This window comes from uncultured Turicimonas sp. (genome assembly GCF_902477955.1).
GTDB lineage: Bacteria > Pseudomonadota > Gammaproteobacteria > Burkholderiales > Burkholderiaceae_F > Turicimonas.
On the sequence record NZ_CABSJB010000008.1, the window covers coordinates 1 to 56,589 of the forward strand.

At 45.1% G+C, this 56,589-nt stretch carries 57 protein-coding genes and 1 pseudogene (1 of these 58 only partly in view); 29 read left to right on the forward strand and 29 right to left on the reverse strand.

Annotation, left to right across the window (positions count from 1 at the left end; translation table 11 throughout):
• Together gmk and RDK53_RS03560 are read right to left on the reverse strand one after the other, a co-directional pair.
• A partial coding sequence (gene gmk, locus RDK53_RS03555; protein ID WP_308513327.1) for a guanylate kinase occupies positions 1–540 on the reverse strand: 540 nt, incomplete at its 3' end.
• A 21-nt stretch (positions 541–561) separates the two neighbouring features.
• Positions 562–1,506 carry a transaldolase gene (locus RDK53_RS03560; protein ID WP_374041559.1) on the reverse strand — a complete coding sequence of 315 codons (945 nt, stop codon included), beginning with the start codon at positions 1,504–1,506 and terminating at the stop codon, positions 562–564.
• A gap of 297 nt (positions 1,507–1,803) precedes the next feature.
• On the opposite strand from RDK53_RS03560, the gene carA reads away from it, so the two are divergent.
• From carA to greA, 5 genes are all read left to right on the forward strand, one after another.
• A complete protein-coding gene (gene carA / locus RDK53_RS03565) occupies positions 1,804–2,988 on the forward strand; it encodes a glutamine-hydrolyzing carbamoyl-phosphate synthase small subunit (RefSeq protein ID WP_308513329.1) in 1,185 nt (394 codons plus the stop codon).
• 1 nt (position 2,989) lies between these two features.
• Positions 2,990–3,583 (forward strand): SIS domain-containing protein, encoded by a 594-nt coding sequence (locus tag RDK53_RS03570; protein WP_308513330.1) that lies wholly within the window; start codon positions 2,990–2,992, stop codon positions 3,581–3,583.
• A 13-nt stretch (positions 3,584–3,596) separates the two neighbouring features.
• Complete coding sequence (carB, locus tag RDK53_RS03575) at positions 3,597–6,818, forward strand: carbamoyl-phosphate synthase large subunit (RefSeq protein WP_308513331.1); 3,222 nt, start codon at positions 3,597–3,599, stop codon at positions 6,816–6,818.
• Between the two features lie 48 nt (positions 6,819–6,866).
• Positions 6,867–7,871 (forward strand): ornithine carbamoyltransferase, encoded by a 1,005-nt coding sequence (locus RDK53_RS03580; RefSeq protein ID WP_066593437.1) that lies wholly within the window; start codon positions 6,867–6,869, stop codon positions 7,869–7,871.
• A gap of 142 nt (positions 7,872–8,013) precedes the next feature.
• Positions 8,014–8,487: a transcription elongation factor GreA gene (greA, locus tag RDK53_RS03585; RefSeq protein ID WP_066593434.1), complete on the forward strand. Its 474-nt coding sequence runs from the start codon at positions 8,014–8,016 to the stop codon at positions 8,485–8,487.
• Between the two features lie 66 nt (positions 8,488–8,553).
• Here greA and yhbY read toward each other — a convergent pair whose 3' ends face one another.
• A complete protein-coding gene (gene yhbY / locus RDK53_RS03590) occupies positions 8,554–9,084 on the reverse strand; it encodes a ribosome assembly RNA-binding protein YhbY (protein WP_308513332.1) in 531 nt (176 codons plus the stop codon).
• Between the two features lie 41 nt (positions 9,085–9,125).
• Here yhbY and RDK53_RS03595 point away from each other — a divergent pair, with 41 nt between their 5' ends.
• From RDK53_RS03595 to RDK53_RS03645, 11 genes are all read left to right on the forward strand, one after another.
• The gene (locus RDK53_RS03595) at positions 9,126–9,770 is read left to right on the forward strand and encodes an RlmE family RNA methyltransferase (protein ID WP_308513333.1); all 645 of its coding nucleotides are present in this window, start codon (positions 9,126–9,128) and stop codon (positions 9,768–9,770) included.
• 151 nt (positions 9,771–9,921) lie between these two features.
• Positions 9,922–13,383 (forward strand): DNA polymerase III subunit alpha, encoded by a 3,462-nt coding sequence (dnaE, locus tag RDK53_RS03600; protein WP_308513334.1) that lies wholly within the window; start codon positions 9,922–9,924, stop codon positions 13,381–13,383.
• 212 nt (positions 13,384–13,595) lie between these two features.
• Positions 13,596–15,635 (forward strand): ATP-dependent zinc metalloprotease FtsH, encoded by a 2,040-nt coding sequence (gene ftsH, locus RDK53_RS03605; RefSeq protein ID WP_308513335.1) that lies wholly within the window; start codon positions 13,596–13,598, stop codon positions 15,633–15,635.
• A gap of 63 nt (positions 15,636–15,698) precedes the next feature.
• On the forward strand, positions 15,699–16,268 hold the full coding sequence (greB, locus tag RDK53_RS03610; RefSeq protein WP_308513336.1) for a transcription elongation factor GreB: 570 nt from the start codon (positions 15,699–15,701) through the stop codon (positions 16,266–16,268).
• A gap of 168 nt (positions 16,269–16,436) precedes the next feature.
• Positions 16,437–17,498, forward strand: coding sequence for a tRNA preQ1(34) S-adenosylmethionine ribosyltransferase-isomerase QueA (queA, locus tag RDK53_RS03615; RefSeq protein WP_282195731.1), 1,062 nt, complete (start codon positions 16,437–16,439; stop codon positions 17,496–17,498).
• A complete protein-coding gene (gene tgt, locus RDK53_RS03620; protein ID WP_066593418.1) occupies positions 17,495–18,628 on the forward strand; it encodes a tRNA guanosine(34) transglycosylase Tgt in 1,134 nt (377 codons plus the stop codon). The genes queA and tgt overlap by 4 nt, the downstream gene beginning before the upstream one ends.
• Before the next feature lie 73 nt (positions 18,629–18,701).
• A complete protein-coding gene (gene yajC / locus RDK53_RS03625; RefSeq protein ID WP_066593416.1) occupies positions 18,702–19,046 on the forward strand; it encodes a preprotein translocase subunit YajC in 345 nt (114 codons plus the stop codon).
• 71 nt (positions 19,047–19,117) lie between these two features.
• Positions 19,118–21,016 carry a protein translocase subunit SecD gene (gene secD / locus RDK53_RS03630; protein ID WP_308513337.1) on the forward strand — a complete coding sequence of 633 codons (1,899 nt, stop codon included), beginning with the start codon at positions 19,118–19,120 and terminating at the stop codon, positions 21,014–21,016.
• 2 nt (positions 21,017–21,018) lie between these two features.
• Entirely contained in the window at positions 21,019–21,954 is a 936-nt protein-coding gene (gene secF, locus RDK53_RS03635; RefSeq protein ID WP_308513338.1) for a protein translocase subunit SecF, read from the forward strand.
• Between the two features lie 75 nt (positions 21,955–22,029).
• Positions 22,030–22,482, forward strand: a complete 453-nt coding sequence (locus RDK53_RS03640; protein WP_308513339.1) for a DUF805 domain-containing protein — start codon at positions 22,030–22,032, stop codon at positions 22,480–22,482.
• Positions 22,483–22,623: 141 nt separating this feature from the next.
• The gene (locus RDK53_RS03645) at positions 22,624–23,019 is read left to right on the forward strand and encodes a hypothetical protein (protein WP_308513340.1); all 396 of its coding nucleotides are present in this window, start codon (positions 22,624–22,626) and stop codon (positions 23,017–23,019) included.
• 39 nt (positions 23,020–23,058) lie between these two features.
• Here the strand turns inward: RDK53_RS03645 and RDK53_RS03650 are convergent, their stop codons facing one another.
• From RDK53_RS03650 to RDK53_RS03740, 19 genes and pseudogenes are all read right to left on the reverse strand, one after another.
• Entirely contained in the window at positions 23,059–23,721 is a 663-nt protein-coding gene (locus RDK53_RS03650) for a response regulator transcription factor (protein ID WP_217983895.1), read from the reverse strand.
• A 50-nt stretch (positions 23,722–23,771) separates the two neighbouring features.
• On the reverse strand, positions 23,772–24,821 hold the full coding sequence (hypE, locus tag RDK53_RS03655; protein WP_308513341.1) for a hydrogenase expression/formation protein HypE: 1,050 nt from the start codon (positions 24,819–24,821) through the stop codon (positions 23,772–23,774).
• Between the two features lie 20 nt (positions 24,822–24,841).
• Positions 24,842–25,951 (reverse strand): hydrogenase formation protein HypD, encoded by a 1,110-nt coding sequence (gene hypD / locus RDK53_RS03660; RefSeq protein ID WP_308513343.1) that lies wholly within the window; start codon positions 25,949–25,951, stop codon positions 24,842–24,844.
• A gap of 9 nt (positions 25,952–25,960) precedes the next feature.
• A complete protein-coding gene (locus RDK53_RS03665) occupies positions 25,961–26,179 on the reverse strand; it encodes a HypC/HybG/HupF family hydrogenase formation chaperone (protein WP_308513344.1) in 219 nt (72 codons plus the stop codon).
• A 2-nt stretch (positions 26,180–26,181) separates the two neighbouring features.
• Entirely contained in the window at positions 26,182–28,491 is a 2,310-nt protein-coding gene (gene hypF / locus RDK53_RS03670) for a carbamoyltransferase HypF (RefSeq protein WP_308513345.1), read from the reverse strand.
• Positions 28,492–28,495: 4 nt separating this feature from the next.
• A complete protein-coding gene (gene hypB, locus RDK53_RS03675) occupies positions 28,496–29,158 on the reverse strand; it encodes a hydrogenase nickel incorporation protein HypB (protein ID WP_308513346.1) in 663 nt (220 codons plus the stop codon).
• Between the two features lie 61 nt (positions 29,159–29,219).
• Positions 29,220–29,426, reverse strand: a complete 207-nt coding sequence (locus RDK53_RS03680) for a hypothetical protein (RefSeq protein WP_308513347.1) — start codon at positions 29,424–29,426, stop codon at positions 29,220–29,222.
• Between the two features lie 18 nt (positions 29,427–29,444).
• Entirely contained in the window at positions 29,445–29,795 is a 351-nt protein-coding gene (gene hypA, locus RDK53_RS03685) for a hydrogenase maturation nickel metallochaperone HypA (RefSeq protein WP_308513348.1), read from the reverse strand.
• A complete protein-coding gene (locus RDK53_RS03690) occupies positions 29,788–30,894 on the reverse strand; it encodes a hypothetical protein (protein WP_308513349.1) in 1,107 nt (368 codons plus the stop codon). Before RDK53_RS03690 ends, hypA begins: the two co-directional genes overlap by 8 nt.
• Positions 30,891–31,454, reverse strand: a complete 564-nt coding sequence (gene hybE / locus RDK53_RS03695) for a [NiFe]-hydrogenase assembly chaperone HybE (protein ID WP_308513350.1) — start codon at positions 31,452–31,454, stop codon at positions 30,891–30,893. Before hybE ends, RDK53_RS03690 begins: the two co-directional genes overlap by 4 nt.
• Complete coding sequence (locus RDK53_RS03700) at positions 31,441–31,671, reverse strand: rubredoxin (protein WP_066593379.1); 231 nt, start codon at positions 31,669–31,671, stop codon at positions 31,441–31,443. The genes hybE and RDK53_RS03700 overlap by 14 nt, the downstream gene beginning before the upstream one ends.
• Positions 31,671–32,588, reverse strand: coding sequence for a hydrogenase expression/formation C-terminal domain-containing protein (locus RDK53_RS03705; protein WP_308513351.1), 918 nt, complete (start codon positions 32,586–32,588; stop codon positions 31,671–31,673). Before RDK53_RS03705 ends, RDK53_RS03700 begins: the two co-directional genes overlap by 1 nt.
• Positions 32,582–33,025 carry a hydrogenase gene (locus tag RDK53_RS03710; RefSeq protein ID WP_308513352.1) on the reverse strand — a complete coding sequence of 148 codons (444 nt, stop codon included), beginning with the start codon at positions 33,023–33,025 and terminating at the stop codon, positions 32,582–32,584. The genes RDK53_RS03705 and RDK53_RS03710 overlap by 7 nt, the downstream gene beginning before the upstream one ends.
• A 2-nt stretch (positions 33,026–33,027) precedes the next feature.
• Positions 33,028–33,348 carry a HypC/HybG/HupF family hydrogenase formation chaperone gene (locus tag RDK53_RS03715; protein ID WP_308513353.1) on the reverse strand — a complete coding sequence of 107 codons (321 nt, stop codon included), beginning with the start codon at positions 33,346–33,348 and terminating at the stop codon, positions 33,028–33,030.
• A gap of 3 nt (positions 33,349–33,351) precedes the next feature.
• A complete protein-coding gene (locus tag RDK53_RS03720) occupies positions 33,352–33,984 on the reverse strand; it encodes a HyaD/HybD family hydrogenase maturation endopeptidase (RefSeq protein ID WP_308513354.1) in 633 nt (210 codons plus the stop codon).
• Positions 33,985–34,283: 299 nt separating this feature from the next.
• Positions 34,284–34,541: pseudogene (locus tag RDK53_RS03725) on the reverse strand (HigA family addiction module antitoxin); the annotation flags it as partial.
• 19 nt (positions 34,542–34,560) lie between these two features.
• Positions 34,561–35,304, reverse strand: coding sequence for a Ni/Fe-hydrogenase, b-type cytochrome subunit (cybH, locus tag RDK53_RS03730; RefSeq protein ID WP_308513355.1), 744 nt, complete (start codon positions 35,302–35,304; stop codon positions 34,561–34,563).
• A gap of 12 nt (positions 35,305–35,316) precedes the next feature.
• The gene (locus RDK53_RS03735) at positions 35,317–37,077 is read right to left on the reverse strand and encodes a nickel-dependent hydrogenase large subunit (RefSeq protein WP_308513356.1); all 1,761 of its coding nucleotides are present in this window, start codon (positions 37,075–37,077) and stop codon (positions 35,317–35,319) included.
• The gene (locus tag RDK53_RS03740) at positions 37,077–38,177 is read right to left on the reverse strand and encodes a hydrogenase small subunit (RefSeq protein ID WP_308513357.1); all 1,101 of its coding nucleotides are present in this window, start codon (positions 38,175–38,177) and stop codon (positions 37,077–37,079) included. The genes RDK53_RS03735 and RDK53_RS03740 overlap by 1 nt, the downstream gene beginning before the upstream one ends.
• Positions 38,178–38,516: 339 nt before the next feature.
• Between RDK53_RS03740 and ccmA the strand changes: the two genes are divergently transcribed.
• The 12 genes from ccmA to ccmI (RDK53_RS03800) all read left to right on the forward strand — a co-directional run bounded on the left by ccmA (position 38,517) and on the right by ccmI (RDK53_RS03800) (position 49,773).
• Positions 38,517–39,200: a cytochrome c biogenesis heme-transporting ATPase CcmA gene (ccmA, locus tag RDK53_RS03745; RefSeq protein WP_308513358.1), complete on the forward strand. Its 684-nt coding sequence runs from the start codon at positions 38,517–38,519 to the stop codon at positions 39,198–39,200.
• Positions 39,193–39,861 (forward strand): heme exporter protein CcmB, encoded by a 669-nt coding sequence (ccmB, locus tag RDK53_RS03750; protein WP_308513359.1) that lies wholly within the window; start codon positions 39,193–39,195, stop codon positions 39,859–39,861. Before ccmA ends, ccmB begins: the two co-directional genes overlap by 8 nt.
• 11 nt (positions 39,862–39,872) lie before the next feature.
• Positions 39,873–40,607 carry a heme ABC transporter permease CcmC gene (ccmC, locus tag RDK53_RS03755; protein ID WP_308513360.1) on the forward strand — a complete coding sequence of 245 codons (735 nt, stop codon included), beginning with the start codon at positions 39,873–39,875 and terminating at the stop codon, positions 40,605–40,607.
• The gene (ccmD, locus tag RDK53_RS03760) at positions 40,607–40,795 is read left to right on the forward strand and encodes a heme exporter protein CcmD (protein WP_066593348.1); all 189 of its coding nucleotides are present in this window, start codon (positions 40,607–40,609) and stop codon (positions 40,793–40,795) included. Before ccmC ends, ccmD begins: the two co-directional genes overlap by 1 nt.
• Positions 40,792–41,235, forward strand: coding sequence for a cytochrome c maturation protein CcmE (gene ccmE, locus RDK53_RS03765; protein WP_066593346.1), 444 nt, complete (start codon positions 40,792–40,794; stop codon positions 41,233–41,235). The genes ccmD and ccmE overlap by 4 nt, the downstream gene beginning before the upstream one ends.
• 15 nt (positions 41,236–41,250) lie before the next feature.
• Positions 41,251–43,212: a heme lyase CcmF/NrfE family subunit gene (locus RDK53_RS03770; RefSeq protein ID WP_308513361.1), complete on the forward strand. Its 1,962-nt coding sequence runs from the start codon at positions 41,251–41,253 to the stop codon at positions 43,210–43,212.
• A gap of 12 nt (positions 43,213–43,224) precedes the next feature.
• Positions 43,225–43,761, forward strand: coding sequence for a DsbE family thiol:disulfide interchange protein (locus RDK53_RS03775; protein ID WP_308513362.1), 537 nt, complete (start codon positions 43,225–43,227; stop codon positions 43,759–43,761).
• Positions 43,758–44,264, forward strand: a complete 507-nt coding sequence (locus RDK53_RS03780; protein ID WP_066593341.1) for a cytochrome c-type biogenesis protein — start codon at positions 43,758–43,760, stop codon at positions 44,262–44,264. Before RDK53_RS03775 ends, RDK53_RS03780 begins: the two co-directional genes overlap by 4 nt.
• Positions 44,264–45,661 (forward strand): c-type cytochrome biogenesis protein CcmI, encoded by a 1,398-nt coding sequence (gene ccmI / locus RDK53_RS03785; RefSeq protein WP_308513363.1) that lies wholly within the window; start codon positions 44,264–44,266, stop codon positions 45,659–45,661. The genes RDK53_RS03780 and ccmI (RDK53_RS03785) overlap by 1 nt, the downstream gene beginning before the upstream one ends.
• A gap of 228 nt (positions 45,662–45,889) precedes the next feature.
• Positions 45,890–47,539 (forward strand): ammonia-forming cytochrome c nitrite reductase subunit c552, encoded by a 1,650-nt coding sequence (locus RDK53_RS03790; RefSeq protein ID WP_308513364.1) that lies wholly within the window; start codon positions 45,890–45,892, stop codon positions 47,537–47,539.
• A gap of 89 nt (positions 47,540–47,628) precedes the next feature.
• A complete protein-coding gene (locus RDK53_RS03795; protein WP_308513365.1) occupies positions 47,629–48,864 on the forward strand; it encodes an MFS transporter in 1,236 nt (411 codons plus the stop codon).
• 12 nt (positions 48,865–48,876) lie between these two features.
• The gene (gene ccmI, locus RDK53_RS03800; RefSeq protein ID WP_308513366.1) at positions 48,877–49,773 is read left to right on the forward strand and encodes a c-type cytochrome biogenesis protein CcmI; all 897 of its coding nucleotides are present in this window, start codon (positions 48,877–48,879) and stop codon (positions 49,771–49,773) included.
• On the opposite strand, the gene RDK53_RS03805 is transcribed toward ccmI (RDK53_RS03800), so the two are convergent.
• From RDK53_RS03805 to RDK53_RS03835, 7 genes are all read right to left on the reverse strand, one after another.
• Positions 49,762–51,642, reverse strand: coding sequence for a U32 family peptidase (locus RDK53_RS03805; protein ID WP_308513367.1), 1,881 nt, complete (start codon positions 51,640–51,642; stop codon positions 49,762–49,764). The genes ccmI (RDK53_RS03800) and RDK53_RS03805 overlap by 12 nt on opposite strands.
• 47 nt (positions 51,643–51,689) lie before the next feature.
• Entirely contained in the window at positions 51,690–52,340 is a 651-nt protein-coding gene (locus RDK53_RS03810) for an ankyrin repeat domain-containing protein (RefSeq protein WP_308513368.1), read from the reverse strand.
• A complete protein-coding gene (locus tag RDK53_RS03815; protein ID WP_308513369.1) occupies positions 52,330–53,109 on the reverse strand; it encodes a TatD family hydrolase in 780 nt (259 codons plus the stop codon). Before RDK53_RS03815 ends, RDK53_RS03810 begins: the two co-directional genes overlap by 11 nt.
• A gap of 12 nt (positions 53,110–53,121) precedes the next feature.
• A complete protein-coding gene (locus RDK53_RS03820; protein WP_066593317.1) occupies positions 53,122–53,910 on the reverse strand; it encodes a UDP-2,3-diacylglucosamine diphosphatase in 789 nt (262 codons plus the stop codon).
• On the reverse strand, positions 53,911–54,402 hold the full coding sequence (locus tag RDK53_RS03825) for a peptidylprolyl isomerase (RefSeq protein WP_308513370.1): 492 nt from the start codon (positions 54,400–54,402) through the stop codon (positions 53,911–53,913).
• Between the two features lie 14 nt (positions 54,403–54,416).
• On the reverse strand, positions 54,417–54,977 hold the full coding sequence (locus RDK53_RS03830) for a peptidylprolyl isomerase (protein WP_308513371.1): 561 nt from the start codon (positions 54,975–54,977) through the stop codon (positions 54,417–54,419).
• A gap of 79 nt (positions 54,978–55,056) precedes the next feature.
• Positions 55,057–55,605: a tetratricopeptide repeat protein gene (locus RDK53_RS03835; protein WP_308513372.1), complete on the reverse strand. Its 549-nt coding sequence runs from the start codon at positions 55,603–55,605 to the stop codon at positions 55,057–55,059.
• A gap of 110 nt (positions 55,606–55,715) precedes the next feature.
• Between RDK53_RS03835 and cysS the strand changes: the two genes are divergently transcribed.
• On the forward strand, positions 55,716–56,589 hold the 5' portion of the coding sequence (gene cysS, locus RDK53_RS03840; protein WP_308513373.1) for a cysteine--tRNA ligase. The gene runs 521 nt beyond the window's last position; only the first 874 of its 1,395 coding nucleotides appear in the window; its start codon is at positions 55,716–55,718; its stop codon lies off the right edge, out of view.

Here is a 56,589-nt window from a genome sequence, read left to right on the forward strand (position 1 = left end):
CTCATCAAGAGCCGTTTCAAAAACTTCATTAATTATAACGAACTGGAAGTCCTTAGCATGCACCATTTCAGCACCTGCACCCAACAGTCTGCGGGTAATAGTGTCTTCGGAGTCCTGTCCGCGCTTATGGAGCCTTTCCTCCAACGACTTGATGGAAGGAGGAAGGATAAAAATTGTTACCGCTTCAGGGAAGATATCTCTAACCTGAAAGGCGCCTTGCCAGTCGATTTCAAGAAGAACGTCGGTTCCTTCCTTCATTTTCTCTTCAATCCACTTTTTGCTGGTGCCGTAGTAGTTTCCGTGAACCAATGCGGATTCAAGGAATTCTCCTTTTTCTTTAGCTTCTAGAAATTTTTCAACGGTCGTGAAGTTGTATTCGCGGCCGTCGACTTCACCCGGACGCGGAGCGCGGGTCGTTGTAGAAATGGAAAGCTCAATGCCTTTAACTTTTTCTAACAGTGCATTGACCAAAGAGGACTTTCCGGCTCCGCTCGGTGCGGATACCAGAAAAAGGGAGCCCTTCATATCAGCTGGAAACATATCTTTCCTCAAATAAATAAATTAATCCTGCAGCGTTAAGAGCAATTCTTTCAGCTTTAAGGTATCGGCTACGAAAGCACAAATTCCTTCGTTAAGCTTTTCAGTTGCCATTTTGTCTGCGCACATTGTAAAGAGGAAATTAGCATGGCTGATTTCTTCGCATTTCAATGAAGGGACTGCTTCTTTGAAGATTCTCTGTTCGACCGGAGCAGAACAATTTTCCAACTCTGAAATTAAAGCAGGAGAAATGGTCAGTAAATCGCAGCCGGCAAGAGCAAGAATCTGTTCCTTATTTCTAAAGCTTGCTCCCATAATTTCTGTCTTAGACCCAACACCCTTGAGTCTTTCAAAAATTAATTTGACGCTCTTAACTCCGGGATCTTGTTCACCTTTGTTGGCTTCTTCATCCCAGTCAGCTCCGGCATTCTTTTTATGCCAGTCATATATGCGGCCGACAAAAGGTGAAATTAGAGTGGCTCCTGCTTGGGAAGCTATTTCTGCTTGCACGACGGAAAAAATTAACGTCAAGTTGCAGTGGATGTCTTCAGCCTGCAAAATCTTTGCTGCCTGCACTCCCTCCCAAGTAGCGGCGATCTTGATTAGTACTCTGTCAGGATCGACTCCGGCTTCTTTGTAAAGCGAAATCAGCTTTCTGGCTTTTTCAACAGTTTTGTCAGTATCGAAAGACAGGCGTGCATCGACTTCTGTCGAGACCCTTCCGCGGACGTATTTCAGAATTTCAGTTCCGAAGTTGACAAGAACTCTATCTGCAGCATCTTCAATATCTTTGCCTTCTTGAACTGCTCGAAGAAGTAATTTTTTATAAGCCGGGTTTTTCGCTGCTTTAAGAATAAGAGAAGGATTAGTAGTCGCATCCTGCGGTTGAATTTTGGCAATGGAGTCAATATCACCGGTGTCGGCAACAATAGTCGTGTACTGAGATAAAGCTTGTAACTGATTCATGATTATTTTGTCTTTTATCAAGATAGAAACCAATCTTTTAATTCTAAAACTTAGAGAAACTCTTTCAGTATGTCAGCAACAAAATTGGGTCTCTTACCGCCTCTCCCCGCTGGGAAAACGTGGAGTGATTAACATGCAAAGGTCTCGGGAAAATTCTTAGTCGAGAAAAAGGGTTAGGAGGGACCCATTGATATAATCGAAAGGTTTATAAGGCATCCCTATGTCCTATGAACTTTAACAAAATATTTTTATCCTGCGACCGGGACCGAAACGGCGTCTCGGTGGCATTACGGAGTCATGGTGAATAACAAATTAATTAATGACACCCGACCTGAAGCTGCCTTAGTGCTTGCGGACGGAGCTGTTTTTAAAGGAAGGTCTATCGGTGTTCCTGGTATGACGATTGGCGAAGTCGTTTTCAACACTGCAATGACCGGTTATCAAGAAATTCTCACGGATCCTTCTTACAAGGGTCAGCTCGTTACCCTCACTTATCCGCATATCGGCAATGTCGGCGTCAATCAGGACGATGCTGAATCCCGAACCATCTTTGCAAGCGGTTTGATTATCCGTGACGAATCTTCTGTAGTTTCTAATTGGAGAAGTCAGAGAAGTCTCGGAGAGTATTTGAAACAGCATGGAATTGTTTCTATTGCCGATATTGATACCCGACGTTTAACCCGTATTCTTCGTACTAAAGGGGCTCAACCCGGCTGCATTGTCGCAGCCTCAGAAGGAAAGCTCACGGACGAAGAGCTTGACGCAGCCCGCAAAGCTGCTGCCGATGCCCCCGTGATGAACGGTCAGGATTTGGCCAAAGTGGTGACAAGTGATTACCGATATCAATGGTCCGAGGGCACTTGGCAAATTGATAATGGCTGGGGACGCCCGGGCATGCGACACTTAGATGCCTATCCTTACCGAGTTGTTGCATGGGATTTCGGCATTAAAGAAAATATTCTTCGTTTGTTGGCCGATCGCGGCATCAAGGTCACCGTTGTGCCGGCTCAAACAACCTTCGAAGAAGCAATGGCATTAAACCCGGACGGGATCTTCTTATCTAACGGTCCCGGAGACCCTGCACCTTGTGACTACGCTATTGAAGTAGCGAAAAAAGCTATCGAAGCAAAACTTCCTTTATTCGGTATTTGCTTAGGTCATCAGATTCTTGGTCTGGCCTGCGGCGGAGACACTCGAAAGATGAAGTTCGGCCATCACGGAGCAAATCATCCTGTAGTTGATGTTAAAACCAATAAGGTATATATCACCAGCCAGAACCACGGCTTCATGGTCGACGAAAAAACGCTTCCGGCAAATGCCAAAGTTACCCATAAATCTTTGTTTGACGGTTCCCTGCAAGGTTTTGAACTGACAGATGCTCCCGTCTTCTGCTTCCAGGGACACCCTGAAGCCAGTCCCGGACCTCATGACATTCAAGATCTCTTTGATCGCTTCTTAGACCTTATTAAGCAGGCAAAAAATTAAGATGACAAGCCAGTTAGATACAGTCAAAACAGCGTTAGCTGAGGCAAAAGAGGCACTTGATAATCTCGTTGCAAATGAAAGTGTTCAGCAGGAGATTGTGAGAGCAGCTCAGGTAATGATTGAATCGCTCAAACACGGAGGAAAGATTCTCTCTTGCGGCAATGGAGGTTCTCTATGTGATTCCATGCACTTTGCTGAAGAACTTTCCGGTCGATTCCGCTTAGATCGCGACCCTATCGGAGCGGTATCTATGAACGACCCTTCGCATATGTCTTGTGTTGGTAACGACTACGGTTACGAAGAAGTCTTCTCTCGCTACTTGAGAGCTGTCGGTAGAAAAGGTGATGTTCTTCTCGCCATCACTACCAGCGGTACAAGTAAAAACGTGGTAAGAGCCGCCGAAGAAGCCCGTAAGCTCGGGATCAAGGTCGTTGCTTTAACAGGAAAGCCTGACAGTCAGATTTGCAGATTGGCTGATGTCGCTGTCGTAACTCCCGGCGGACGATTCGCCGACAGAGTTCAGGAACTGCATATTAAGGTCATTCACATTCTTATCGAATTAATCGAAGGCGGATTAGCCTCAGCAAAGAATTAAGGAATAGAAAATTATGCCAAAGCGCACAGACATTAAAGCTATTCTTATCATCGGTGCCGGTCCTATTGTGATCGGCCAAGCCTGTGAGTTCGACTATTCAGGTGCTCAGGCTTGTAAAGCTTTAAGAGAAGAGGGCTATCGAGTTATTTTGGTCAACAGCAATCCGGCGACCATTATGACTGACCCTCAGACAGCCGATGCAACTTATATCGAACCGATTACTCCGGCTGTCTTAGAGAAAATTATTGAAAAAGAAAGACCGGATGCCATTCTCCCGACCATGGGCGGTCAGACAGCATTGAACTGCGCCATGGAACTTTCTAAATCCGGTGTTTTGGAAAAATACGGCATCGAACTTATTGGTGCTTCTCCGGCCGCTATTGAAAAGGCCGAAGATCGTTTGAAATTTAAAGAAGCGATGGATAAGCTCGGTCTCGGAAGCGCCCGCTCCGGAATCGCTTACTCCTTGGACGAAGCTCTTAAGGTTCAATCCAAGATCGGATTCCCTGCCATTATCCGTCCGAGTTTTACACTCGGAGGCTCCGGCGGCGGAATTGCTTACAACATGGAAGAGTTCGTGCAGATTTGCACACGCGGGTTGGAATTGTCTCCGACTCACGAACTTTTGATTGAAGAGTCTCTTCTCGGTTGGAAAGAGTATGAGATGGAAGTCGTCCGCGATTCTAAGGATAACTGCATAATCGTTTGTTCCATTGAAAACTTAGATCCGATGGGAATTCACACCGGTGACTCTATTACCGTTGCCCCGGCCCAAACGCTGACTGATAAGGAATATCAGATCATGCGTGACGCCTCTATCGCCATCCTTCGGGAAATCGGTGTAGACACCGGCGGATCTAACGTTCAGTTCGCAGTCAATCCCAAAGACGGCCGCTTGGTTGTCATCGAAATGAATCCTCGTGTTTCCCGCTCTTCCGCTTTAGCATCTAAAGCAACCGGGTTCCCGATTGCTAAGATCGCAGCGAAATTAGCCGTCGGTTATACCTTGGATGAACTGAAAAACGATATCACCGGCGGTTTAACTCCGGCATCTTTCGAGCCGACTATTGACTATGTCGTCGTCAAAGCTCCTCGTTTTGCTTTTGAAAAATTCCCGAAAGCAGATAAGCGCTTGACTACGCAAATGAAGTCCGTCGGTGAAGTCATGGCCATCGGCCGTACTTTCCAAGAATCTCTCCAAAAAGCATTGAGAGGCTTGGAAACAGGTAAAGACGGGCTTAATGAGATTTCAACCGACAGAACAACCATCCATCACGAAATCAGCGAACCCGGACCTGAAAGATTATGGTATTTGGCAGATGCTTTCCGTCTCGGCTACAGCGTCACCGATGCCTACCACGCGACAAAGATCGACCCGTGGTTCCTCGCTCAGATTAAAGAATTGGTAGATATCGAAGGAAGAATCAAAGAAACTTCTTTGGATCAGATTACCAAAGACGAAATGTACTTCTTGAAGAGAAAAGGATTCTCTGACAGAAGACTGGCTAAGCTTCTTAATGTTAAAGAAGACGATGTCAGAAACTATCGCCATTCTTTGGGCATTCGCCCCGTTTACAAGCGTGTTGATACTTGTGCCGGAGAATTCCCGACGGATACCGCTTACATGTACTCCACTTACGAGGAAGAAAATGAAGCGAATCCGACAAACCGCCGCAAGATCATGGTGCTCGGCGGCGGTCCTAACAGAATCGGACAAGGTATCGAATTCGATTACTGCTGCGTACACGCCGCAATGGCTCTCCGCGAAGACGGCTATGAGACCATCATGGTCAACTGCAATCCGGAAACAGTCTCTACTGACTACGATACCAGCGACAGACTCTATTTCGAACCCGTCACTCTCGAAGATGTCTTGGAGATTATCAATATCGAAAAACCAGAAGGCGTTATCGTTCAGTACGGCGGACAAACTCCGCTGAAATTGGCTCGTGCTCTGGAAGCTAACGGCGTCAAGATTATCGGAACAACACCTGACTCCATCGATATTGCTGAGGACCGTGAGAGGTTCCAGCATCTTCTCCAGCAATTGGGGCTTCGTCAGCCGCCTAACAGAACGGCTAGAACCGAAGATGAGGCTATCAGAATGGCTGAAGAAATCGGCTATCCCCTCGTCGTTCGTCCAAGTTACGTTCTCGGCGGCCGGGCCATGGATATCGTTCATGAAAGAAGCTCTCTTGAACGTTACATGAGAGAAGCTATTAAGGTTACTTTTGATTCTCCGGTGCTTCTCGATAGATTCCTGGATGACGCAGTCGAAATGGACATTGATGCGGTCTCAGACGGCAATGAAGTAAGAATCGGCGGCGTAATGCAGCATATCGAACAGGCAGGCGTCCACTCCGGTGACTCCGCTTGCTCCATTCCTCCGTATTCTTTAGATCCGAAGATTGTGGAGGAAGTTAAGCGTCAGACTCGCGTTATGGCAAAAGCACTGAATGTGGTTGGATTGATGAATGTTCAATTTGCCATTCAGAATGCCTTTACCGACCATCCGGAAATTTATGTTCTTGAGGTCAATCCGAGAGCTTCCAGAACCGTTCCCTTTGTTTCTAAATCTACCGGCCAGCAGCTAGCCAAAATTGCAGCCCGTTGCATGGTCGGTCAGACATTAGAAGAACAGGGCAAGCCGGTTGAAGTCGAACTGGACCACTACAGCGTTAAAGAGGCCGTATTCCCGTTTGCCAAGTTCTTGGGCGTTGATCCGGTTCTTGGGCCGGAAATGAGGTCTACCGGTGAGGTAATGGGTGTTGGTCAGTCTTTCGGACAGGCTTTGTTTAAGAGCCAGTTAGGAGCTGACTCTGCCATCCCTCGTTCCGGAACGGTGTTTATTTCCGTTAAGGATTCGGACAAACCTCGTTTGCCGGAATTGGCCAGACAATTTACCGAAGCCGGATATAAGCTTGTTGCTACAAGAGGAACGGCTAAAGTAATTCAGGATTCCGGTTATAAGTGCGAAATCGTGAATAAGGTTTCCGAAGGCCGTCCGAACGTTGTGGACGAATTGAAGAACGGCACAATTCAAATGGTTATTGCCGTCGCCGCTGAAAATACCACTGAAATTGCGGATGCTTCCGCAATCCGTATTGCGAGCCTATCGAACCATGTGACTTTCTACACCGCCATGGCTAACGCATTAGCTGTAGTAGAAGGTATTCGCCATATGCACGAGCAGGATGTTTACTCCTTGCAGGAATTGCATAAGGACAGACTTTAATTTTTGTTAATCGAGGATGCTCTTGCGTCCTCAAAAGAGGATATACCCATGCCATCAAGTTTAAAGAACCGCAGCTTATTGAGCCTGGTAAACCACACACCGGCTGAAATTGATTATCTTATTGAATTGGCAGCTGATTTAAAGCGTGCAAAAAGAGCAGGGACTGAAGTCAGACAGTTAACCGGCAAGAGCATCGCTTTGATTTTTGAAAAAACATCTACTCGTACAAGAAGCGCTTTTGAGGTTGCTGCCTACGATCAAGGCGCCCACACAACCTTCTTTGACCCGTCCGTCTCTCAGATCGGCCATAAAGAAAGTATTAAAGATTCCGCCCGTGTTCTCGGTTCTATGTATGACGCCATCGAATACAGAGGCTTTTCTCAGGAAGTTGTTGAAGAATTAGCTGAGTACTCAGGCGTTCCTGTCTTTAACGGTTTGACCGATGAATGGCATCCGACTCAGATGCTCTGCGATCTGTTGACAATGAAAGAAACTTGCCAGAAACCATGGAAGAAGATTAGCTTCGCTTATCTTGGCGATGCCAGATTCAACACCGGCAATTCTTTGCTGATGATCGGAGCGAAGATGGGGATGGATGTAAGAATCGGTGCTCCTAAGGAATATTGGCCGAACGAAGAACTCTTGGCTTTGTGCCAGAGCTTTGCGGAAGCATCCGGCGCCAGAATTCTTTTGACTGAAGATCCTGTCGAAGCCGTCCGCGGTGTTGACTTCATTCACACTGATATTTGGGTTTCGATGGGCGAACCGAAAGAAGTTTGGGACGAAAGAATTAAAGCTCTTCTTCCATACCAAGTTAACCGCCAATTGATGGAAGCTTCCGGCAATCCGGATGTTAAATTCATGCATTGCCTGCCGGCTTATCACAACACTGAAACAAAGGTTGGCAAATCCGTTATCGAAGCTTATCCGGAACTCAAGGACGGGATCGAAGTCACGGAAGAAGTATTTGAGTCTCCTGCTTCTATCGTGTTCCAGCAAGCTGGCAACAGACTTCCGACAATTAAAGCTGTGCTCGTTTCTTCTTTAGCATAGTTAACAATTTTTAACGGCTTCTCCTTTTTGGGGAAGCCGGTTTCATTTTCTCAGGCTCAACTCTCCAAAGAATGGTTTAATATTGGGCTATCGAAAATATAAGAACTGGGCGATTGACGCCCAAATTTTTTGGAAAACGAAAATGCCTATACCAATTACCGTAAGAGGAGCTCAGTTGTTGAAGGCAGAACTCAACAGACTGAAGACCCAGGATCGTCCCGCTGTTGTTCAGGCGATTGCGGAGGCCCGTGAGAAGGGCGACCTCTCTGAAAATGCCGAGTACGATGCAGCTAGAGAGTCTCAGGCTTTTATTGAAGGAAGAATTGCTGAGTTAGAGAGCAAAATCTCTCAGTTTCAGATTATTGATCCGGCAGCTTTGGAAGGAACGGAAAAAGTCGTATTCAGTGCTACCGTTACCATTGAAGACGTTGAAACCGGTATTCAACAGCGTTTCCAAATCGTCGGTAATGATGAAAGTGATACAAAGAACAATCGCATCTCTATTGCCAGTCCGATTGCACGCGCAATGATTGGCAAGACAATCGGCGATGTAGCTGAGGTTCAAGCTCCGGGCGGAGTCAGCGAATACGAAATCATTGACATCGAATATATCTAGGCAATTGAGATTCACGCAAATGAAAACGGCATTCACTCGAATGCCGTTTCGTTTAGGTTAAAGAAATTATTTAGAGAAGCCTTTTCTGGCTAGCCGTTTTCCAAGAGGAGTCCCTTTTTCGCCGACGGCTTTAACCTGTCCCTTCGGAGTTTTGCCTTTCTTTACCGTGGAGGCCCAGGGCAGACTCTTTGCTTTGCCTTTCTTTTCAGCCTGAATGATTTCAGTCAAACGTTTCCTTTGGTTTCTGGCCTTAGCGCCGGTTTTTCTTTCTTTTTTCTCTGCCGGGGCTTTTTCGGCCGGCGCTTCTTTTTTGTCTTTATCCGGGTTCGGACGATAAAGAACAAAAAGTTTGCCGATCAATTGGACTTTTGCAGCGCCTAATTCTTCTGCTAATGTTTCGTAGATTTCTACACGTTCTTCGCGATCATCGCTGGGTACACGAACCTTGATCAGTTCATGAGCATCGAGGGCACGGCTAACTTCTTTTTTTACTGCTTCTGTCAGGCCGGAGGCACCGAGTAAAACTACAGGGTCTAAATGGTGAGCAGCCGCCCGAAGTGTGATACGCTCATCGCGAGGTAACTTTAATTGTGCCATGATAGTCACATCTCCTATGAATTTTTTTAGAGTGTAAACCGATGCCTGTCTCAGAAAAAAAACTTCGATCTAATCCTGCCTGGATTAAACGTCATATCAATGATCCTTTTGTAAAGCAGTCAGTAAAAGACGGTTATCGGGCACGCTCTGTCTATAAATTAATTGAACTTAATGATAAAGATAAAATCATTAAAAAAGGAATGACGGTTGTCGATTTGGGAGCCGCTCCAGGGTCTTGGAGTCAAGTTGTCAAAGAAAAACTCATGGGTTCTGACGGAAAAATTCAAGGACGCGCCATCGCTTTGGATATTCTGCCGATGGACCCAATCGAAGGAGTGAACTTTATTCAGGGAGACTTCCGTGAACAGGAAGTTGCAGATCAGCTTACCGAACTTCTTCAAGGAGAAAAAGTTGATGTTGTACTTTCTGACATGGCCCCGAATCTTTCCGGCGTGGCAGCTGCAGACGCCGCACGTTGTTTGCTTCTGAACGAATTGGCACTCGATTTTGCCAAAGAAAATCTTAAGAAAAACGGAACGTTTGTCTGTAAAGTATTCCAAGGAAGCGGATACTCTCAATTCGTAGAACAATGCAAGAAGTTGTTTAAGAAGGTTGCTTCTCGTAAGCCGGAAGCGTCCAGAACTTCTTCTGCGGAAGTTTATATCGTTGCGCGGGACTTAAAGTAACTAGACCTTAGCAGCCTGACGGCCGGCATTGACGCCGGCTTTTTGCTTATCGCTGAGTCGTTTACCTTGTCGGATCGATTTTGCTAAACTCCTTTTCCTAAGTAAAAGCTACTCTTTTCTTCATTCTCCATCTTCATTGGATTTTTGTTTTATGAGCCAAGATTTCGTTCATCTGCGCATGCATTCGGAGTATTCCTTTCGCGACAGTACCATTCGCCTGAAACAGGTGGTACATAAAGCGACGGCCGCAGGAATGAAAGCTTTAGCATGTACGGATGCAGGATCAATTTTCGGCGGCGTTACCTTTTATAAGGCTTGTCTGGGGCAAGGTTTAAAACCAATTATCGGTGTAGATGCATGGATAAGGAACCCATCGGACGCTCATCATCCGTCCAAACTTCTTTTGCTTTGTGCAAATGCACACGGTTATCACACCCTTTGTGACTTGCTGACAAAAGCTTGGTTAGAAAATCAGGTTGATGAAAAAGGGCTGATTGAAGAAGAATGGCTGACGGAAGAAAACTGCGAAGGGCTTATTGCTATTTCCGGATTTCATGAAGGCGCAATCGGACGTTCTTTACTGAACAATAAAAATTTCTCGGCAGAAGAAGAAGCGGAAAAACTTCACTCTATTTTCAAAGACCGGCTTTATCTTGAACTTCAAAGAGCAGGGCGCAAGTTTGATGAGGAGCTAGTCACCGAGACGATTAAACTGGCAAATAAGCTAAAGCTTCCCGTGGTCGCCACGCATCCTATTCAGTTCCAAGAAGCCGACGGATATCTTGATCACGAGATCCGCTGTTGCATTGCTCAGGGGACAACGCTGGCTAATCCTAATCGAGTAAAAGAATATACGGAAGAACAGTATTTCAAAACCAAAGAAGAAATGCTGGAGCTCTTTAAAGACATCCCCAGTGCGATTGAAAATACCGTTGAAATAGCCAAACGCTGCAATTTCATGATGAAACTCGGTAAGCCCCAGCTTCCGTTGTTCGAAACGCCTGACGGGATTTCTTTAGACGACTACATGGCGCAGCTTTCCAGAGAAGGCCTGGAAATGCGCTTGAAGATTCTCTATCCGGATGAGGCTAAGAGAGACACTGAAAGACCAAGATATGTTGAGCGCCTAGAAAGAGAAATCGGCGTTATTCAAAAGATGGGTTTTTCCGGTTACTTCCTTATCGTTCAGGACTTCATCCGTTGGGCTAAAAGTCACGGCTGTCCGGTCGGTCCGGGCCGCGGATCCGGAGCCGGCTCTCTGGTTGCTTTTTGCTTGGAAATTACGGACTTGGATCCTCTCGAATTCAGTTTGCTGTTTGAGCGATTCTTGAATCCTGAACGCGTCTCCATGCCTGACTTTGACGTGGACTTTTGCCAGAATAACCGCGGCCGAGTGATCGAATATGTAAAACAGAAATACGGTTCTGATGCGGTGAGCCAGATCGCGACATTCGGTACCATGGCGGCAAAAGGTGTTATCAAGGATGTCGGCCGTGTTCTTGACTTTCCCTATAACCAATGCGACTTACTGACACGTCATATTCCTTCTAATCCCGGGCAGCAAGTTTCTTTGGAACAGGCCATTGAAAGTGAACCCGAATTCAAAGCCATTATCAGCAACTCTCCCGAGCTAAAACCTTTAGTAGCTTCTGCTATTAAGCTCGAAGGCTTGTGCCGAAATATCGGTATTCATGCCGGTGGCGTGCTGATTGCCCCGGGAAAACTCACCGACTTTTGTCCGCTTTATGCCGCTGATATGCTTCCGGAAAACGTCATCAGTATGTATGACAAAAAGGGAGTGGAAGAAGTCGGTCTGGTTAAGTTTGACTTCCTTGGTTTAACCACTCTTACCATTGTGGCAAGAGCATTGGATTACATCGAAAAAAATACGGGCAAACGTCCTGATATCGAACATTTGCAGCCAACGGATAAGAAGGTTTACGACAAAATCTTTAAACCTGCGGATACCGCGATGGTATTCCAGTTTGAATCACCGGGCATGCGCGACATTATGGTCCGTTCCGTTCCGACTAAGCTTTCTGACCTTATCGCTCTGAATGCTCTTTATCGCCCGGGTCCGATGGCTTTGGCAGATGACTTTATTGAGCTCAGAAAAGGCGGCGAGAAGAAGCCGGAGTATGCAGATGATCGACTGATTCCTGTTTTGGAAGAAACGGTCGGAATCATGATTTATCAGGAACAGGTGATGCAGGTCGCGCAGATTATCGCCGGCTATTCACTTGGCGGTGCTGATATTCTTCGCCGTGCCATGGGTAAGAAAGATGCTGCGGAAATGGAACGGCAGTCTAAGATTTTCTTGGAAGGAGCTGTCAAGAACGGGGTAAAAGAAGAGGTAGCCGAAGAGCTCTTCAATAAGATGAGGAAGTTCGCGGAATACGGTTTCAACAAGTCTCACGCTGCTGCTTACTCTTACGTGGCTTACCAAACCGCGTGGCTTAAATGCTATTACCCGGCAGAATTTATTGCCGCTAACCTTTGTGAAGTCATGTTGAACTCCACGAAGTTATTTGATTACATAGCAGATGCCCAACGTCATGGCATAAAGGTTCTGCCGGTCGATATTAACGCAAGCGAGTTTTACTTTACCGCTCCTGATTCCAAGACTATTCGTTTTGGAATGGGCGCATTGAAAGGCATGGGAGAGGGCCCGGCCAATGCGATTGTGGAAGAGAGAACCAAGAACGGTCCTTTCAAAGACATGGAAGATCTGGTCAGCCGATTGGGAACTAAAGTTATGTCTCGAAAGGTTTTGGAAGTTCTGAGTACGATTGGAGCGTTCGATTCAATCGATCCGAACCGCAGAATGTGGCTGGAAAACGTTCCGCAGATTTATCGGTCGGCTCAAGAAAATGAAGAAAATGCCGATCAGATGGGTTTGTTCGGGGAAGAAAGCTCTGAGATGAGCACCGAGTTGGTTCAGTACAAGCCCTGGGACACGCTCGAGAGAATGAAGAAAGAAAAGAGCATCATCGGTTTCTTCTTTACCGGCTCTCCGATGGATGCTTGCCGGGAAGAAATCAAAGACCATTTCGGCGGTCTGACCATTAAAGAATGTCCTCTGGATACTCAAACCAAGTTCAGTAACTTTAAAGGCTTCGGAGTAGTTTCCAGCATCAATTTCGGTGTCAGTAAAACCGGCAACCACTTCTGTAAATTAAATATCGATGACGGATTGCATCGTTACGAAATGAGAACTTCGCAGGAACTCTATGAGTTCTGCAAGAAAGAGGTTTCAGTCGATGAAGTGTATATGGTCGAAGGAACGGTCGTCTACAACGATCAATCTAATGTTTTCTCTTGGAATCTGAAATCCATGCGTCCGATTAGTGAAATCAGAGCATCTCACGGAGCGAAGCTGCAGCTGGTTCTAGATAAAAAGGGAAAAATGAGCGAGTTAAAAGCACTGATTGAAGAACTTTCCGTTCATCCGTCTTCTTTGAGAACTACTCCGATTGAAATTAAAGTAAGAGAAGGTGACACAGAAGTCTGCATCCCGTTGCCGGCCAACTTCTCTGCGCTATTATCAGGAGCGAACCTTTCAAAAGTTGAAAACTCGGATTTGATAAAACAGGCGAAGATTAACTATAAGTAGTTTGCAAAAATTCATCTCCTAATTCGAGGCTGGATCTTGAAAAAGCCTCGAACAACCACAACATAATTACAAGTGGGATATTTCTTGCTTTGTGTTGATAGATAGAATTTTTCGATAATGTTATTGTCATAATCTTTTGTTAGTTTTTGATGTAACGATTGAATATCTTCATTAAATCGAAGCAAGCAAGCTTCATTGTTTGAGGTGAAACTTTGAATAATAAAAATTTATTTGCGAAGGCAGCTATCTGGATTGTCATCGCTTTTGTGTTGTTTACCGTCTTCAAGCAGTTTGACGGCGCAAAACGCCTTGCGTCCTCTGAGCAGACTACAAGCTACACCCAATTTATGGATGAAGCTAAAGACGGCAAGATTAAACGTGTCGACGTCCAAGGAAGAACTCTTACAGTAACCCCCGTGGAGGGAGCCTCTTATAAGATTACGGCTCCGGGAGATCTCTGGATGGTCGAAGATCTCAGAAAGGCAGGAGTCCAGGTTTACGGACAGCCGGATGAGGAACAGAGCTTCTTAGCGACTCTCTTTATTTCTTGGTTCCCAATGCTTCTCTTGATCGGCGTGTGGATTTTCTTCATGCGTCAGATGCAAGGCGGCGGAAAAGGCGGTGCCTTCAGCTTTGGTAAGTCCAAGGCTCGAATGCTCGACAGCACCAACAATAATATTACCTTTGCTGATGTCGCCGGCTGCGATGAGGCAAAAGAGGAGGTTACGGAGCTTGTAGACTTCCTAAAAGACCCGACCAAGTATCAAAGGCTCGGTGGAAGAATTCCCCGCGGTGTTCTTTTGGTTGGCTCTCCCGGTACAGGTAAAACGTTATTGGCAAAAGCTATCGCCGGTGAAGCAAAGGTTCCGTTCTTTACGATTTCCGGCTCTGATTTCGTGGAAATGTTCGTCGGTGTGGGTGCCGCTCGTGTCCGCGATATGTTTGAAAATGCTAAGAAGAATTCTCCCTGTATCATCTTCATTGATGAAATTGATGCGGTCGGCCGTCAGAGAGGTGCCGGTTTAGGCGGCGGCAACGATGAAAGAGAACAGACACTTAACCAGATGCTTGTGGAAATGGACGGCTTCGATACCGGTTCCGGTGTTATCGTCATTGCTGCAACAAACCGTCCTGACGTTTTGGATCCGGCTTTATTGCGTCCGGGCCGTTTCGACAGACAAGTTGTAGTTCCGCTTCCTGATATCCGTGGCCGTGAGCAGATTTTGAAAGTTCACATGAGAAAAATTCCTGTCGGTGCTGATGTGGACGAAGAAATTCTTGCCCGTGGAACCCCCGGGTTCTCCGGCGCTGACTTGGCTAACCTTGTTAACGAAGCTGCCTTGTTCGCTGCACGCAGAAACGGTAAAGTCGTGGCCATGGAAGACTTCGAACGCGCCAAAGATAAAATCATGATGGGTGCCGAAAGAAAAGGCATGGCCATGAACGAGGAAGAGCGCAAAAATACGGCTTACCATGAAAGCGGACACGCTTTGGTTGCCCGTTTAATGCCGAAGAGCGACCCTGTTCATAAAGTTACGATTATTCCGCGCGGAAGAGCTCTTGGTTTGACCATGCAGCTTCCGGCAGAAGACCACTACTCTTACGATAAGCAGTATTTGCTTACTCGTATTGCCATTCTTTTCGGCGGCCGTATTGCTGAAGAGGTCTTTATGCATCAAATGACTACAGGTGCCTCTAATGACTTCGAAAGAGCGACTCAGATGGCTCGCGATATGGTTATGAGATACGGCATGAGCGATGCTTTGGGGCCAATGGTTTACGCAGAAAACGAAAACGAAGTTTTCTTGGGACGCTCTGTTACTCAGACTAAGCATGTTTCTGAAGAAACAATGCGCAAGGTTGATGCTGAAGTTCGCCGCATTATCGATGAACAGTATGCGATTGCCAGAAAGCTTATCGAAGAAAACCAAGATAAGATGCACAAAATGGCCAAAGCCCTTTTGGAATGGGAAACTATTGACGCTGCACAGATTGACGACATTATGGACGGAAGAGATCCGAGACCCCCTAAACAGCTTCACAAAAAAGCTGCTAAGAAGGATGACGATGTTATTGATGCTGAAGCAACCGAAATCAAAGAGCCCGTATCTGAAGCTTCTTCTGAGACTGTTTCTGAAACTCCTGCGGCTTCTGGAGCCGGAGAGGAGAAAAAGCCTGAGGCTTCTGATGCACCGAAGTCAGCAATTGAAGAGCTGGCTGACGATGATAAAAAAGATCAGCCGAACAAGTAAAATTGTCTTAACTTAGATTCAGGAGGCTGCTAAGGCGGCCTTCTTTTATTCGTGATGAAAGAAATGGCAGAAGAATTCCTAACTGACGAAGATGATGACGAGGAAGAAATAAAAATTCCGGAAATCAAAGGTTCGAAGAACTACATGACGCCGGCTTGCTATCATCGTTTGCTTGATGAGAGACAAAGGTTAGTTAAAGTCGAGCGACCGGAGGTTGTTCAGGTGGTTTCTTGGGCAGCTTCCAACGGAGATAGAAGTGAGAACGGAGACTACCTTTATGGCAAGAAGAGACTTCGTGAAATCGATCGAAGAATTCGGTTTTTGAATAAACGTTTGGAAAACAGCGAAGTTGTCGATCCGGCTACGCGGCCGCCGACAGATCAAGTATTTTTTGGCGCCACGGTGCTGTTTAGCGATGAAGACGGCAACGAATCAAAAATTAGAATCGTTGGAATTGACGAGGCCGATGCGACTGTGGGAGATGTGTCTTGGATTTCTCCGATTGCTCGAGTTTTCTTGAAAAAATCAGAAGGAGATACTGTTTTACTGCCTACTCCTAAAGGAGTCAAGAAGCTCGATATTCTCGAGGTAACCTATGTAGGGAATCCCCCGGGAACGCCTCATCAGCTTTGATTTGAGCCAAAAACCGGCCTTTAAGATGTCGGTTTTTGAAACTGAAGAAATACGAAAATTCAATAAGTTGTAACTGTAAAAACAGTTGGACTCATCCATTTTTGTTCTAGAATTGCACGGTCTATAAAGGACCTTTATTTTTTATTTTATGGAGTGGCCGGTAAAGCCATGGAAACAGAACAATATTTATCAGACTTTGACTTTGAGCTTCCCGAAGAGCTCATTGCGCAATTCCCGCTCGCAGACCGCACGGCATCTCGACTTCTTCATGTTTCCAAAGACGGAAAGATAGAAGACTTAACTTTCAGAGATATCTTAAAGTTGCTGAGAAAAGACGATCTTCTCGTGTTTAACAACACTAAAGTTATTAAGGCTCGTCTTAACGGCAATAAAGAATCCGGAGGTGCGGTCGAAGCGATGCTCGAAAGAATCCTCGGAGAATATGAAGTTCTAACAATGCTTCGTTCAAGCAAGTCTCCGAAACCCGGCACGAAACTCTTTTTTGTCAAAGATGGAGTGGAAGGAAGGGCAGAAGCAGAGGTCACGGGCCGTCAAGGGGAATTCTTTCTCCTGAAATTTACCGAGCCTGTTCTCGATGTTTTAGAAAAATTCGGAAAGGTGCCGCTGCCTCCTTATATCACGCATGCAGCTTCTAAATCGGACGAATCCAGATACCAGACGGTCTATGCAAAAGAGCCGGGAGCGGTTGCTGCGCCTACCGCAGGACTTCACTTTACGGATGAACTGCTTAAAGACATCAAGGCTTTAGGATGTGAAGAAGTCTTTGTGACCTTACACGTAGGGGCCGGAACCTTTCAGCCCGTTCGTTCAGAAAAATTATCTGAACATAAAATGCATTCCGAGTGGTATCACATTGATCAAAAAACAGCAGATGCCATAAACAAAGCACTTAAGGAAGGAAGAAGAGTGGTTTGCGTCGGCACAACAAGTTTGCGCGCTGTTGAATCAGCTGCTGCACTTGAAGAAGACAACCAAGTCAAAGCTGGAATACACGAGACGCGCCTCTTTATTAAGCCCGGGTATAAATTCAAAGTATGCGGAGCTATGGTCACGAACTTCCACTTGCCCAAATCAACCCTCGTGATGTTGGTCAGCGCATTATCCGGAAAAGATGAAATTTTTAAAGCTTACAAGCATGCCGTAGAAGAAAAATACAGATTCTTCAGTTACGGAGACGCTTGTTTCTTGGAGAAAAAGGAAACTGTATGAGTTTGACTTTTCATTTACATAAAACTCATGGAAAAGCCCGAAGAGGCGAGATGCATTTGAACCACGGGGTGGTCCAAACTCCGGTGTTCATGCCTGTAGGCACTTACGGTACCGTCAAGGCTATGTCTCCTCTTGAATTAAATGAGATCGGCTCCCAAATTATTTTAGGTAATACCTTCCATCTGTGGCTGCGTCCCGGTCTGGAGGTCATCGAACAGCACGGTGGCCTTCATAAGTTCATGGGTTGGGAAAAGCCGATTCTTACTGACTCAGGCGGATTTCAAGTCTTTTCTCTTGGCAAATTGAGAAAAATTACCGAAGAAGGCGTTAAGTTTGCTTCTCCGATTAACGGTGAAAGACTTTTCTTAACTCCGGAAGTCTCGATGGAGATTCAAAAGGTCCTCAATTCAGATATCGCAATGATTTTTGATGAGTGTACGCCATATGAAATCGACGGCAGACCCGCAACTGAAAAAGAAGCTGCGGACTCTATGAGACTTTCTTTGAGGTGGGCCGAGCGCTCCAAGAATGCTTTCGTAAAACTTCAGAACCCTAATGCACTTTTCGGCATCGTTCAGGGCGGAATGTTTGAGAAACTCAGAGATGAATCTCTTGAAGGCCTGATGAAGATTGGTTTTGACGGTTACGCTATTGGCGGTCTTTCTGTCGGAGAACCTAAGGAAGATATGATGCGCATTCTTGACCATATGAGCGAAAGAATGCCTGCAGATAAGCCGCATTATCTGATGGGGGTCGGAACACCCGAAGATTTGGTAGAGGGCGTCAAGAGAGGGATTGACATGTTTGACTGCGTTATGCCTACACGTAACGCTCGTAACGGTTGGCTTTTCACTCGCTACGGTGATATTAAGCTAAGAAATGCCCGCTATAAGAATGATTTGAGACCTTTGGATGAAACTTGCGACTGCTATTGCTGCAGAAATTTCTCAAGGGCATATTTGCATCATTTGCAGAAGGTCAATGAAATTTTGGGGGCACGTCTCAATACGATTCATAACCTTCATTTCTATCTCAATCTTATGCAGGAAATCAGAGACGCATTGGATAACGATACGTTTGACGAATGGTGCGAAAAATTCGCAGAGGATAGAAAGAGAGGAATTGAATAATTTCTAATTAACTCAACTCCTTTATAATTCCCAAGTTAATTATTAATGCACCAGTCGGTGATGGAGATTTAAATTGTTTTTTATTAGTGATGCATATGCCCAAGCAGCCGGAGCTCAGCCTGGTGGCCTTGAAAGCATGATGTCCTCTTTCGGCGTAATGCTTTTGATTTTTGTTGTTTTCTGGTTCTTGCTCATCCGTCCTCAGCAAAAGAGACAAAAAGAACATAAGAAGATGATTGATGCTTTGACCATTGGTAATGAAGTTGTTACAGCCGGCGGCATCATGGGTAAGATCGTTGAAGCCGATGAAAACTATCTTGTTCTTCAGATCGCTTCCGTCGACGACAAACCTGTGACTATCACTTTCCAGCGTTTAGCTGTTCAAGCAGTTCTTCCTAAGGGAACAGTCAAGTTCTAAAAGCTGCTCACTCAGCCCTCGAATGAGGGCTTTTGTTGTATTTATTTTTAGTGGTCTAATCCCTCCCAACCATGAATCGATATCCTATTTGGAAGTATGTTCTGATTGCGGTGATCCTTATTGTCGGTTTGGTTTACACCTTGCCGAACTTTTATGGTGAATCGCCTGCCGTTCAGGTAAGCCCAGGCAAGGCAACTGCAAAAGTAACGGAAAATACTCTCAAGACTGTTGAAGACGCGTTAAAAGCGGCTCAAATTTCTCCTAACGGTGTGTTCTTCGAACAAGGTGCTCAGCAAAACTCCATCAGAGTTAGATTTGCGCCGACTGAAGGCGAGCTTCAGCTCCGTTCCAAAGAAGTTATTGACAAAGCTCTTAACCCCGATCCAAAAGATCCAACATACATTGTTGCTCTTAACCTTGTTCCAAACACTCCGCAGTGGCTCTTAAGTATTAATGCTTTGCCGATGTACTTAGGCCTTGACCTTCGCGGCGGTGTTCACTTCCTTTTGGCTGTCGATATGGAAGCAGCCGTTTCAAAGAGAATTGAAGCTGCAGTCGGCGATGTAAGAACATTCTTAAGAGAAAAGAAGATTAGACACGCCGGTATTACACGCAGCGGAAATAACATCGAAATCCTCTTCAGAAGTGAAGCAGAACAAAGAGCTGCTTACGATGTACTGAGAGACCATGCGTCCGATATGCAGTACGAAGAACTGCCGGGAAGCGGTAATCGTTACATCATTCGAGGAACAATGTCTCAAAAGGCAATGTCTGACGTTCAGGAATATGCCTTGAAGCAGAACGTTGCTACTCTTCATAACAGAATTAATGAACTTGGCGTGGCAGAGCCTGTAATTGCTCAGCAGGGTGCAGACCGTATTGTTGTTCAGCTCCCGGGCGTTCAGGATACAGCAAAGGCTAAAGACATTCTTGGTCGTACAGCTACTTTGGAAGTGCGTATGGTCGACGATAGTCCGGAGGCAATGAACTCTCTTGCCCAAGGAACAGTTCCTTTCGGTACTGAAAAATACAAAGATCGAGAAGGCAGAGAAATTCTCGTCAAGCGTGAAGTCATCCTCACCGGTGAAAACTTAAATGACGCTCAGCCGGGATTCGACAGCCAGACTCAAGAACCGACGGTTAACTTGACCTTAGACAATAAGGGCGCAAGAAAGTTCAAAGACGTTACTCGTGAAAATGTCGGTAAGAGAATGGCTATCATCCTTTTCGAAAAAGGTAAAGGTGAGGTCGTCACCGCTCCGGTTATTCGTCAGGAAATCGGAGGCGGACGCGTCCAAATCTCCGGAAGAATGACCACTGTTGAGGCAACGGATACTGCTTTGTTGTTAAGAGCCGGTTCTTTGGCTGCTCCGATGGAAATCATTGAAGAAAGACTGGTTGGTCCGAGCCTTGGTGAAGAAAATATTAAAGCTGGCTTTAAATCTACTTTATGGGGTTTCATCGCCGTTTCCGTCTTCATGATTATTTACTACCATTTGTTTGGTGTAATTTCCGCAATAGCTTTGACCTGCAACTTATTCTTGCTGGTTGCCATCTTGTCTATGCTCCAAGCAACTCTAACGTTGCCGGGTATTGCCGCTATGGCCTTGACCCTTGGTATGGCTGTTGACGCTAACGTGCTTATTAACGAACGTATTCGCGAAGAACTGAGAGTGGGACGTACACCTCAACAGGCAATCTCCGAAGGTTACGGAATGGCTTTTAATACCATTTTGGACTCCAACATTACGAGCTTGATTGCCGGTGTTGCGCTGCTGATCTTTGGTTCCGGTCCGGTCAGAGGCTTTGCGGTTGTTCACTGTTTAGGTATTCTTACTTCTATCTTTACTGCCGTGATGGTATCTAGAGCAATTGTTAATCTCTACTATGGTCGCCGTAAGAAACTTACTAAGCTTTCAATTGGTCAGGTTTGGATCCCTGATGCAGAAAAAACTAAAAAGGGAGCCTAATCATGGAGCTGTTTAAGATTCATAAAACGATTCCATTCATGAAGTATTCAAAAATTTTGAATGCGATATCGTTTATTTCATTTTTTATTGCAGTTGCTCTTCTGGTCATTAAAGGCTTAGCCTTCTCCATTGAGTTTACGGGCGGTTTGGTAATGGAAGTTAATTACCCGCAAGCTGCGCCGATTCAGCAAATCCGTACGGATTTGGAAAAAGTCACGGGCGGTGAGGTTCAGGTTGTTAACTTTGGTACAGCCAGGGACGTTCAAATTCGTCTTCCTCTGAAAGGGGATAAGACCTCTGCACAGATGAGCGCCGAAGTTATGGAAGTGATTCATCAGCACGATGCTAAAGCCGAGTTGAGACGAACTGAATTCGTCGGTCCTCAGGTTGGTGAAGAATTGGCAACTGACGGCTTAACAGCACTCTTGCTTGTGATAATTGGTATCATGGTCTACTTAGCGTTCCGTTTTGAATGGAAATTCGCTGTGGCAGCCATTATCGCTAACTTCCACGACGTGATTTTGGTGCTTGGGTTCTTCTCTTTATTCCAATGGGAGTTCTCCTTGCCAGTGCTGGCTGCGGTACTGGCCGTTCTTGGTTACTCCGTTAACGAATCCGTAATTATTTTCGACCGCTGCCGAGAATGCTTCAGAAAGATTCGAAAGGGAACACCGGTAGAAATTGTTAATACGGCTATTACCCAGACTATATCCAGAACGATCATTACTCACTCCTCGACATTGATGGTGACTTTAGCGATGTTTTTCTTCGGAGGTCCTGCGCTCCACTACTTCGCTTTAGCTTTAACTATTGGTATTTTGTTGGGTGTGTACTCTTCAGTATTCGTTTCTGCGGCTATCGCTCTCTACTTAGGAGTTAAGAGGGAGGACTTAGTCAAGAAAGTCAGAAAAGACGAAATTACTGACATGGTTCCATAATATTTGATACCCACTTCGTTTTTAAAAGGGAGGCTTCTGCCTCCCTTTGCGCTATTGTGAAGGAACGGAGGATTTATGAGAACAGGGCTGAGATGGTTCAAATTTGCAATAAGCAAAATTTCTGATTTCAGAGGAAGGGCAGGGAGATCAGAATTTAATTGGTATGTATTGTTCTTTGTTCTCTTTGCGGCCTTATGCTTTGGCCTGGATACAATAGTTTCGGATTATCCGATTATCGTTTCGATTTATTTTGCCCTTGCCATCGTGCCCTCAATTCTCTTGGTTATTCGCCGACTCCATGACATAGGACACTCAGGTTATTGGTGCATTGTGTTTTTTATGTTTCCTCCGCTAATGCTTTATCTAATGTTCGCACCTTCAGATAAAGAACCAAATCAATTCGGTTTTACGGAACGGTTAGTCAATGACTCTCCTAAACCTTTTAAGCCATTGGATGAAGGAAACGGATTCGAAGAACTAACAGATAACGGGTCGAAAAGAAAAAACGGAGAGCCTTATCAGCCTTAAAGCTGTTTAAGAGTCAGTTCAAGAGGTAATCTGACTTCTTATTCCGGAACGAAGGAAGCGTGTTGTTCTTCGGGTAAAATCCAATAATACCTATAACTCAATGCAATAATATTTTCTCAATATCAAGTGACGGAGGGAATTATGTCTAAGAAAAAAGATATTTCCAAAAAAGAAATCAAAAAAAGAATTAAGTTAGAAGACAAAATTTTTAAACTGATTCTTAAATCACGCTCTAAAAAGCATCCTCTTGATGAACAGCTGTATGCTGTAATCGACTTTCTTGAACAGCTTCAGTACAGCCTTAAGGAGTTGGTTAAAGAGGATGAACAGAAAGAGCAAGCTGAAACTGAAAAACTCATCCAAGAGGAACTTCCTGAACCGGAGGCGAGAGAAGAAATCAAGGAAGAGCCAAAAGCCGAAGTTAAAGAAGAAGTAGTTGAGGCTGCCCCGTCTGCAGAGACGCCTGCAGCGGCAGTCAAAGAAGTTAAGAAGTCTTCTAAGAGAAAAGGAAGAAAACAGATTAGAAGAAGAAAGTAGAATATAAAAAATCCGCCGATTTGGCGGATTTTTTATGAGTTAATCTACATTGAAGCCGTTTTTACGTGCTGCTATGAGGGCCTCAGTCCTATTTTTGGCATTAAATGCTCGGTAAATAGCTGCGACATGAGTCTTAATGGTTCCCTCGGAGAGTTCCATTTTTTTGCAGATAGTCTTAATTGAATCTCCTTGGCTAAGCAGTTTAAGAACTTGACATTGCCTTGGAGTTAAGTGCACGGAGGAGCTCGGGTTTTCAAGCGGCTGCTGAGGATTCATTCCTACAGACTGCTGTTGAGAGAGAACTTTGGATGGGATATAAACACCGCCTTCAAGCACAAAGCTAATTGCATGTTTAAGGAGTGTAGCATCCAAGGATTTAGGAACGTAACCTGCAGCACCGGCCGATAGGCTCTTCAAAATACTGTCCGGATCGACTACCCCTGATAACACAAGAATTTTCAGAGCAGGATATTCAGATAATAATTGTTCAAGTAATCCGGTACCGCTTGAGTCAGGTAAGCATAAATCTAAAATCATCAAGTCTGCGGAATCACCAAATTTGTTTGCTAACTCACGCGCATCTCTTGCCGAAGATCCTGTATAAATTTGGACTTCCGGGTACATGCTTTTTAATAACGCGCTCATTGCTGTGGTGATCAGAGAATGGTCATCTACCAACAACACCAAATGAGGCTGTTTCATAAATACTTTCTCCTAAATATGCGTGATAGGAACGATTATATAGTAGTGGACTAGCAGATTCTTGGTAACTGTTCTCCGCTTAACCAATCCACCATTCTAGTTCCACCGAACGGCGTTTCCATCTGAACAAAACAGTTCTCATCCTCTACGCAAGTCCCGATTATCTGAGCATTCTTTCCTAAGGGATTTGCACGCATAATTTCCAGCATTTTTTTTGCGTCTTCGGGTCCGCAAATTGCGATAAGCTTTCCTTCATTGGCAACAAATAAAGGATCGAGACCGAGGAATTCACAAGCAGCGGCAACCTGTTCTTTCACCGGAATCTTAGCCTCTTCAATTTTCATTCCGACTTTAGATTGAGTTGCAAGTTCATTAAGTGTGGTACCAAGACCTCCTCGTGTCGGATCACGCATACAGCGTAAAGAAGGAATCTCTTTGACTAATGCTTCTGTCATGGAATTGAGACTTGCGGAATCGCTTTGAATTTCGGTCTCAAAGCCTAAATTGGCTCTTTGACTCATAATGGCAACGCCGTGGTCTCCAATGTCGCCTGACACGGCAATAACGTCGCCTGGTTTGCAGTTTGCTCCGGAAAGGTGAATACCTTTAGGTACAACGCCAACGCCCGTAGTGTTGATGTAAATGCCGTCTCCTTTGCCTTTTTCAACTACCTTGGTATCACCGGTCACAATATAGACTCCGGCTTTCTTGGCCTCTTCGGCCATGCTCTTCACAATCTTTTCCAGATCGGCTAAAGGGAAACCTTCTTCGAGAATAAAACCTGCGCTTAAGTAAAGAGGTTTCGCACCGCACACGGAAACATCGTTAACGGTTCCATGAACGGATAATGAACCGATATCACCGCCGGAGAAAAAAATGGGAGAAACGACATGAGAGTCGGTCGCCATCACGATGTGACCCTCAGGGGTTGGAAGATATGCCCCGTCATCGCCTTGCATGAGATATTCATTATTGAAGTACTTGGCAAAGAGTTCGGAGATTAGCTGTGCGCTGGCTTTGCCGCCTGCGCCATAGTTCATTTCGATTTTTCCGTTTTTAATGTTCAGCGGACGGACATAATGTTTCTTTTTTTCTTGCATTTTATTTGTACCGATACTGGCTATTTCTTTGTTCTTCTTCCGTAAGTGTAATAAGCTGCGCAGGCACCCTCAGTGGAGACCATGCAGCTTCCGATTGGAGTTTCCGGCGTGCAGACGGTTCCGAAAGCACGGCAGTCTGACGGATGCTTTTCTCCTCGCAGAATTGCGCCGCATTCGCATGCTTTGTTGTCCGGGACTCTGCGGTAGGGAAGATCAAAACGTTTTTCTGCATCAAAGAAGGCATAGTCTTCACTTAGCTTTAGAGCGGAATAGGGAACGCTTGAGAGGCCTCGCCACTCAAAAGAGTCTCTGATATCAAAAACTTCCTTCATTAGATTGATAGCTTTAACGTTGCCTTCGGGTTTGACCGCGCGAATGAATTCGTTTTCAACTTCCGCTCTTCCGTCATTAATTTGCTTAATGAGCATAAGAATCGCTTGAAGCATGTCTAATGGTTCAAAACCTGCGACCACAACGGACTTTTTATATTTCTCAGCCAACTCCTTGTAGGGATCAGATCCGATAATAGTGGAGACATGAGCGGGGCCGACAATCCCGTCAATTTTGACACCGTTCGGATTGTTCAGAATATGCTTCATGGCCGCTGGAGTTAAAACATGGTTGCAGAACACTGAGAAATTCTTAATATTTTCTGCTTTTGCCTGTTTTAGAACGACCGCTGTAGGCGGCGTTGTTGTTTCGAATCCTATAGCAAAAAAGACAACTTCTTTGTCCGGGTTTTCTTTTGCAATCCTGTATGCATCGCTGACGGAATAGACCATGCGGATATCTGCACCTTGAGCTTTCGCCTTCATCATGGAAATTCCGCCGGATGCCGGTACTCGCATGGTGTCTGCATAAGTACACAAAATAACATGATGCTTAACGGCTAGCTCAATTGCAGAGTCAATTCGTCCGATTGGCATGACGCAAACGGGACAGCCCGGACCGTGAATCATTTCTACATTCTTCGGAAGAATATTTTCTAAGCCGTAACGGCTTAAGACATGAGTATGACCGCCGCAAAATTCCATTAAACGATAGGTACGATCCGGCCTGACTTCTTCCGCAATCTTCTTTGTGATCTCTTTGGCTATTGCCGAGTCGCGATATTCACTAATGTATTTCATAGACTATCTTTAAGCGGAGACCTGAGAATTGAAAAGTTGAATGGTTCTTTGGGCTTCTTCCGGATCGATTTTCTGAAGAGCATAACCGACATGCAGAATGACATAATCACCGACTTGTACATTCTCAATCAAAGCCGTAGAAATTGTTTTCTTAACACCGGCGATTTCTGCGATTGCTTCATCACCGGGAAGCACTTCAATAATTTGTACGGGAACGGCTAAACACATTTTTATTCCTTCTCTATAACATTTGCCATACCGGCGACCCACAGCTGACCGAGAGATAAACCTCCGTCATTGCAAGGGACCTCGGTAGATTCGTAAATTTTTAGCTTTTGGTGCTTCAATGCACTTTTGATTTGTTTCATCATGAGATTATTGAGGCAGCAACCTCCGGAAAAACAGATTTTCGTGATGCCTGTCTTTGAACTTTGTTCAATTAATTCTTCGGCAAGAACGGAAGCAATTGTCGTGTGAAAATCTGCAGCAGCTTCTGCTCTGTCTTGCCTTTGGGCAAGATGAAGAAGAAATTCATCGATATTCAGAATGCCGTTTTCACGTTTGACCATTTCTCTGAAAAAGCGGCCGTTTTTGTTTTTGGCAGCGTATTCCAGTAGAACAGGGGCTTCGCCTTCGTAGGTAGAAAAGTCCTTAACCCGAAGGAGGGCTGCAACCATGTCAAAAAGCCTGCCTAGACTTGAGGACTGTGGAATCGGAAAGTTTGAATCCGTCAGATGAAAAATCATTCGAACATTCCTGTTCGGGAATAATTCCAGAGCCTTTTCGCGGTAACCGTTTTGTGCTAAAAACGCAGCGGCAATTCTCCATCCTTCTTTTGCGCATTTATCTCCGCCCGGAAGAGCAACCGGTTTGAAGTGGCTTAAACGCAAAAAACCGCTCGGATCTACGCGAAGAATTTCGCCTCCCCAGCTGGTACCATCCGTCCCTAATCCAACCCCGTCTAAGGCAACCCCGATTACAGGTTCTTCCAGACCATGCTGAGCCATCACGGAGGCGATATGCGCGTGATGATGCTGGACAGGAAAAAGCTTGGCTCCGTATTTATCCGCTAAATCTTCTGCTAATCGAGTTGAAAAGAAGTCGGGATGAAAATCACAGGCAATAATAGACGGGTGAATATCAAACGTTTCAATCAAATGTTCAATAGCTTTAGATAAAGCCGTGCAATTAGAGACTCTGTCCAAATCTCCAATATGCTGAGAAAGAATCGCATTATCTTCTTTTGAAACACAAGCGGTGTTTTTTAGCCAAGAGCCTGTAGCGATGCAGGAAGGTACTTTCCTCGGCAGCTTAGTGACCTTTGGAACGTATCCGCGGGCTCTTCTTATGATTTTTGTGGGTTCCGAAAGATCGCGGCGGATTACCGAGTCATCGCATCGAATGAGAATATTTCTATTGTGCTCGAGATAAAAATCTGCAATTCCTTGCAGCTGCTCTTCGGCTTCTTTATTGTTAATAACTAGAGGCTCACCTCCTGCATTGGCGCTTGTCATTACGAGATAAAGAGGGACTTCTTCTGAGGCGAGTGGAAAGTGAGGTTGCCGGTTAACTGCCTCAAAAAATAAAAGCCAATGGATGGGTGTGTAAGGGAACATCAGACCAATTGTAGAAAGATCAGGCGCTATCCCATCAAGCAGTTCATCGGCCGCGTCCTTCTTTGGACAAAGAACAATAGGGGCAGCGCTCGATTCCAGAAGATTTTTGGCTTCTTGGTCGATTACAAGAAATTTTTCCGCACTCTTAGCGTTTGCAGTCATGATTGCAAACGGTTTACTCGGTCTGTTTTTTCTTTTGCGAAGTTCTCCGACGGTTTGGGAATTTAACGCATCACAAACTAGATGAAAACCTCCCAATCCTTTGATTGCACCGATTGCGCCTTTTTTTATTAATCTGAAAGTTTCTGCAATCGGGTCGTCGGTCTCTATAAGATTGCCGTCCTTATCTTTCAAAGCTAGTTGAGGCCCACAGTTCCAACAGGCATTTGGCTGAGCATGAAAACGACGGTCAAGGGGATTTGTATATTCTTCATGGCACAAAGGACACATTGGAAAGTCCTTCATACTGGTTTGTGGTCGATCGTAGGGAATATGAGCAGTAATCGTATATCGAGGACCGCAGTGAGTGCAGTTAATAAAAGGATACCGGTACCTTCTGTTGCCGGGATCAACAAGCTCTGTCAGACAGTCTTTGCATACGGCAGCATCGGCAGGAATCGTTGTTTTAACTGCCGAGGATTTGCTTTCAATAATTCTGAAAGAAGAAAACGCCGGACACTCAACGACTTCTTCCTCTAAAGAATCTACTGAAGCAAGAGGAGGCAGTTCTTTTTTGAAGCGTCTGTCAAAGACATCTTGTTGTTCTTTAGTGCCCTGAAGAATAATCTCTACACCTTCTCCGTCGTTTAAAACCGTCCCTTTTAACCCTTCGGAAACAGCAATAACGTATACAAAGGGGCGGAAACCGACTCCCTGAACAGTTCCTCGAACTCGGATTCTTCGGGTGTAGAGATTTGAATCCATATGATTATTTACGATGGCTCTTTAACCAGTCAATCCACTTTTCCATGCCCTCTCCGGTAGTCGAAGAAAGTTCAATGATTTCGATATCCGGATTGACTTGTTTGGCGTACTGTTTGCATTTCTCAACGTCAAAATTGAGATAAGGAAGGAGATCGATTTTTGTCAAAATCATGACTTTTGATGCATTAAACATGTACGGATACTTCAAAGGTTTGTCCTCTCCCTCAGTGACGGAAAGAACGACTACCTTGCATAATTCTCCAAGGTCGAATGCTGCCGGGCAAACAAGATTGCCGACATTTTCGATAAACAGAATGGAATTGTCCTCGGGAATTAATTTTGCTGAGGCGTCTTTAATCATTTCCGCATCTAAATGGCAGTTTTCTCCCGTGTTGATTTGAATAGCACGGCAACCGGTTGCTCTGATTCTTTCCGCATCATTGATAGTCTGCTGGTCTCCTTCGATTACCATCAGAGGGACTTCATTTTTTAAAGCTTCGATTGTCTGACAAAGGAGCGTAGTTTTGCCGCTTCCCGGGCTTGAAACTAAGTTGAGTGCGAGAATATTGTGATCGGCAAAATAATTTCTGTTTTCTGCAGCGACTTTATCGTTTGCTGCCAGAACGTCCATCTCAAGTTTGATTAAACGATCATCTACATCGCTCATGAAATACCTTTTTAGAAATTAAATTATTTTTTAGTTCTATTCGTTAGAAGAATCTAGCTGATTAATTAGCATGATCATGTTCATGGCCATGATCATGATGATGTTCATGGCTGTGTTCGTGGTGGTGTTCATGACCATGATCGTGAGGATGTTCATGGCCGTGGCTATGTTCGTGATCACCATGGTGATGAGCATGAATATGCTGTCCGGATTGATCTAAATCTTCAATTGTTGCGCCTTTGCCGCCGCATCCGCATGTAATACACATATTAACCTCCAAGTGTTACTAATCTTCTGTTTTAAGTTCAAGCTCTGAGACCCTAAATTCGTTGCCACCGTTAATTTTTAACTGATACCCTCCGCAAATAGGACAAGGATCGCCTAAATGATGGAACGGAACTGTTTGAGCACACTTCATACACCAAGCTGTTCCTTCCGGGCGTTCAAGTTCAATTTCTGCTCCTTCCATTACAGTCCCATGAGCAGCGATTGTGAGACTTTGCATCAAGGATTGCAGCTCAACGCCGGCCAGCTCACCGACGATTAATTTAATTTTTGCTACATCCCGATTGTTGTTTTGTTGTGAAACGCCCTCAACAATCTCCACAATGCTCTGTGCCAGGGACATCTCATGCATTTTTATTGACCTCGATATTGATTTGAACACACGGGTCGTAGGAAGAAACCACCAGATAAACCAGTTTTTTTAATTCATCTTCCGACTGTCCTGAAATATCTTTTAAAGAATCATTAAAAGCATGTGTGTCGGTTACATTCAGTTCTGTTGGAGTCAAGATACCGTAATCAGCAATGACGTTTTTTCCTTCTTTTTCTTCCAATTTTGCAAAGTGAAAAAGAACGCCGCGAGAGTTTTGAATAACGCTCAGCGCGCATTTATCTTCCAACTTCAAGACTGAGGCAGAAATCTCGGAAGGGAAGTCATCCATCAGAGTTGTAATGAGTTCAACGAATCTGGCGCAAAGCCGGGTGTATGCCGTGTTTCCATCTTGCGCTAGCAGATAAGAAATCAGAGGATCTTTTCTTTGACGCGCCACTGCCCCCGTTAGGTGTTTGATATCGAACTTATGGCCTTTCGACATCCATAGTTTCTTTTCCTTCACATCTTCTAAAAGCACTTGAGGAGTCTTTTTAAGAAGAGGAAGGCTGCACCATCCTAAGTTACGGTGAGAGTTAAGAGCTGCAAAGATTGATGGAATATCTTCAGAAGTTTCATCCGTGAATCCATTGAGAAGATCTTGCTCCCAATCTTCGCCGAAGTCGGCCAGCAAAAGAGGAAGAGCCAAGTCTGCTAATTTTCTTTTTTCTTCCTTAACTTTTTCCGAATCACGGGGATCAACTTTTTTAAGTTCGCTTACTTGTGCACGAATCTCGACAATACGGTGAATGTGTCTTTTTCGGAAAGCTTCAGGAGCAAGCTGCAGCAAAAAGAAACGTATTCCTTCGTTAATGATTTCCAGGTAATTCTGCCAAATGCAGTCCTTGAAGATTTCCGTGGTGTCTTGTCCCGAAGCTTCATACAATGCAAGTTTGGCTGCAGCACTCTGTGAGTCGGGGCAGAGAGAAAAAAGAATAGGAATGAGTTCAAAGACCTCATCCGGAGTCTTACCGATAAATAATTTTTCTACAGAAACTTCAGAAGAAGCTTTCACCGCTGCATTTCTTACACAGTTATCGTCTGTATCGAGAAAAATATTGAGATTTCCGACAAAGCTCATGCGTTCTCCTGTTGTTTCCTTCTAAAGAAGGATCTTCTAGAAATTGGTTTAGATAAAGTGTTCTCTACGGCTTTTTCCATGGCCTCTTCTTCGATTTCTCGTTTAGATTCAACCATTGGAGTTCCTTCTTCTTCGGGTTGCTCATCTTTCATAATTTCATCGAGAGCGGCGTAGGCGACTTCGACAGCCATTTGATCGTCTGTAATTTCCTCAAGTGGGGAAAGGAGGGAACACATTTTGTATTCACCAAGGATTTTATCTTTCACGCTGATAAAGTCATAGAGCCCGGCCGGAAATTGATAATGAAGTTTTTTTCCTTCAGGAACTGATTTCCAATATCCTTCTTCTCCCTCACATAAAATAAGATTGATGGCCCAAGGCGTGACCATGACTCCGAGCCAGAAGTTAGTCCATTTCTTAAAACCAACTGCGTGGACTTTAACTTTCGGGTGAAGAAAGGGCAGTCCCTTCATTCGGTTTTGATGAATGTACTTAAACCCAGCCTCTAAGCGAGAGGCCGGATTTGGCTTCCAAATAGCAGGGGCCTTACTTTTCTGCATAATCTTTGGGAACTACCATGAACAGTTCTTTTTCGCATCCGCAGACAGGGCAGCACCAATAGTCAGGAAGTTGGGAAAATGGTGTAGAAGGCTCGATGTTCTGATCAATGTCTCCTTTTTCAGGATCGTAAACATAGTGACAGACCTTGCATTCCAAGCAGTCAGTGTCCTTGAGCTTGGAGGCGTCTCCTAAATAAGTTCCTTCAAAGCCATGCATTAAGACAACTCCACGGGAGAAAGTTCCCAGCTAGATGTAACCCATTCGACCAATTCTTTGATTCGTAAGACCGAGTCCTGTAGATCTTCTGCAGAGGCCAGCGCTTCTTCGGGGAGGCCGCAGACGACAATGGTGTTGAGAATCATCAAACGAGTAGGGGCGTTGTTAAAGTATTGAATTCTCCATGCATGACGAACGTCGGTGGAAAGAATATGGCAGTTTCCGAATCCTCTGGACATCATATGCACGGCACCCATGCCAAGAGCTGTGTCAATAATTTGATTGTCAGCCGGAGTCATAGGAAGATGACTCAAATTAAATGTCTTTGCCGGTGCGCCGGGTTCCCAGCTCTTAAGAGCGGCGTTAAGTTCCGCCAAGATGGCAGGGCTGTTCATGGCCTCAGGATCTTCCTTGGTAGGGTTAAGTCCCTCTTTAGATGTCAGATAAGCAGCTTCCGGTACGCATGCAGGTATGGCGCTTACTTCGATCTGGTCGGAAATCGGTTTGCCGTCTTTGTAATAGCAGACACGCCAAACACCGACGAAGATGGATTCTTGGATGCGGATTTCGTCGAAATTATCCTGCGGAAGTTTGATGATGATAGAAACTTCACCTTCACCCAACATTTGGTTGACCAAATTCAAGGTAGCCGGATCTAGATGGTTTAACGCAAAAGAGGGACCGGCAGCATTGGAATTTTGGTTCCAATTCTTCATTTCTTGATAAAGCTCAATGAATAATTGACGGCAGCGTGTTGCCGTTTCCTTATCGCTGATTTCCGGAGCATGAGGTCGGACGTATGTTTCCACGGTATCTGGAACGCCGATGGTCATTGCCTTTTCTTCATCGGGCTGTGAACCGGGGCCGATGCTTTTAATTGGAATGTTGATTGGCCGAGAAGTAAATTTGTTTAGCATGATTTAACAGGAATTCCGATTGAGGGTGGGAAGGAAGGAGAACGCTGAATAATTTCATCAACTTCAGCAACAAGTTGAGACCACAGACGCAAGCCGTCGACCGCTCCGAGATAAGCGCCGTCTCTTACAAACACCATAGCCGGCCAGCGTTTAAAGCCGTAGATGGCTGAAAGTTTTCTGGCATGAGGAGGGCAGACGACAGCTTTGTTTTTGATTAACTGACAGGATTTTGCTAACTCTGGAGCAATGACGATTGCATCCATAGTTTCTTTCATCCGGTTTGGATCATCTACAAAGAGAATCAGAGAAAGACCGTCTTTCTTCAGAAATGCTTCAAAAGAATCGGCATCAATTTGCTCGAAACCACATTCCTCAGTCATTTTTTTGAAGATGGGATGAGTCTGCAGATCTATTTTTTTAGGTACTTCTATAAGCATGATTACCTCTTTTTTAATTGGGCAGCCAGATGCGGAGGAAGGCGTCCGGTGTTGGCAGTGATGTCGGCAAATGCATCTTCAGTATTTGGATCAAGAGTCCCGTTCATCGCGTTCTCCAGAGAATCTAACGCTTTGTTTACTTGGGCGGCTCGCTCTTCCGTAAGAACGTCCATTGCCGTTCCGTTCCATGCCAGGATCCAAGTTCCGGGTTCAAGCGGGCCAACCATCATTATGTCGATTTTTTCCCGCTGGCCTCTGCCTTCACAGATGGCCACGCCTTCATCCGGAAGCTCCTTGACGATCATTGGTATTCCGATACACATAGGTTATGCCTCGTTAGTGCGGATAAAGGCGTATCTTCTGTCACCCGTACGATCAGCCTCTTCTTGAGAAGGTCTTTCTGCTTCGTATCTTTCCATGTTCAAGGCCGAGTTCTCATTCAGAGGCTCGTAAGATTCGTTCGGAGTTCTTTCTCTTAAGGGTACGCCCCAGTTTTTTAATTCTTTAAAAGCAGCCTCAACAGCGGGCCCGAGCTGTTTCTTGGCTTCATTGGATAAAGACCCGCCGTAATCATCAAGAAGCACAGGCTGGAAGCCAACAACGACGATTTGGTTCGGCGCAGACAGGCGTAGATGAGCAGCTGCCAATAAGTCGTTCATACCGTCTTGGTGTGGGGAGAGTTTGGTTGATGTCCAGATTGAAATCTCTTCATCGTGGAGAACTCTTAATTCACCGGGTTTCCCGTGAAAATCACAGCAGTCAAAAACTAAGAGCTTGTCGCATCTGCAAATGTCATCGAACAGATACATTCCGAGAGTGCCTCCGTCGATAACTTTATCTGCCGGATCAAGCACCGCGTACCTTTTATGGAACTCTTCAACAGCTCTTACGCCAAAGCCTTCGTCAGCCCAAAGAATGTTTCCGATCCCAAGGATTAAAGTTGGAATTTCTTTTGTCATACGCTATTAGTAACCTTCGTAGTTACACTTACTTATCCAAATGATTATACGGTAAAAGTAAGTGGAAATACTAATGATTGGCACTTAAATAGCGAGTCGATTGAATTTTTTGTATAGGTAGAGGAATTAACTAAAAGTAATATGAAAAAGTTATATAAGAAGAACTGAAATGGACGATATAAAAACAACAAAACTCGTCAGAGACGAGCTTCTTATTGGGGTGAAAGGCTTTGTCGCTTTTCCTTTTCCAGTTCCTGATATAGATCCCAGTGCATTTGCAGCGTAAGCCAAAATTCGGGATCCGTATTAAAGAAGCGGGCAAGCTTTATAGCGGTAGAAGGAGTTATTGAGCGTTTTCCTACGACTAGTTCATTAACTCTTCTTCTTGAGACGCCTAAGGCCCTCGCAAGGTGAGCCTGCGAAATAGAAAGGGGCTGCAGAAATCTGGAATCTAGGAAGGTTCCCGGGTGAGGAGCACTTCTGCAGGACTTCAGGAAGGAGAGGTCTGACAATTTGGCCTCTCTCCCGAATCCCTTATTCCGTAATTCTGCAGCCATCTTATACAACGCTTAGAAATTACTTACCGGAGTAAGTTCTTTCGATCTCCGCGTCCGGGAACTGAGGTTCCTTGAAGTAGCGGATGCCGTTGATAATTGTGGATACCTGAGTACCGCCGCCCATGATATCTTCACGGAAGCTCATGTATAAGTGAGCGCAGAGGAAGATAAGGATGTAGTACATCAGCAAATGATGGAAGGTTCTTACCGGCTGCGGGCCGCCAAGCAATTCAGTAACCCAACCGAAGTATGTCATCCAACCTGTATCCCAACCCCATTGCTGAGCATAAAGACCAAACCCGGTAATGATGATGAGAACACTGCCGAGAATGTACATTAAGCACATTGCGGTTTGAGCCAAAGGATTGTGTCCGACATATTCTTTTGGATGCTTATTCAAGAAGAGATAATAAGCAGCGCAGCCGAAGATGCCTTTGAGCCACATAATGTCCCAGAAGGGCAGAATGAAGATCATTCTTGAGTATTTGTTGCCCACAAATGCCCAGTAGATACGGTAGGCAAGAAGGGCAGCAAACAGCATGCCGCATACTAAGTGGATCAGGATAATATGTCCGAAGAAATATGTGCTCCATGTATCCGCATAGTTGGGGATCGGAGGCCAGCCGATTAAGAAACCGGTGATACACAAGAGAAAGAAAACAACCGCTTGTGCCCAATGCCAAAACCTAACTGGGGCCTCATAGACATATACAGGCTCGATCGGTCCTTCAAGAATTTCATACGACCATTTCGAGATTTTCATAAAACCCCCTTCTTAGCGAACTTGAACTTTGCAGAGTTCTTGTCCTTCAGTTGAAAGTACGTGAGTTGCGCAAGCCAAGCACGGGTCAAAACTATGGATAGTACGCAAGATTTCAAGCGGCTGGTTAGCGACGGCTACCGGTGTACCGAGCAATGAGGCTTCGTATGCACCCAATTGGCCCTTCGGATCACGTGGGGAAGCATTCCAAGTAGACGGAACAACAGCCTGCCAGTTTGCAATGACACCGTCTTTAATGACGCACCAGTGGCCAAGAGCACCACGCGGAGCTTCAGCAGGACCAACACCCTTGCATTCGAGCGGCCATGTGCTCGGTTCCCATTTTTCCATATTGGCAGCAACTTCGTCACCGGCCTTAATGTTGGCTTCGAGTTCATCAACGCAGCGAAGCATTTCACGAGCCATCATACGAGCTTCTAAGCAGCGAGCCAGTGTACGGCCAAGAGTTGAGAACATCGCTTGAATTGGTACGCCAGCCTTTGAAAGGGCTTCATTAACCAATTCTGTCTGTTCAGGCATCTTCTTAGCGTATGCAACCACCATACGGGCCAATGGGCCGGTTTCCATAGCGTGACCGTTCCAGCGAGGAGCTTTAATCCAAGAATAACGGCTTTCAGCACCAAGCCACTTAATATCTGTCTTGGTACCTTCAGTACCGGCTCCAAGTTCAAACTTCGGATCAGTGATACCGTCCCATGGATGCAAGCCTGCATCCGGCTGAGGATATTGATACCAAGAGTGATCAACGAATTCTTTAATCTGGTTAGGATCTTTTAGGTCAACCGGGTGGATTTCATCAAGTTTGCCGTCGATGATGGCGCCGTTAGGCATCAACAAGCTCTTTTCAGAAAGATCGTTGGCATATCTTGGGAAATCGCCGTAGCAGAGCAAGTTCTGGTTGGAGAGACCTCCGCCAATCTTGAACCAGTCTTTGTAGAACGGAGCCATTGCCATAAGGTCCGGATAGTAGACTTCTTCAATAAACTTGATTGTGTCTTTAGCGATATCGCGGATGTAGTTAACCCAAATCTGGTTGACCATTGTGCCTTGAGCACCCGTGTCGTTCATGTTAATTGGGCACGGTACTCCGCCGACCAAATAGTTCGGGTGAGGGTTCTTTCCGCCGAGAATTGTATGAACCTTAACGATTTGACGCTGATAGTCCAAGCTTTCAAGGTAGTGTGTTACACCGAGAAGGTTGACTTCAGGCGGAAGCTTGTAAGCAGGGTTGCCCCAATAGGCATTTGCGAAAATACCAAGTTGGCCGCTGGCAACAAACTTCTTAAGTCTGTCTTGAATTTCTTTGAAGTACGCTGGAGAAGAAAGGGCGTGATTAGAAATTGCTACCTGGATTTCGCTGGTTTTCTTCGGATCAGCATTCAGCGCGCTTACTACATCAATCCAGTCCAAGCCGTGGAGCTGATAGAAGTGTGTAAGGTGGTCCTGGCAGTAGAGGGTAGCATTCATCAAGTTGCGGATGATGTTTGCATTCTTAGGAATCTTAATTCCAAGAGCATCTTCAACGGCTCTAACTGCAGAAAGAGCATGAATACCGGTACATACACCGCAAATACGTTCTACGAAAGCCCATGCATCACGTGGATCGCGGCCTTTAAGAATGACTTCCAAGCCTCTCCACATTGTGCCTGTAGACATGGCATCGACAATAACGTTGTTGTCGTCCATGACGGCTTGCATACGTAAGTGACCTTCAATACGGGTGATAGGGTCAACAACAATTTTCTGGTTTGCCATTATAAGTTCGCTCCCATGTCTTTATTAACTTCTTTGCTCTTTGCTCTGGCAACAGCACTTGCAGCGACGTGGACGGCAATTGCAGCGCCGATTACGCCGAGAGCTGCCAGACCCACACGGTCGGCAGTTGCTTGAATACCAAGGCCCCAGCTTGGAGGAAGAATAGTTGGTTCGTGTGCATAGAAGGAACCTTTATCCCAGAAATCAGCTTCTGAACAAGCAAGGCATGGATGGCCCGACTGAACCGGCCAAGAAATTGCTTCGTTCCATCTAATAGCAGAACAAGAGTTGTAAGTGATAGGTCCTTTGCAGCCGACTTTGTATAGGCAGTAGCCGAGCTTGGCACCGATATCGTCAAATTTTTCAACGAACTGACCGGCATCAAAGTGGGCTCGTCTGTAGCATTTATCGTGAATTCTCTGACCGTAGAACATCTTCGGACGCAGCTGACCGTCAACCGGCGGGAGACGATCATAGGTGAGCATGTATGTGATGACACCGGTCATGACTTCAGGAATCGGAGGACAACCCGGTACGCGGATAATCGGTTTGTCTTTGATTACATCGGTAATAGGTACTGAGTGGGTCGGATTTGGTTTGGCCGTATTGATACAACCCCAAGATGCGCAAGAGCCCCAAGCAATGATGGCTTTTGCTCCTTTAGCGCAGTGAAGGAGTTTTTCAATAAATGGTTTGCCGCCCGGAATACAGAAGACACCGTCGTCTCCCAAGCATGGAGAACCTTCAACAGCAAGAATATAGTTGCCGTCGAATTTCTTCATAACATCTTCCAAAGCTTGGTGATCTTGTTCACCTGCTGCGGCCATCAATGTGTCGTCATATGCTAAAGAAATCATAGAGAGGATGACATCTTTAACCAACGGATGGTAGGAACGAATAAAAGATTCTGTACAGCAAGTGCATTCAAGTCCGTGAAGCCAGATAACTGGAGTTCTAGGCTTTGTTTCCATAGCGTGAGCGATATCAGCTGCGCCGGAAGCACCTAATCCGAGAGAAGCAGCCGTGAGAGAGCAGAATTTCAAAAAACTCCGTCTTGAAACTCCCTGACGCCGCATCATTTCATAGTTAGTTTCTGTCATAGAAGCAATTCCATCAGTAAGGGTTATTGCAGGTTCAATGCGTCGAACCTCTTGGGTAACTGTAACCTTAAATGTAAACACTTAGAGGGAATCGTGCTTAAAATGGGTTTTTAATAAAAACATATGGATACTTGTGATTTTACAAATTTGATGTAACGTATATCGTTACATTTAATCTACTTGGAGCTTGAGAAACGAAAGAGGAAAAAATAAATCTTCAGACTCTCGCTTAATAGTGATTTCCCTAGCGAAATAAACGATCGGTAATACCTAAGGTTTATTTAATGCCGTATTCCTAAACTAGCTCCGACTGAAATTTAACGTTAAATTTTTCAATTTATGTCTCAAACCGTCCCCCAGCTAGAACTCAAGGATGTGAAGTGCATTCGTGGGGAAAGGTTGCTTTTTCGTAAGCTTAACTTTTCCTGCCAAGAAGGCACTCTGGTAAGAATTGCCGGTCCGAATGGAACGGGTAAGACTAGTTTGTTGCGTCTTCTGGTTGGACTTATGTCTCCACAGGAAGGAAAGATTCTTTGGGGCGGTCAGGAAATCAAAAAACTAAAAGAAGATTTTTGGAAAGACCTGGTTTATATCGGACACCTTAATGGGGTGAAGGATGAACTTACTGCGAGAGAGAATCTTCTTATCAATTGTGAAATCGGAGAACATCCGATTACTTCTGAATACGCGGACGAATGTCTTAAAAAGGTTGGGTTGGAAGGTTTTGAGGACCAAATTACTCGTGCTCTTTCACAAGGCCAAAGAAGGCGTGTGGCACTGGCAAGACTTTATGCCTCCTCTCATGCCAAGCTGTGGGTTTTAGATGAACCCTTCGTAGCGCTGGACGTTGCCGCAGTAGAAAATTTGTCCAATCAAATTGCTGAGCATGTTAATAGCGGCGGAATTGTCATTTTGACAACACACCAAGAAGTTCCGATTTCTGCAAATAAAAAAGAGGTCATCACTCTTAAAGGTGGCGTATGGCTCGGACGTCATGAAATGAAGAAGGTAAAAAATGTTTAGATTGTTTCGAGCAGTTTTGATAAGAGATCTGACGTTGTCCCTTCGTCAGAAGTCGGACATCCTCAATACAGTTTTTTTCTTCATTGTGGTCGTTACTTTAGTCCCGCTGGGAATCGGTCCCGATCAACAATTATTAAGATTGATTGCTCCCGGAGTGGTTTGGGTTGCAGCTCTGCTTGCAGCTCTTCTTTCCCTTCCGAGGCTTTTTGCTAACGATTTTGCCGATGGAACTCTTGAACAGATGCTTTTATCGGGAGAGCCGCTTACAGTTATCGTGATTGCGAAAGTTTTTGCTCATTGGTTGACTACCGGCATCCCTTTGACTGTAATTTCCGTGGTTTTCGCCTTAATGTTTGACTTAAGTGCTGAGGTCACGGTAGCTCTAATTACTGCCCTGTTTATCGGAACCCCGGTTCTAAGCCTGGTGGGGTCTGTCGGTGCAGCTCTGACTCTCGGAGTCAGAGGAGGAAGTGTCCTTACTTCCTTACTCGTTCTTCCACTTTATATTCCCGTACTAATCTTTGGAGCAGGCGCTGCTGAAGCTGTTTCAGTTGGAGTATCCTCCTCCGCCTATTTTTTAATTGTTGGTGCCTTAACCCTTTTCTCTTTAGTCGTCATGCCAATTGCAACTGCTGCGGCATTGAGGATTGCAGCTGAATAGGAGATTTCTTTATGACCTCAACTTCCATCTTTACTCCTGAGGGAATGTACCGCTTTGCCGGCAAGCTTGTGGTGCCTTGTCTCGTCTCTGCCGCTATTGTTGCGCTTATAGCTTTTTACCTAGGCTTTTTTGTAGCTCCGGTCGACGTAACTCAAGGCAATTCCTACCGTATTCTTTATATTCACGTTGCCAGTGCTTGGATGGCCATGCTTCTCTACGTATTGATGGCCATTTTCTGCATTCTCGGCTTAGTTACTGAGAAAAAGCTTTGGCCGATGATAGCTGCTTCATTAGCACCTACCGGCGCCTTGATGGCTTTTTTAGCTCTCTGGACAGGATCTCTTTGGGGTCGTCCTACCTGGGGGGCTTACTGGGTATGGGATGCACGCCTCACAAGTGCTCTGATTCTCTTCTTCTTTTACCTTGGTTACTTGGCGCTTCAGAACGCCATCCCGGATTGGAGAAGGGCGGATAAAGCTTGTTCTGTCATCGGAATTGTCGGTGTGATTAACGTTCCGATTGTTTATTTTTCTGTTCAATGGTGGAACACTTTGCATCAAGGTGCTTCTCTCACCTCTTCAGGTTCCTCCATTCATCCCATCATGTTAACTGCATTGCTCGTTATGGTTGCCGCCTTCTGGCTATACACCTTCGGTGCAACATTTGCCCGTCTCCGCTCCATTATTTTGGAACGCGAAAAAGGTGAGGAGTGGGCTCAGGAACTTGCTTTGAAAGGAGAGCTGTAATGGATCAGTGGGGAAGTTTTTCTGATTTTATTTCTATGGGCGGCTACGGACGATATGTATGGGGCGCCTATGGGATGGTCATTTTTTGTTTTATTTGTGAATTAGTGAGTTTAAGCAGACGCCGTCAAAGAGCGGCAAAAGAATTATTGCTTGAGGCACGCGCTCATCAGGCGGAGGAAGACCTATGAACACCAAACAGAAACGCTTAGCTTTAATTGGAGGCGGATTGGCAATCGCAGCGGCGGCTGTCGGTTTAGTTATGAATGCATTCCAGGACAACCTTGTCTTCTTCTTTTCGCCAAGCCAGGTTGTTGCTAAGGAAGCTCCTGAGGGGAGAGCTTTCAGAATCGGCGGATTCGTCAAAGAAGGATCTGTCCAAAGACAGTCTGATGGTTTGACCGTTAATTTTTACGTTACTGATACAGCTCATGAAGTTCCTGTTGCTTACAAAGGCAGCTTGCCTGATCTTTTCAAAGAAGGGAAGGGTGTAGTTGCTCAAGGAAAGCTCAAGAATGGAGTCTTCGAAGCAGATCAAGTTTTAGCAAAGCATGATGAAAATTACATGCCTCCTGAAGCGGAAAAAGCCGTTAAGGAAGCGCATGAAAAAGCTCGTGCTTCAAAGTCATAAGTTTCGGAGATTTGGATGATTCCAGAGATAGGACATTTTGCGTTAATTCTCGCCTTAATAGCGGCCCTGATTCAGGGTATTTTGCCATTGGCGGGAACAGCCTTGGGAGTGAGAAGCTGGGTTAATGTGGCCAGACCTGCAGTATTTGCCAATTCTGTATTCTGCCTTATTGCTTTCGGCTGCTTAATGTGGTCTTTCTACGTTAATGACTTTTCTGTTGTTAACGTAGCAAGTAACTCCAATACTCTTCTGCCGTGGTTCTACAGGTTATCCGCAACATGGGGCTCTCATGAAGGCTCTATTCTGTTGTGGACAGTGCTTTTGGCAGTTTGGGGTCTTTGCGTTGCTTTATTTTCCAAGCATTTGCCGCAGGAAGTAATGGCACGCGTGATCGGTGTTATGGGCTTGATTTCCGTCGGCCTGACTCTTTTCATGCTTTTAACCAGCGATCCATTTGTTCGCCTGTTTCCGGCAGCCTCGGAAGGCCGTGACTTAAACCCGCTTCTTCAAGACCCGGGAATGGTTTTTCATCCGCCGCTTCTCTACATGGGCTATGTAGGAATGGTGGTACCTTTTGCGTTTGCGGTAGCGGCTCTTATCGGAGGAAGATTAGATGCTGCCTGGGCCCGCTGGACACGTCCATGGACAAGCATTGCGTGGATCTTCTTAACTCTCGGCATCGCTCTTGGCTCCTGGTGGGCCTACTATGAATTGGGCTGGGGCGGCTGGTGGTTCTGGGATCCGGTTGAAAACGCTTCCTTTATGCCTTGGCTTACCGGTACAGCTTTGCTTCATTCTTTGGCAGTTACTGAAAAACGCGGAAGCTTTAAGATCTGGACTGTTCTACTTGCCTTGATTACCTTCTCTCTTTCCTTGCTCGGAACCTTCCTGGTTCGTTCAGGTGTTTTGACTTCCGTCCATGCTTTCGCAACGGATCCTCAGAGAGGCCTGTTTATCTTGGCTCTTCTTGTCTGCGTAATCGGCGGCTCTTTGCTGCTTTTTGCCTGGAGAGCTCCTCGCGTCGGGACAGGCGGACAATTTGAATTGTTCTCCAGAGAAGCTCTGCTTCTGGTCAACAATGTATTACTCGTTGTTGCTATGGGTGCTGTTCTCCTTGGAACTTTATATCCACTATTTATTGATGCCCTCAATGCAGGCAAGATTTCTGTAGGACCTCCGTACTTTGATTCTGTATTCGGTCCAATCATGGTTCCGGTTATTTTCTTAATGGGTATAGGACCTCTGGTTCGATGGAAAGACGCAAGTGTTTCTGACTTAGGCAAGAGAACATTGTGGTGTCTGATTATTTCTGCGATCCTGGGAGCTTCTGTTCCGCTATTATGGGGTTGGAGCACATGGGTGTTCATTGGTCTCTTCCTTTCTTTCTGGGTTTTGACCACTTTCTTAGAAAGCGTCCGAGAGAACATTAGAAATATTCGCGGCAACTTCTTCCGCAAGCTCTCCTCTTTAAGCAGAGCTTATTGGGGCATGATGGTTGCTCACCTTGGAGTGGCAGTCTTCATCGTAGGCGTTTCCATGGTCATGACTTACTCCCTTGAAAGAGATGTAACTATGACTCCGGGTCATGAAGTTTCCGTCGGCGAGTACAACTTTAAATTTGACAAAGTTGAAACAGGAATTCGCGGACCTAACTTTATCGCTGACAAAGGCTTCTTTACCGTTACCAAGGGTCAGAAGACCGTTGCCGAACTGACGCCTGAGAAGAGAAAGTATTTCTCCAGTGAAATGCCGATGACTGAATCCTCTATTGATTCTTCCATTACCGGAGACCTCTACGTATCTATGGGCGCACAAACTGCTGACGGTGCATGGATTGTTCGTGCTTACGACAAACCATACGTAACTTGGATCTGGTGGGGGTGCATCATTATGTCCCTGGGTGCATTGTTAGCGATGTTTGATAAACGTTATCGCATTCTTCGTCGTAAGGATGCTGATAAATATGGCGCTAGATAACCGAGATAAAAGATGAAATTGAAATATATCGTTCCGCTGGTTTTATTTCTGGCGTTAGTAATTTTCTTTGTCGTAGGTCTGGGGAAGGATCCTCGTGAAGTTCCTTCTCCGCTTATCGATAAACCGGCTCCTGAATTTGCTCTTCCAAGGCTTGACGACCCTTCAAAGGTTGTCAGCAAGAAAGATATGCTTGGTCAGGTTTGGTTGATGAATGTTTGGTCTTCCTGGTGCGGTTCTTGTAAGTACGAGCATCCTAATCTAGTGAAGATTGGCAAAAGCGGTCAGAAAGTGCTTCCGATCGTTGGATTGAATTATAAAGATACGGACGGTGCCGCCGTACGGACATTAAGAACGACAGGCGACCCCTATGATTTCTCTGTTAAAGATCCTACAGGTGAAACCGGTATTGAGTTCGGAGTCTACGGTGTTCCCGAAACGTTCGTCATTGATAAGAAAGGAGTCATTCGCTATAAGCAGATTGGACCGATTACTGACGAAGTCTGGGAAAAGACCATGTATCCGTTAATTAAAAAATTAAAGGCAGAATGATGAAAAAATTTCTTTTCTTACTTTGTGCTTTAATTTCTCTTAGCTGTTTTGCTCAAGCGCCGCAGTCCCCCGGAGCCGCTCCGGACGTTAAACCGACAATCCTTGATCCGGTTGCAAATAAGAGAGTCGCAGAAATTTCTAGCCAGCTTAGGTGCTTAGTTTGTCAAAATCAGTCAATCGCAGATTCCAATGCCGAGTTAGCTATTGACTTGAAGAACCAGGTAGTTAAGCAAATTGCCGCCGGCAAGACTAATGAGCAAATCATTGATTTTATGGTTGAAAGGTACGGAGATTTCGTTCTTTACAATCCCCCCTTCAAATTAAGTACTTTGCTTTTATGGGTTGGACCGGCTTTATTCTTCGTGTTTGCCCTGGCTGCTTTGTTCTGGACATTAATTAAGAGAAAGCAGCAAAAAGCCAAACCTTTGACAGCAGAAGAAAAAGCGAGAGCTGAAGCGTTGCTGAAAGGTACAAAGAGCAACACTAAAAAAGGAGCCGTCTAATGACTACTTTATTCCTGTGGATGGGGTTTTTGACTATCCTTTTACTCTTGATCTTGATTGTTCCTTTATGTACTAATCGAGCCAAGAAGCAAAAGGAAAGTCTTCCGCAGATTAATGTCGATATTTACCGAGATCAATTTAAAGAGCTTGAAAATGAGCTGGCTCGGGGAGCTATCTCTCAACAAGAGTACGACGAGGGAAGAGAAGAACTTGAAAGAAGAGTTCTCGAAGACACCGCGGTAGACAATCAAGTTTCTTACAGCAGTGGAAAAGCGGGTATCTACACGGCTTTTGCTCTCGTGCTTTTAGTTCCGTTTGTGGCTGCCGCTATGTGGTTGATAACACAGCCTCTCGGCGATTTCAGACTTGACGGTGGTAAATACGAAGGTATCGTCGATTACAACACTGGTCAAGTGGTTAAGAATACGGGAGAAATGCATGATATGGATTCCGCTATTCTGAAGTTGAAGCAGCACCTTGATGCAGAGCCTGGTGATATTAACGGCTGGATGATGTACGGAAGAACTCTTCTTACTCTTCGTAAATATCCTCAGGCGGCCGATGCATTTGAGCATGCACTCCATTTAGCGCCGGGCAATCCTGTCATCATGGTTGATTTAGCTGATGCTATTGCAATGGTCCAGAATCAAGATCTCACCGGCCGTCCGTGGGAACTTGTCAACAAAGCCTTATCTGTGGATCCAACCAATTGGAAAGCCCTGATGATGGGAGGTACGGATTACTTCAACCACGGTGACTACCGGATGGCTGTAATGTATTGGGAAAGACTTCTTAAGCATCTTTCGCCAAACGACAATCTTGTCCCAGCTGTGAAGGGCAGTATCCAGGAGGCTCGCTCATTGGGTCAGATCGTTGGTCCGGTTCAAGATACTCTTCCATTTGGAAAACCTCATGGAAACAACTCTTCTCCTGTGCCAATGGTCAGCCAGATGATGCAAGGCGGAACCTCTGCAATGAGCCAGTCTATTGTGCCTGGAGACGGTCATTCTCCGGAGGCTCACAAAGTTGAGAAGGCTAAGCCTACTCACAGTATCTCCGGCACCGTAGAGCTTTCTCCGGATCTCATTGAAAAGATGGGGGACCACACTACTCTTTATGTGACTGCCCGACCTGCTTCCGGTAGTCGTGCTCCGATCGCTCAGTTCCAAATGAAGGTGTTAGATTTTCCTGCCCATTTCACTGTGGATAACACCATGACGCCTCCGATGGATATGGGAGCTGGAACTTTGGATCAACATAAAGAAGTTATCGTGACCGCACGTCTTGGCAAAGCCGGTTCCATCATGCCTGCCGCCGGTGATTTAGAGGGAACTACAGGCCAGCCGATACCGGTGAATTCTAAAGAGGTAAAAATTATATTGAACAAAGTCAGATAACCTTATATCGACGCAAAACTTAGGGCCGTTTCGACGGCCTTTTTTCATCTTTCCGTTTTTCTTTTTTGCACAAATATTTGGTAGTGCTTGGGCTTTTATACCTACCCCTTTTGGAGTAGATAGAAGGTAATAGGTGATAGAGATAGGCGTTAAGCTTGATTTAATAAAGTTCCTCGATCAAAATGTAAGTGTTGGTAAAAAATTTACCCCACTAACTCGGAGAACAACATGAGAAAGATGAACAATCTGCTCTCTATTTTGGCGGTTCTTGCTCTCTCTGGAACGGCCTCTGCAGCTCTGGCGCAGGCTCCGGCCCAGCCAAATGCAGCTTCTGCAACGTGTGTGGCTTGTCACTCTAACATTGGCGCTATGCACCAAGGAAATAAGCATCAAAACTTACCTTGCGCAACATGCCACGAAGGTACAGATAAGCACCTAACGAATCCAAAACAGAAACCTACTGTGTCTATGAATCCTCAGCAATGCGGCACTTGCCATGCTGATCAGTTCAAGACAATGTACCAAGCAAATCCTCATTCGATTGCTCGCAACTCCAAGAAGAATTCTGACAGCATCGCTCCTAACCCATTCTTTGATGAAGCACTGGGAGCCCACGGCTTTACTAAGGAACATAACCTTTTGAGAGCTCACGCATACGGCGCTGTTGACCAATTCTTGGCTGATCGCTCTTTCGGTGGACGTTTCGTTCCTAAAGACGGCTGGTTATTCTTCGGTGAAAACGGCGGTTTCTTCGGCGTTTGGGACAAGATTAAAGACACTATGCCGGAAAACAATCAGCAGAAACCTCATAAACCTGGTACTGCCGCTGCTGCCAATCCGGTTTGCTGGACATGTAAGTCTTCTGACCTCATGATGGATTGGGCCTACATGGGTGATCCTAAGGCCGGCGCAAAATGGTCAAGAGCATCTAATCCCGTTGAACTTGTCCGCAACATCAATCATGCTTTGAACTGTAACCTCTGCCATGATCCGCACAGCGCTCAGCCGCGCGTTATCAGAGATGCTTTGATCCAAGCCGTTACACGTACTGATTATCCGACTCTCTACTCAGAATCTGCCAACAAGACTCCGGTAGACGTTAAGGATATGGGTCTGCGCGGTTTCACAAGAAAGATTGCTATCTTAGGTAAACCGGACAGCAAGTTGATGTGCGCACAGTGCCACGTTGAATACAACTGCAACCCGGGTACCGATCCTGCTACAGGCAAGCCAATCAAGATGGATGACGCCAGAACCAATCTCTTTCCATTGGTTGATGTCACCAAGATTGATGATTTCTACAAACATGCATCTTTCAAAGATTTCAAACACAACCAGACAGGCGCTCTTCTTACTAAGATGCAGCACCCTGATACAGAAATCTATTGGAATTCTACTCATGACAAAGCAGGCGTAGGTTGCGCCGCATGCCATATGCCTAAGGTCAAGAATGAAAAGGGTGAAACCTATACATCTCACTGGGCAACCAATCCGAGAGCTTATGTTCAGGAAACTTGCCTGCAATGCCACAAAGATAAGACCGAAGAACACATGACACGAGTCATGGACGCTCAGAAGGCTTACTACATGGGCAAGCTTAGAGAAACTGAAGGTGCTATGTCTCAAATGTTCATCGCCTTTAGAGAAGCTAAAGACGCTGGCATCACAGGAGAACCTATCAAACAGGCTCAAGACCTTCACTCCGTTGCTCATACAAACTGGGAATGGTGGACAGCTGCTAACGGCGCATGGTTCCACAATCCGCAGCAGGCACAGGCTTCTTTAGCTAAGGCTACTGATTCTGCTAAGGCCGCAACAAAGATCTTAAGAGACGCAGTTGCTGCTAAGGTACAAGGTCAACAACAAGCTAAGAAGTAATTAGTAGTTATTCAGGCCTAAGGGAAGTCTCCACTCCTTTAGGCCTTTTTTGAGTCTTTAGGACGGTAAAATCAGAAAAAAAGGCCTCCATGATGAATAACAACCTTTCAAGTCCTAAAGATTTTGAAGCCATCTTTTTGGTTTCCATTGCACACGCAAGTTCTCATTTCTACCATTTAGTAATTCCGTCTTTGTTTCCTTGGCTGATGCCAGCATTTGACTTGAATTTCATTCAAGCCGGCGCCTTGATGACAACTTTTTTTGTAACGAGCGCAGTAGGACAATCGGCCAGCGGCTTTTTTGTTGATAAGACGGGCCCGAAAGCCGGAATGTATCTAGGTTTGGTACTTTTGGCATCTAGTGCGATTGTGCTGGGCCTCTCAGTCAATTATGCAATGCTGTTTTTAGCGGCTGCTTTAGCAGGAGCGGGCAACTCGGTATTCCATCCGGCCGATTACAGTCTGATGAATTACAACATCTCTAAACCGATGTTAGGACATGCGTTCGCCTGGCATACGTTCACCGGAAATATTGGCTGGGCCATCTGTCCGCTATTTATGGTTTTGATAGCGGAACACTATGGATGGCGAGCGGCGGCCTTTGCAGCTTCTTCGATAGCAATTATCGTTTTGATTGTTGAATTGGCCAGAAGCTCGGTGTTTGCCAACGACCAACGTAATGATAAGAGCGTTGACAAGAAGGCTTCAAGCGGAAATGCTTTTAGTTTTCTTTCCGAGAAAGCTGTTTGGCAGTGCTTTTTCTTCTTTTTCTTTACCGCCGGTGCCTTCGGCGTTCTTCAAAGTTTCAGTCAAACTATCTTTAATCATTTATATAACCTGGATTTAAAGAGTGCTTCGACTGCATTGACAGCTTATTTGGTATGTTCCGGCGTCGGCTGTCTCTTAGGGGGCTTCTTTACTAATCAGGAAAAACTCAGCAACGGAGCAGTAGTGGCCATTGCGTTAAGCTTTTCTGCCTTGATGTCCTTACTGTTGGCTTCCTGTATTTTGACTGGTTATTGGGCCATTCTATTTATGGGCGCTATGGGTTTAGGCACCGGAATCGCAAGTCCTAGCCGAGACATCATGATCAGGAAAGCCACAATCAATAAACTGGGAATGAAATCTATCGGCCGAGTTTATGGCTTTACCTACTGTGGAATGGATGTCGGGCAGTCATTGTCTCCCGTGGTTTTTGCCCCGCTGTTGGATGCCCAGATGTTTATGGCAGCTTTGTTTGGAGTAGCTATACTTCAGACTTTGGCAATTTTCACGGCCCTTAGCGTTGACAGCGGACAAAAGTCTTCTCTAGATCTCGCAACTTAAGAAATTTGATTTATGACTTTTTCTTCGTCTCAAATATATTTTTTTATATGTGCAGCCTTGATGATCGGTTTACTGCTGGTATGTCTTTGGGTTGGAATGAAGGGACTATTTCAAGGGCGCAAAGAATTTGAGACGCAGGAACTCAATAGCTATGTTTACTCAGATGAACTAGCTGAACTTGAAAGGGATTTAGATCGAGGCAGCATCACCCGGGCACAGTTTGATGAGGGGAAAGAAGAGCTCGAACGCCGTGCTCTGGAAGAAGCAAATTATTTAGATGCTCCGGTGAAAAGTCATCCCAAAGAAAAATTATTTTTCTTAGGACTTGGAGTCCTAATTCCTATCTCCGCAATCGTAATCTATCTTTACGTGGGTAATCCTTCTTTGATTGGGTACCATATTGAAAGTGAGAAGTCTCATTGGAATGAAAGGGGAGAGGTCTTCTTTGATGAAAATGCTCCTTTGGAAGAAGATAAACTAAGAGAGTATCTAAAAGAATCACCTAAAGATGTTAGAGGATGGTTGACGTTAGCCAGACTTCTTAATCAAAAGAAAAAACCTGACGAGGCTTTACAAGCTTTCAATAAGGCTTTCTCTTTGTCCAATAAAATTTCAGAAGATCCTGATTCCGTGTTGGAGAGAGCTCTGACCATGTTGGAAACAGGAAAACCTGAGAATTATTCTGAGGCTAAAAAAGAGCTTTCCAGAGTGATTGAAATGAACTCGGGAAATGTAAGGCCTTACGAAGTCTTAGGTATTTTGTGTTTTAACGAAGGAAAATATGAAGAAGCCGCCAAGTATTGGACAGAAGCTCTGGGTTACTACCCGGAAAACTCGGCGACTCGATCTTATCTTCTTGACGTGATTGGCGAAGCGAAGAATAGGGCTTCTCTAAATTTAACTCGCTAAAGAAATTGTCATTTCACAGGGTTTGCAGTGGAACTTGGCAATTAGTACGGTTTTACCGCTGACTAACTTAAGCGGTGTGGGTTTAATTTTTTCTCCGCGCTTCCTAGCTTCTTTAGGACAAAGATTTAAGCTGTAGCGGATGCAGTGTTTGCATCTCATCAGTTCGGCCTGAGGATTCTTGTGACCGTCTTCTAAAGCGGTTTCTACTATCTTGAAGCCGTGCTTCTCATAGAACTCTCTAGCCTTTTGATTTAAGACGTTCCCTCTATAGTCCAGCAAAGGGTTTTCTGCGAAGAAAGCACCAGGCTCTTTGGCCTGAGCCTTCGGCAGTTTAGAAAAAGAACTTATCCGTTTGGTTTCTAACTGTTCAATGACGGTTCTTCTCAGACTGTTGACCGCCGAAGCCGGGAGAAATCTGATGGTATCGCCTTCGACGGAGATTTCGTCAGAATCAAAAATAGTGTTGCCTAATTTACCTAGGGATTTTTTAATTTGAGTCAGAGCGTTTTCTCTGTTCTTCGCCTCATCAAAATTATTTGGTACCGAGACGGTTGAAACATTTCCGTCTTTGTCAGAAGCATAGACAGTCAGAGAATCATCAGAAAACTTAGCCTCAATCTTGATGGGAATCTTTCTGAGAGAGGTTGTGGCATTCATCTTTTTCAGCCAAGCCGCATCTTTGTTGCGCATCAGCTCCATGCCTACGGCCAATCCTGAAATCCTCCCGGTATGCTCGCGTGTATGGAGAGTCCAAAGATTGGTTGCATCCGGTACTTTTTCGGCCCTATTTACCAGGAATCCTGAAAGCTCGTCTTTATCATTCCAGAAGGTTAGACCGTCTCCATTATTGAATTCGTGTTTGCTTCTTACCGTGACGGAAAAATTATCTATTTTGACAACTTTGCCTATGATGTCGCCTGTCTTTTTGGGAGAGTTAAAACAAGCTATATCAGGCTGTCTTCCATTGACAAAATAATCAGTACCTCCGCGATTGAAGGCGTTGTTGACATCGGGATCAAAGAAAAATTCAATCTTTCCTTCACTAGATTTAGCAAAAGAGGGGTTTTGAGACAAGAATTGATCCAGCAGACGCCGATAATGTGCCGTTGTATTTTTTACATACGCTGCATCTTTATATCTTCCCTCAATTTTGAAACTTCTCACACCGGCTTCGATTAAGGCCGGAAGGTTTGCACTCTGGTTGTTGTCTTTGAGTGAAAGAACATGCTCATTGAGTCCGAGTACTTTGCCTTCCTCATCATAAACATCGAAGGGAAGGCGGCAAACTTGCGAGCATTCTCCGCGGTTTGCGCTGCGATTTTTCAGAACTTGACTTGCGTAGCATTGACCGCTGTAGCTTACACAGAGAGCGCCGTGAATAAAAAATTCGATTCTGGCTTTTTCCAAAGAATCATAGATTGCTTTAATTTGGTGGAGATCTAGCTCTCGGGCAGGTACGATTTGTGAGAAACCGGCATTCTCTAAGAATTTTGCCTTTTCAGCGGTACGAATATCGCATTGAGTAGAGGCATGCAGCTGAATGGGAGGAAGATCACACATCAGCAGTCCCATATCTTGGACAATTAGAGCATCAATGCCGATATTCCAGGCTTTGTGGGCCAGTTCTACTGCTTGTTCGAGTTCTTTATCTTTCAGCAAGGTATTTAACGTCAGATAAACTCGTGAACGATATTGGTGTGCATACTTAACTAATCTTTCTAAGTCCTCTAGGCTGTTGCCTGCATTAGCACGGGCGCCGAAAGAAGGGCCTCCGATATAAACGGCATCGGCTCCGTGAGAGATTGCTTCAATACCGATATCAGCATTTTTAGCCGGACTTAAAAGTTCTAATTCTTGAGGAGAGGACATAGAAAAAAATAAACCCACGCAAGTGGGTTGAAGAAAAAGTTAGTGGGTTAACGGCAGTGATCGTATTTGAGAAGGTCTAAGACTTCCAGGTTAGTCTGCCTTTGTTTGGCGATATCGTAAGGGGCCAAAGCATCATTGTTGCAAAAATCTTTCCGGGCACCGGCATTTAAGAGAAGTTTCACGGTTTCTGCATTTCCGTCTCTTGCCGCCATATATAAGGGAGTTATACCGCGCAGAGTTCTTGCGTTGAGATCTGCTCCGCCTCTCAGAAGCAGCGGAATAATTTCGTTGTTGCTTGAGGCAGCTGCATAGTGCAGGGGAGTCCAGTGTCCCGGGTTATTAACGGAAGCTCCCTTAGCTAATAATTTCTTTGCGATACCATTTTCTTTATAAAAAATAGCAAGCATCAAGGGAGTTTCATACAGCACATTCGGTTTGTTCAAATCAATATTTTTTTGATTGAGAAGTAAGTCGATTACATCATAGGACTTATTGCGGATTGCGCTGGATAAAAGAGGATCAGCGTTTCCGCCCGGAGTTGCCGTATTGGGATCAAAACCTTGTTTAAGAAGCGGGGCTAGATCGTCAGGACGGTTATTAAGGGCTGCATCAATAGCATCTTCATAAGAAGAAGCCAAAGCTGCTCCGCAAACAAAAATGGTCGCCGCGACCGTCAAAATAAATCTTTTAACCTTCATACCGAGCCTTACTAAAAAGTCGAAAAAAATTTTCTGTCGTGGCTTCTTCGACCTCCTCTAAAGAAATCGAACGAAGCTCAGCAATTTTTTTCGCTACGTAAATTACTTTAGACGGATCATTTCGCTTTCCTCTAAATGGCACGGGAGCCAAATAAGGACAATCTGTCTCAACTAATATTCTTTCAAGCGGGATAGACGAAGCAACGCTTTGAATATCAACCGCATTTTTAAACGTCACAATACCTGAAAACGAAATGTAGCCGCCCATTTCCAACGCAACTTGGGCCATCTTTTGATCACCACAGAAGCAATGAAGGACAAATCCGCATTCTTCTGCGTGATTGTCTTGAAGAATTCTCATCGTATCTTCATTGGCATCGCGGGAGTGAACAATTACAGGCAGATTGGCTTTTCTTGCTGCCTGAATATGAAGTGCAAATCTTTCTCTTTGCCAGTCCAAAGGTTCGGAGTTGTAGTAATAGTCGAGTCCGCACTCTCCTATTCCAACTACTTTTTCATCGGTTGAAAGAGCAACCAGCTCTTCAATCGTTGCCTCGGAAATGTCGTCATCCGTGCTCGGATGAACTCCGACGGAGCACCAAATATTTTTGTGAGATTTAGAAAATGAAAGGCAGCGAGGAAACTCTCTTAAGGCACAGCAAACCGTCAATGCGCCTTTCACATTATTCTTTTCCATTTCAGAAAAAATGCGCGGAAGTTCTTCGACAAACTCCGGGCTGTCGATGTGGCAATGTGAATCTATGAGCATAGGTAAGAGAGCTTATGAAAGACGTTCAAAATGAAGGAAGCCGCCTTCATAGCTTAAATATCCGCCTCTGGTCTTGCCGTTTTCAAAATCCCAGTCAGGAAGTACCCAACGGTCAAAACGGAAGTCGTCATTGACGTGAGTGTGATGAGCGGGTTTATGAGTATGCCCGTGAATGACAGTAGCTACATTTGCCTGGCGCGCTGCTCTGGCTACATCATGGACAACGACATCCATTAATTCATAACTTTTATGAGTATTCTCGTCTTTGCTTTGGTCTCGAAGGCTGTTGGCTAAGTCGATTCTGTGTTTCAGTTTTTCCTGCAGAATGGAAACCTGCACATCGGGATTTCGGAGTGTAGAGCGGAACTGTTGATAATCCTTGTCGAGGGTGCACCACTCATCGCCGTGAGAAAGCAGTATCCTTTCGTGGCCTGCGTAGGTGACAACCGGATCGGAAATCAGGATTGCGCCGGTTTGTTTCTCGAAGACTTTTCCTAAAAGAAAATCCCGATTGCCGTGCATTGCGTACAGGCTTTTTCCTAAAAGCCTGTAGTTCTTAAGGGCGTTGATAATATCCGGGAAGGCGTCAATGTGGTCGTCACCTGCCCAGAATTCAAATAAATCACCCAAAATTATCAGTTCATTGAATTTGATGGCATCTCGCCTCAAAAACTGGAAAAACGCTTCTTTCGTAGCTTGTTTGTCATTAGACAAATGAAGGTCTGCAATAAACACAGGCTTTCCCAGAGCGGGAAGCTGCTTTACACAAGAATTGATAGGAGCGATGCCATCAAAAGACACTTAGATCACCTCTGCTTTTTCGATAATCACATCTTCAGCAGGAACATCCTGATGAGGGAAATGACTTGTTGTTCTAACTTGGGCGATCTTATCAACAACTTCTTCCCCAGCGACAACTTTTCCGAAAACTGCATAACCCCAACCTTGGGAAGTTTCGCTGCGGAAGTCTAAGAAGTTGTTGTTAGCAACGTTGATGAAGAACTGGGCGGAAGCGGAGTGAGGATCGCTTGTGCGGGCCATAGAAATGGTGTACTTGTCGTTCTTTAAGCCGTTGTTAGCTTCGTTTCTGATCGGGGCTCTTGTTTCTTTTTGAACCATGTCGGGAGTAAAGCCGCCTCCCTGGATCATGAAGCCGGGAATAACACGGTGGAAAATAACGCCGTTGTAAAAACCGTCTTTGACATATTGTTCAAAGTTAGCGGCTGTAACAGGAGCGTTTTTGAAATCCAGTTCAACGTCGATGACGCCGAAGTTTGTAGTTAAACGAATCATTTGTTTTTCCTTCTTTATTTCAAAATTTCAACAGACTTAATTTCGATAGGTCTTACAGGAACGTCGTCGTGGAAGCCCTTTGAGGTTGTCGGCTGGCGTACGATTTTTCTCACGGTATCCATGCCGGAGACGACATGACCGAAAACAGCATACCCGTCATTGGAGGCAGAGGCATTTAAAAAATCGTTGTCCTTAACATTAATGAAGAATTGGCTTGTAGCAGAATTCGGATCATTGGTTCTTGCCATGGCCACGGTTCCTACGTTATTTTTCAATCCGTTTTTAGCTTCAAGCGGGATCGGAGCATGAGTTTTTTTCTGCTGCATGGAGGCAGTAAAACCGCCCCCTTGAATCATGAATCCCGGAATCACACGGTGGAAAATAGTGTTGGTGTAAAAACCTTCCTTGGCGTAATTCAAAAAATTAGCGCAGGTCTTAGGAGCTTTTTGTTCATCAAGCTCAATTACGATTCTGCCTTCAGTGGTATTGATTGCAACCTTCTGTCCGGCATAAGCACCTGTACAGACGGCTAATGCAATGACTGCAGAAGCAATAATTTTCTTATTAAATATCATATTCAAAACCTAATAAATTTCCTGGCTTCCTTGAGCCAATCTTTGGATTGTATTAGCAGCAAAAAGAAAATGGACAAAATTACTTACTTAAGAGCTCTCTAATCGTTTCTAATTTTGTCTTGGTGTTTTTGCTTTTCGGAGAAAGCTTTAAGGCTTCCCCGTAAGATTGGGCTGCCAATGCAAGGTATACGTCACCGAGGTTGTTGTAGGTCGTAAAGGACTTGGCATTGTTGGAAAGGGCTTGTTCCAACAGTTCTTTGGCACGGCCCAGATTTCCTTCCCCTGCATAAAGTACAGCTAAGTTGTTGTAAGGTTCGGCGATTTCCGGATATTCTCGAATCAGTTCTTCAAAAGCTTCTTTTGCTTCCTTGTTTCTCTTGAGGTCGGAGAGAATGACGCCGCGGATGAATCGGAGCTGAACGTTCTTAGGATTGTTTTCAATCTCTTTTTCTGCAAGAGCTAAGGCATCTGCACGTTTGCCGCGATAAATTAGTTGGTTGACGTCCCTTACCGGATTGATAACTTCATTTTCTTCAGGCTGAAAAAGTTGGGCCTGCGTTGATGTCAAAGAGGCGGAGCCTAGCAGCAAGGAGAAGCAAAGAAGGGAAACTAATTTCGAAATGCGCATTTCTTAACTATCCAAAGTCATTGAACAAAACTTATAATCAATAGATTGTAACCTTAGAACCACGGGGAGCGAAGCCCCGTCATTTAGAACGGTAATAGTTAGGATGACTTATGGCCCTAAAAATTTATAACACTCTGACTCGAAAAGTTGAACCTTTCAAATCCATTGAACCGGGGAAGGCCGGAATGTATGTTTGCGGGGTCACGGTTTACGACGATTGTCACATTGGTCATGGAAGGACCTTTATCGCTTTTGATGTCGCACGAAGATGGTTGGAAAAAAGCGGCTATGAGGTTAAATTCGTTCGAAATATTACCGACGTAGACGACAAAATCATCAAAAGATCGGCCGAAAGAGGAATTCTTCCTGAAGAGCTGAGCAAAATTTATGCAGAAAGAATGCAGGAAGATTTTGCTGAACTGGGCTGCCTTCCTCCAACTCACGAACCTCGCGCTACAGCCTACATTCCGCAAATGCTTTCTCTCATCGAGAAGTTGGAAGAAAAAGGATATGCATATCAAGACAAAGGCGGAGACGTGGACTTTGCCGTGCGTAATTTCAAGGATTACGGCGAGCTCTCCGGAAAGAAGATTGATGAACTTCGTGCAGGAGAACGAGTTTCAATTGATGAGACAAAACGTGATCCGTTAGATTTCGTGTTATGGAAAAAAGCAAAACCCGGTGAACCGCAATGGGATAGCAAATGGGGTAAGGGAAGACCGGGTTGGCATATCGAATGTTCCGCAATGGCATGCGAACTTCTCGGAGAGACAATCGATATCCATGCAGGCGGTCCTGATTTGAAGTTCCCTCACCACGAAAACGAGATTGCTCAGAGCCAGGCGGCAACGGGCAAGAAATTCGTAAACACTTGGATGCACTCGGGGCCTCTTCGCGTCAATGGAGAGAAGATGAGCAAGTCTTTAGGAAACTTCTGGACTATCCGTGATGCATTGAAAGAAACAAACAAGCAATATGGCCAAG

Excerpts from the sequence above, each read along its gene's own strand:
- ccmI (WP_308513366.1), top strand. The coding sequence starts at position 48,877 with ATGACTTTTTCTTCGTCTCAAATATATTTTTTTATATGTGCAGCCTTG.
- ccmC (WP_308513360.1), top strand. The coding sequence starts at position 39,873 with ATGACCTCAACTTCCATCTTTACTCCTGAGGGAATGTACCGCTTTGCC.
- RDK53_RS03830 (WP_308513371.1), bottom strand. The coding sequence starts at position 54,977 with ATGATATTTAATAAGAAAATTATTGCTTCTGCAGTCATTGCATTAGCC.
- ccmD (WP_066593348.1), top strand. The coding sequence starts at position 40,607 with ATGGATCAGTGGGGAAGTTTTTCTGATTTTATTTCTATGGGCGGCTAC.
- ccmI (WP_308513363.1), top strand. The coding sequence starts at position 44,264 with ATGACTACTTTATTCCTGTGGATGGGGTTTTTGACTATCCTTTTACTC.
- hypE (WP_308513341.1), bottom strand. The coding sequence starts at position 24,821 with ATGCAAGAAAAAAAGAAACATTATGTCCGTCCGCTGAACATTAAAAAC.
- yhbY (WP_308513332.1), bottom strand. The coding sequence starts at position 9,084 with ATGGCACAATTAAAGTTACCTCGCGATGAGCGTATCACACTTCGGGCG.
- RDK53_RS03640 (WP_308513339.1), top strand. The coding sequence starts at position 22,030 with ATGAGAACAGGGCTGAGATGGTTCAAATTTGCAATAAGCAAAATTTCT.
- RDK53_RS03790 (WP_308513364.1), top strand. The coding sequence starts at position 45,890 with ATGAGAAAGATGAACAATCTGCTCTCTATTTTGGCGGTTCTTGCTCTC.
- RDK53_RS03710 (WP_308513352.1), bottom strand. The coding sequence starts at position 33,025 with ATGCTTATAGAAGTACCTAAAAAAATAGATCTGCAGACTCATCCCATC.
- RDK53_RS03810 (WP_308513368.1), bottom strand. The coding sequence starts at position 52,340 with ATGAAGGTTAAAAGATTTATTTTGACGGTCGCGGCGACCATTTTTGTT.
- ccmE (WP_066593346.1), top strand. The coding sequence starts at position 40,792 with ATGAACACCAAACAGAAACGCTTAGCTTTAATTGGAGGCGGATTGGCA.
- ccmA (WP_308513358.1), top strand. The coding sequence starts at position 38,517 with ATGTCTCAAACCGTCCCCCAGCTAGAACTCAAGGATGTGAAGTGCATT.
- carB (WP_308513331.1), top strand. The coding sequence starts at position 3,597 with ATGCCAAAGCGCACAGACATTAAAGCTATTCTTATCATCGGTGCCGGT.
- ccmB (WP_308513359.1), top strand. The coding sequence starts at position 39,193 with ATGTTTAGATTGTTTCGAGCAGTTTTGATAAGAGATCTGACGTTGTCC.
- RDK53_RS03740 (WP_308513357.1), bottom strand. The coding sequence starts at position 38,177 with ATGACAGAAACTAACTATGAAATGATGCGGCGTCAGGGAGTTTCAAGA.
- RDK53_RS03680 (WP_308513347.1), bottom strand. The coding sequence starts at position 29,426 with ATGTGTATTACATGCGGATGCGGCGGCAAAGGCGCAACAATTGAAGAT.
- queA (WP_282195731.1), top strand. The coding sequence starts at position 16,437 with ATGGAAACAGAACAATATTTATCAGACTTTGACTTTGAGCTTCCCGAA.
- secD (WP_308513337.1), top strand. The coding sequence starts at position 19,118 with ATGAATCGATATCCTATTTGGAAGTATGTTCTGATTGCGGTGATCCTT.
- RDK53_RS03645 (WP_308513340.1), top strand. The coding sequence starts at position 22,624 with ATGTCTAAGAAAAAAGATATTTCCAAAAAAGAAATCAAAAAAAGAATT.
- RDK53_RS03650 (WP_217983895.1), bottom strand. The coding sequence starts at position 23,721 with ATGAAACAGCCTCATTTGGTGTTGTTGGTAGATGACCATTCTCTGATC.
- RDK53_RS03720 (WP_308513354.1), bottom strand. The coding sequence starts at position 33,984 with ATGACAAAAGAAATTCCAACTTTAATCCTTGGGATCGGAAACATTCTT.
- hypD (WP_308513343.1), bottom strand. The coding sequence starts at position 25,951 with ATGAAATACATTAGTGAATATCGCGACTCGGCAATAGCCAAAGAGATC.
- cybH (WP_308513355.1), bottom strand. The coding sequence starts at position 35,304 with ATGAAAATCTCGAAATGGTCGTATGAAATTCTTGAAGGACCGATCGAG.
- hybE (WP_308513350.1), bottom strand. The coding sequence starts at position 31,454 with ATGCAGAAAAGTAAGGCCCCTGCTATTTGGAAGCCAAATCCGGCCTCT.
- RDK53_RS03595 (WP_308513333.1), top strand. The coding sequence starts at position 9,126 with ATGCCTGTCTCAGAAAAAAAACTTCGATCTAATCCTGCCTGGATTAAA.
- RDK53_RS03580 (WP_066593437.1), top strand. The coding sequence starts at position 6,867 with ATGCCATCAAGTTTAAAGAACCGCAGCTTATTGAGCCTGGTAAACCAC.
- RDK53_RS03815 (WP_308513369.1), bottom strand. The coding sequence starts at position 53,109 with ATGCTCATAGATTCACATTGCCACATCGACAGCCCGGAGTTTGTCGAA.
- dnaE (WP_308513334.1), top strand. The coding sequence starts at position 9,922 with ATGAGCCAAGATTTCGTTCATCTGCGCATGCATTCGGAGTATTCCTTT.
- RDK53_RS03700 (WP_066593379.1), bottom strand. The coding sequence starts at position 31,671 with ATGCATGGCTTTGAAGGAACTTATTTAGGAGACGCCTCCAAGCTCAAG.
- hypB (WP_308513346.1), bottom strand. The coding sequence starts at position 29,158 with ATGAGCGATGTAGATGATCGTTTAATCAAACTTGAGATGGACGTTCTG.
- RDK53_RS03770 (WP_308513361.1), top strand. The coding sequence starts at position 41,251 with ATGATTCCAGAGATAGGACATTTTGCGTTAATTCTCGCCTTAATAGCG.
- greB (WP_308513336.1), top strand. The coding sequence starts at position 15,699 with ATGGCAGAAGAATTCCTAACTGACGAAGATGATGACGAGGAAGAAATA.
- RDK53_RS03835 (WP_308513372.1), bottom strand. The coding sequence starts at position 55,605 with ATGCGCATTTCGAAATTAGTTTCCCTTCTTTGCTTCTCCTTGCTGCTA.
- RDK53_RS03665 (WP_308513344.1), bottom strand. The coding sequence starts at position 26,179 with ATGTGTTTAGCCGTTCCCGTACAAATTATTGAAGTGCTTCCCGGTGAT.
- RDK53_RS03795 (WP_308513365.1), top strand. The coding sequence starts at position 47,629 with ATGATGAATAACAACCTTTCAAGTCCTAAAGATTTTGAAGCCATCTTT.
- secF (WP_308513338.1), top strand. The coding sequence starts at position 21,019 with ATGGAGCTGTTTAAGATTCATAAAACGATTCCATTCATGAAGTATTCA.
- RDK53_RS03825 (WP_308513370.1), bottom strand. The coding sequence starts at position 54,402 with ATGATTCGTTTAACTACAAACTTCGGCGTCATCGACGTTGAACTGGAT.
- RDK53_RS03775 (WP_308513362.1), top strand. The coding sequence starts at position 43,225 with ATGAAATTGAAATATATCGTTCCGCTGGTTTTATTTCTGGCGTTAGTA.
- RDK53_RS03570 (WP_308513330.1), top strand. The coding sequence starts at position 2,990 with ATGACAAGCCAGTTAGATACAGTCAAAACAGCGTTAGCTGAGGCAAAA.
- tgt (WP_066593418.1), top strand. The coding sequence starts at position 17,495 with ATGAGTTTGACTTTTCATTTACATAAAACTCATGGAAAAGCCCGAAGA.
- RDK53_RS03735 (WP_308513356.1), bottom strand. The coding sequence starts at position 37,077 with ATGGCAAACCAGAAAATTGTTGTTGACCCTATCACCCGTATTGAAGGT.
- greA (WP_066593434.1), top strand. The coding sequence starts at position 8,014 with ATGCCTATACCAATTACCGTAAGAGGAGCTCAGTTGTTGAAGGCAGAA.
- RDK53_RS03705 (WP_308513351.1), bottom strand. The coding sequence starts at position 32,588 with ATGCTAAACAAATTTACTTCTCGGCCAATCAACATTCCAATTAAAAGC.
- RDK53_RS03715 (WP_308513353.1), bottom strand. The coding sequence starts at position 33,348 with ATGTGTATCGGAATACCAATGATCGTCAAGGAGCTTCCGGATGAAGGC.
- RDK53_RS03690 (WP_308513349.1), bottom strand. The coding sequence starts at position 30,894 with ATGAGCTTTGTCGGAAATCTCAATATTTTTCTCGATACAGACGATAAC.
- hypA (WP_308513348.1), bottom strand. The coding sequence starts at position 29,795 with ATGCATGAGATGTCCCTGGCACAGAGCATTGTGGAGATTGTTGAGGGC.
- RDK53_RS03805 (WP_308513367.1), bottom strand. The coding sequence starts at position 51,642 with ATGTCCTCTCCTCAAGAATTAGAACTTTTAAGTCCGGCTAAAAATGCT.
- RDK53_RS03780 (WP_066593341.1), top strand. The coding sequence starts at position 43,758 with ATGATGAAAAAATTTCTTTTCTTACTTTGTGCTTTAATTTCTCTTAGC.
- hypF (WP_308513345.1), bottom strand. The coding sequence starts at position 28,491 with ATGGATTCAAATCTCTACACCCGAAGAATCCGAGTTCGAGGAACTGTT.